Origin of the sequence: uncultured Microscilla sp. (assembly GCF_947493425.1) — a bacterium.
Classification (GTDB): Bacteria; Bacteroidota; Bacteroidia; order Cytophagales; family Microscillaceae; genus Microscilla.
This window is the reverse complement of record NZ_CANLRP010000040.1, coordinates 1-51,896: the sequence shown is the minus strand read 5'-3', so window position 1 is coordinate 51,896 and position 51,896 is coordinate 1. Positions and strand designations below refer to the sequence as shown.

The window sequence follows — 51,896 nt, the reverse complement described above, 5'->3', positions numbered from 1 at the left end:
CTATTCGTCTATTTTTTAACAAAGTATAGCCTCAAAAGATGAGGTTAAGAATGCGTATTTATTTTGGTACCATTCCTTAGTACACTGTAAACTAAATATCTTTACTTATTTCGGCTTCTTTTGCCCTCTGACTTCTCTTTACAAAAATCGCGTAGCTTTGGCTATGCTCTATTTGTAAAGATCGCCAGCAAACAAAATAAACTCGAACTACGCAACAACTTACTTAATTTACAGTGTACTTAGGATAACTTCTCTCACTAAAATAAACTATTTGATTGTGAAAACAGAAAATATGTAAGAAGGATTGTATAATTCAAGAAAAGGTTTGAACAAAAGCCCTGTTAAAAAAATAAATAAATAAGGAATATTGAAAATTGATAAATTATTGATAAACAGTGGTTTAATTGCTGGCACGAATTATTTACAAAGCAAAAAGCCACCCACGATCAAAAGATGATCCTGGGTGGCTTTAGTTACATTTATGACGTATTCATTCACAGGTTCCTTGAGGCGGCATACCTGTGAACTATTTAACGTACACTTGCCACTGCTTTATAAGCGTCTACCTTGCCCCAACCAAAGCTAGAGTTACGATTAGGATAAAACTCAGCACTGCTTTTCAAGCGTTGCAATACAGTAGCGCGAGACTGTGAAGGGTTGGTAGACCAAACCAAAGCTGCAATGCCTGCCATAGTAGCGGTTGCTACCGAAGAGCCACCTACCTGATCGGGCGAGTTACCGCTCATGGGCAATGTCAAAGCAGTGCGACTGCTACTGCCATCTCTTTGCATAACCAATACAAAATCAACCTTTCTACCATAGTGGCAATTATGACACTCTTTGTAACCGTTGCGATCTGTTACCCCAGTTACTGCTAAAATTTCTGACATAGTAGCTGGAAAAATCACCCCGACAATATTGTTAGCCCAAGAAAATGAAGTACCTGCGGCACTAAAAATCATTTTTCCTTTGCCATAAGCATACCTTACTGCATCGGCAATTTGCCCTACAGACCATAAGTTACCCAATGACATGCTAATAATGTGCGTATTTTTGTTGGCAAGCAACACCAAAGCATCACTCACTCCGTCTTGCTCATCACCACTGTTTAACATTACATCGTCGGTTCCACGTACTGCATATAAGTTAGACTCATAAGCTACTCCAGTGGGAGTACCATCGGTAGTTCTTGGGGCAGCCATTACTCCCGACATAGACGTACCGTGTCCACAATCGTCGTTAGGACCATCTATTTTGCGTTTTTGCCAAAACCATACGCTTGGAGCAAACGTACCATAACGTTGAATTCTTCTACCAACATTAGAGTAACCACCATTAAAAGAACTACCTAATTTAGGCTGTGCCGGAGACGTTCCCGTATCAATCACTCCTAAGTTAATGTTGCGCCCTTTGCCACTGATTCCCCAAGCTTGAGTTACCCGGTTTTTTTCTAAGTGCCACGAAACTAAAGCATTATCCGAAGCCCTGAAATAATCGGCCGATGGAATAGTGCCACTGGTTTCTGAACCACACCCTGGCGAACCAGTGATTCGGTGATTGTTTTGCCCTGGCATAGTAAAATTATAGGTAGATGGTTCGGCATAACGCACCTTGGGAGAGTTACGTACCAAGTCTACTACTTGAACGATAGAAACCGATACCTTGAAGAAAGGCAACACGTCATGTTCTCTAAGCACCAATTCTTTTCTGGTTTTGTTGATGCCATACTTTTTATAAACAGCTTGAATATCGCTGATAAGCTGTTCTTTAGCTTCTACCCATTCGCTAGACTTTACGTCAATCTCATGCATGCGGGTATTGATATTTTTGAAGCCTTCGGGCATGTAGCCCACGGTCATTGAGCCGTCATTGCCATCTGTAATGGCCGAAAACAAAGTAGCATTGTCTACCCAAGCCCATTCAAACTCACCTTTAGTTTTAAGGTTGTCAGCAATGATCTTATCTCTGGTGGCCTTGTTTACCAATTCCACACTTTGCTGAGGGTCAGGGGTAACATTATCCTCTGTTCGGGTTGAGCAACTACCCATTAAAAAGGCAGTCACCGCAATTAGCATGTACTTTTTCATCTGTGTAAAGAGTGTAATATAAATTGTAAATTTAGTTGTGTATTGGTCATGTAACATTTGTGATACAGAACCAAGCAATGTAATTGGGGTATTCGTGATTTTTCTGTGTATAAATTGTGAGTTATACTACTGTTTTATTGAAATATACCAGTTGAAAATATAACTCAATGGCAAAAATATAATATTTTATTGTTTTTAAGTACTATTTCATAGAAATTTTTTGACTCCTAGTCAAAAATATGACTAAAAGAAAATACTTGTGTTTAGGAAAGTATTATATGTAAGTTTTAAAAGATTTTTTGATTTTTATGAAAATAAGCACTTTGAACATTTATATAACATCTCTGAAATGTTAAATATTAACAGCACTCAAAACTTTGTATATTTTAAAGATTACTCAAAAGGGAAGGTTGTCCTACTCTTGTGGTAGTAAAACAATGAAAGACGAAATCAATTGTGGGAAAATAATGCAGCGATTATTCTCAAATTAGAGATATTAAGAATAAGCCCATTCACCAAACAATGCCTACCGTTGAACACATTAAAATAGAATCAACGATAAGTAGTGCTTTTGTAGTCAGGAGCAAATGATCAATTAAATAAGCTAAAAACAATGACTTGTGGGTAAACATAAGAAGGGTGCCTCTGAAGAAAAGAAAGCCCATTCAGACATTCTGAATGGGCTTTTTGGAATAAGTGGTGACACCTGGATTCGAACCAGGGACACACGGATTTTCAGTCCGATGCTCTACCAACTGAGCTATGTCACCGTTGTTTTTCTTAGTTGGGATTGCAAAGGTAATAAGCCGCTGTTTAATTGCAAACATTTTTTACCTTTTTTTTAATTTTTTTAAATCACTTATGATAAACATTTTTGTCAAATATGATTTCTTTTATTTTTACTTTAATTATTCTAAAAAAAAAGTAGGATAGTCAAAATTGGGGCAAAACAAGACCAATGTCTTACTGCCGATTAGGTATTCATCGCAGAAATAATGTTGCTGTGCTCAGGCCTTAAAAGAGGGGAGTAGCTGGCAAAACCGATAAGAATAGTAACTTAAAACTAACAGAAAAAAAACGCTGTGCCTTCAAGTATTTAATACTTAAAAATAAAGTATTTAGAATGATTCAAAATTAACCCATCAGACTATGAAAGTTATTTAAATAACCACTGAATTGCGTAGATTTGTTTTGAGAATGGTATGCTAACCGAGTATTTTTAGAATAATTATATACAAGAATATAAAAATACAAAATTTACTGAAGAGATAAGTACAATTATGTATATTAACACAATAAAAGCTGAAATAAGAAAGGGGTTAGGGCGTGAAGTTACAGCTTTAATCCAAAAAACAAAAAAGCCTTTCTTAATTAAAAGAAAGGCTCAACGAATAAAAAGTGGTGACACCAGGATTCGAACCAGGGACACACGGATTTTCAGTCCGATGCTCTACCAACTGAGCTATGTCACCGTTGTTTTTCAATCGGGAGTGCAAAGGTAACCACGCGATTGGTTATTCCAAACTTTTAACGAAAAAAATATTTATTTTTAAAAAATTAGACACGTAAATCGGATTCAATATTATGAAATTTTTACCGCAGGTTGCTTTTTTGATTGCATTGGGGGTGACAGCTTACTTGATTTACCGCAGGGTTTCCCGCATTAGTGCCAACATTAAGTTGGGGAGGTCACTGGATCGTACAGATAACCCATCGGCTCGCTGGAAAACAATGTTACGTATAGCTTTTGGGCAACAAAAAATGTTTGACAAACCTTTAGTGGGGATACTTCACTTTTTGGTATATGCTGGGTTTGTACTTATCAATATAGAAGTATTAGAGATTATTATAGATGGAATAACAGGTACACACCGGATTTTTGCTGGATTGTTGGGAGGTTTTTATACCATACTCATTAGTTTCTTTGAATTTTTGGCAGTAGGAGTATTACTTGCCTGTGTTATCTTCCTTATTCGTCGTCACCTACTTAAGGTACCCCGTTTTAGTAACCCCGAAATGAAAGGCTGGCCAGCCCTTGATGCCACTGTAATCTTGGTGGTGGAGATTACCCTGATGGCTGCCATCTTGTTGATGAATGCTGCTGATACTGTATTACAGGCTAAAGGTGCAGCACACTATCCCCAAACTGGGGCATTTTTATTTAGTCAAATGTTTACTCCTATGTTAGAGGGTTTGTCTATGAATGCTTTGGTGGTGATAGAACGTGTGGGGTGGTGGTTTCATATTTTGGGTATCTTTGCTTTTGCTGTGTATGTTACTTATTCTAAGCACCTTCATATTGCACTGGCATTTCCAAACACCTACTTCTCGAACCTACAGCCCAAAGGTTATATGGACAATATGGAGTCGGTAACCAACGAAGTGCAGCTGGCTTTGGGGCTCAAAGAAGACGATGGCAACATGCCCGAAATTGATCGTTTTGGTGCCAAAGACATCAACGACCTGACTTGGAAAAACCTCATGGATGCCTACTCTTGTACTGAGTGTGGTCGGTGTACTTCTAACTGTCCGGCAAACATTACTGGCAAAAAACTATCGCCACGCAAAGTAATGATGGATACCCGCGACCGAATGGAAGAAATAGGGGAGTATATAGCCAAAGGAGGCGAGCTTGACAAAGCCCTTACAGAAGGTCATGGGCTATACAGCGATGAGCGCATTTCTAAAGAAGAATTAATGGCTTGTACTACTTGCAATGCTTGTACAGATGCCTGCCCGATCAATATAGACCCATTGTCTATTATTTTACAAATGCGTCGTTACATTGCCTTGGAAGAAGCCGACACCCCACAATCGTGGAACTCCATGTTTACCAATATTGAGAACAATATGGCTCCCTGGCAGTTTTCGCCCACTGACCGTTTCAACTGGGCTGAGAACCTGAACGACTAACTAAGGGTTAGGCATAAGTAAGTTTGTTTTTGAGTTGTATGTAGTATTACTCAAAAACAAACTTTTTATGTTTGGACTACCTAAATCAAAGTTTTCGGCAGGTTGGAAAGTTTAAAGGATAAAAGTGAGGCAAGCAAATTGAGGGTACTCTAAAACTAATAGTGATGTGAGGCAAGCACCCTCTTATGATAAGATAAACAGTTGCAGGAGACATAGCGTTTTATTTGAGCAGTTGTACAGTTGGTGAATGTATCATTGAGCTATTGATTTGTTTACTCAAAAATTAAAAACTTATGGGACTTTTTCGGTTCATTGGTCGCTTGTTCAAGCTCATCCTTACTTTGGGAGTAGTGCTTGTAGCATTGTTGGCATTGGCAGGAGGGTTAAGCGAAAACTTTAAAGAATTTGTAGATACAGGGTCAGGAAACAACAACCATGGTGACTATAGCTATCTTTTTAAAGATGGTAACAGCGGCTCAGGCGGTGGTTCGTCTGGTGACAATACCCGTGTTGACCCAGCGCCAAGTTTTGCTGCCATTATTCAACTTACCAAAGAGCGCAACCACCAAAAGGTAGATATAGAGTCAGACAACTATGTGTTTGATTATGTGTACCGTGATGTGGCAAACCGGGGAACAAAAATGAAATGGGGCAACCGAAAATTGTCTATTGACAACATTAACAATAGATTTGGTTTACCCCATGATTTTTTTAAACGTTCTTTTTCATCAGAAGATGAAATACGCGAAATCGCCGAACGAGGATATTTCAAAGTGCAAAATAATACCGCAAGCCCTGACTACAATCGAATGATCCATATCAGCCGAAATATTACCCGCCCTATCTATGAAATGATCATGAAAAAGGTGGGGCAGGATGCGTCTTACCAAAAACCAATAGATGAGTTGTTGAAATTTTGTCAGGATATACCTTATAAAATTCCGGCCGATTTGTATAATAATAAACAAACAGGGGGAATATTTCCACCCTCATTGGCTTTGACTAAAGGCTACGCCGACTGCGATACCAAAGCAGTATTGTTTGCCAGTGTGCTTTTGCACAACCCTCGTTACAAAATTGTTTTTGTGACTATTCCAGGGCATTTATTTCTGGCAATCAAGGGTGTGCCCAAGCCTTATCAAAAGTATGTAACCTATAGGGGCGAAAAGTATATTTTGTGTGAACCTACCGGACCTGCCAGGCTTGCTTTTGGCAAAGATGGATTTAGTAATTACACAATCAATAAAATAGAGCCAGCTAAAGGTTATTATAACTAAACCCAAAACTCATTACTTAAACAAAACCTGAAGTATGGATACCAACAGAATCATTTTTTCTATTTATGACGTTTCTCTGTCGCTGGTTTTTGGGTTGCTTACCATCTATATTGCCTTAAAGGTAATAGACAAGCTGGTGCTAAAGGTAAATACACTGAAAATGGTCAAAGAAGGCAATATTTCTATTGCGTTGTTCAAAGCAATTTTGATTATATGCACCTTGTTGTTGATTCAAACCAGCATAAAATCATCCAACAGTGCTCTGCAAACAATGGTAGAGGCACATAACAAAATCACGATCAAGATATTTATGATTTCGTTGGGGTATTTCTTTTTGTTCTATGCTATTTCTTTGACATTCAGTGTATTACTGATTCTTATCAGCTTTTTTGTATACATCAAAGCCACTATAGACCTGGACGAAATAGCCGAAATAAAGAAGAACAACATTGCCGTATCTATATCCTTATCTCTGATTATATTTGGAATGACCCTGTTTATTCGCCCTGCTTTTCATAACCTCATTGGCAGTTTTGTAAACTACAACGCCTTACAGGTAGAGCAGGTAGATACTAAAAACAAAGGGGGAGGAGTAGTACCTAAAAAGATAGCACCGCCACGTTAGGCGATGCAGGTTGCACTGAATATTAATTAGCATTAGTTTTTAATATAAATTAACGCAAGTACTGTTTTGATGTGCTTGCACTGAGTAAAAACTGGCAATGGATATAAAGCCGGTATTAAATGTAAAAAAAATGAGCGAAATGACATATAAAGTGCCTTTGATGGCGGATTTGGCAGCAGAAGGCAAGACCCCAGAGGTACTTTTCTGGGTAGGTTGTGCAGGATCATTTGATGATCGTTACAAAAAAGTAACCATTGCTATGGTGAAAATATTGAACAAAGTGGGCATTGACTTTGCCGTGTTGGGCACCGAAGAGTCTTGTACTGGCGACCCTGCTAAACGTGCCGGACGCGAAGACCTTTTTCAAATGCAGGCAATTGGCAACATTGAGTTGTTGAATGCTTACAACATCAAAAAAATAGTAACCGCTTGTCCTCATTGCTTTAATATTCTTAAAAATGAATACAAAGAGTTGGGCGGTGACTATGACGTAATTCACCACTCTACATTTTTGCAGCAATTGATTGACGCTGGAAAAGTAAAAATGACAGAAGGTGGAGAGTTTAAAGGTAAAAAAATTACCTACCATGACTCTTGTTACCTGGGCAGAGCCAACGACATTTACGAAGCCCCCCGCAAGGTGCTTGAGCAACTCGATGCCGATTTGGTAGAGATGAAGCGTTGCCGCACCAAAGGTTTATGCTGTGGAGCAGGAGGGGCGCAAATGTTTAAAGATGCCGAAAAAGGCAAAAAAGAGATCAATGTAGAGCGTATAGAAGACGCCCTGGAAACGGGTGCCAATGTAGTAGCGGCGGCTTGTCCTTTTTGTATGACTATGATGACCGATGGAGTGAAAAGCAAAGAGCGTGAGCACGATGTAAAAGTTTTTGACCTTGCCGAAATTGTGGCAGATGCAGAAGGGCTTTCATAGTTGTTTTATTAGAGTCTAACAAAAAGCCGTTGCTACACAAGAAAAGCAACGGCTTTTGTTTTTACATAATATCTAAACCCTGTTCACTGCTTTCGGTAAACAAAGTAATGGTGTCGATGTATCGATGGTTGAACGCAACAGAAGGCGTGTGGGTCAAGGCTTGCTTGGCCAGGTATACCATATTGGCTTTTAGTTTTTGGGCAAAAGAACGTTTGTTAGAAGTGTATACATCCTTAGAGTAAATGGCCGTACTGTTTTTTAGAATACGAAAACCTTCACTTTTGACCAAAAACCTGAGCGAACTGGGGGTATACATGTTGATATGACCATAAGCCAGAAAATGCTTAAGTTTTTTGTCTACCCCAAAACGATAATCTTTAGGAACCTCAATTACCTGACGCTTGGCCAATCTTTTCAACTCTCGCAAAAGCAAACGTTCAAACTCTACGTGCTCCAGTACGTGAGTCAATATTACCAAATCAAAACTATGATCTTCAAAAGGTACCTTATATCCATCAAAAAGTTGTACACTCTTAAGCTGTGGTATATTACGTGATTGAATGGCTTCTATTCCACTTTGAGAGATTTCTACTGAGTAAAGTTCCTGAGCGAAATTTTGACGAGAAAGTTCCTGTAAAATGCTTCCATCGCCTGACCCTACCTCCAAAACCTTATCAAAAGAGTGACCTTGGGTAATATTAATGATATTTTGAACTTTATTTTTAGCTCCTAGTTCCCGCCATTTTTTTATATGAGGATCTTTGTATTGAGCATCGTATGAATCTTTCAGTTCTTGAGCAATGTTTGACTTCATCTGTCTGTGGCTAAAGTTAGCGTATAATACACCCAACCCAATAGTACTGAACCTATAGAGCCAGGGGAGAAGTTGGTTAGAAGTTTATTTATAAGTAATCCGGTAAATTACATTGGCCATGTCATCAGACACCAACAAAGAACCATCAGGCATTTGCAGTACATCTACTGGACGCCCCCAGGCAAGTTGTTTTTTGTGGTCAAGCCAACCCTCAGCAAATGTCTCAAATTCAGTCACTTTACCTTCTTTGGTTTGCACCAAAGCCAGCTTATACCCTACTTTTTTGCTGCGGTTCCAAGAACCGTGCATCGCAATGAAAGCTTTTTTATTATAACCATTCGGAAACATTTTGCCTGTATAAAATCGCATCCCCAGAGCTGCCACATGTGCCCCTAGTTTTTGGGCAGGAGGAGTAAAGTCACTGCAAGGGCGTTTATCGCCAAACTTAGGATCCTTGGTGTCGCCCTGGTGACAATAGGGGTAGCCAAAGTGCATCCCTTTCTTAGGTGCATGGTTCAACTCATCAGAGGGCAAGTCATCGCCTAACATATCACGTCCATTGTCTGTAAACCACAACTCTTTGGTATCAGGGTGCCAGTCGAACCCCACGCTGTTGCGTACACCACTGGCAAACACCTCCAGGCCAGAGCCATCTGGGTTCATACGAGTAATAGAGGCATATTGAGGGTTTTCTAAACGTTCACAAATATTGCAGGGAGCCCCTACAGGTACATACAATTTATCATCAGGACCAAACGCGATGAATTTCCAGCCGTGGTGCCTATCAGTAGGGTACTTATCATAAACTACCACAGGTTTGGGTGGGTTGTCTAAGTTGGCTTCTATGTTGTCATACCTCAAAATACGACTTACCTCTGCCACATACAAGCTTCCCTTGCGAAAAGCCACCCCACAAGGCATGTTGAGCCCAGAAGCAATGGTGTATACTTTGTCGGCTTTATAATCATTATCATTGTCTACTACAGCGTACACATTGCCACCACCACGGTTGCCCACAAAAATAGTCCCTTTATCGCCTCTTACCATTGAGCGGGCTTCGTTTACTCCATTGGCAAAAATAGAAATCTGAAAACCTTTAGGTAATTTGATTTTCTCTAAGGGCAGGTTTTGAGGGTTGTTTGATGTAGCATTGCTTTTACTGGTTTTAGAGCTGGAGTTGCAGCCCTGCATAAAAATGGTAGTAAGTAGCAGAAATAATATAATAGTAATTTTTTTGCGCATGCGATATGTTTTTTTTGAATTTAGACAAAATGTACCATAAAGAAAAACACCTGTCCTTCAACAAGTGTTTTACAGTGGTTGATTTGATTAGAATATGTTTAAACCCTTCAATTTCTGCACAAAACAGCCACTTTAAACCTATTGTCACACTATTTTGGTCTTTTTTTTTTGCGAAAAATTTTTCTAGTTTTAGCGAACGATTCTGGGTTGGATACTTAGGGTTTTATTTCAACAGTTTGTTGGTGTCTCAGGTAAAAATCAAGCAGTACTAAAGCGGCCATCGCCTCTACAATCACCACTGCACGCGGCACCACACAAGGGTCGTGTCTACCTTTACCAGTGACAGTGACACTGTCACCTTGGGTATTTAGGCTTTCCTGGTCTTGCATAAGCGTAGCCACTGGTTTAAAAGCTACCCTAAAATAAATATCTTCACCGTTGGAAATGCCTCCCTGAATACCCCCAGAGTAGTTAGATCGGGTGCGTGCTTCGCCAGATTCATCCTTATATATCAGGTCATTATGAGCCGATCCGAGCATTTCTACCCCATCAAACCCACTACCATACTCAAAACCCTTCACTGCATTTATGCTGAGCATTGCCTTGCCCAATTCAGCGTGTAGTTTGTCAAATACAGGCTCGCCTAAGCCTGAAGGTGTGTTTTCTATTACTGCATTTACTACCCCACCTATAGTGTCTCCTTGTTTGCGCACTTCTTTTATGCATTCTACCATTTGGGTAGCAAGCGTTGGGTCGGGGCAGCGCACATCGTTTTGCTCTATTTGAGAAAAGTCAAGTTGTTGATAAGGAGTAGTAAGTTTGATATTGCCCACTTGCGAGGTATAAGCAGTGATTTTGATTCCTTGTTGCCACAAAATTTGCTTGGCAATGGCACCCGCTGCCACACGTGCGGCTGTTTCACGGGCAGAGCTTCTGCCACCTCCACGATAATCACGAATACCATATTTTTGCTGATAAGTATAATCAGCGTGAGAAGGGCGAAACTGATTGGCTATATGCGAGTAATCCTTGCTTTTGGCGTCTTGGTTCCAAATAACCAAAGTAAGAGGGGTTCCAGTGGTTTTTCCTTCAAATATTCCTGAAATGACCTGCACTTGATCAGGTTCTTTGCGTTGCGTCACTATTTTAGACTGCCCTGGACGACGGCGGTTTAGTTCACGTTGAATAAACTCCATATCCAGCGCAAGGTTTGAAGGGCAACCATCAATGATTACACCAATAGCATCGCCGTGCGATTCGCCAAAGGTGGTAATTCTAAAAGCTTTTCCGTAAGTATTCATGTTTGACAATCAACAGATAAAGGTTGATAATTTTGGCAAAGTAATAGAAAATTGCTGAAAATTATCAACCTTCAATTGATTGATCTTAAAAGTATTTTTGCTCCATCAGGTAATTTTTTACGTAATCTTGCACACCTTCTTCAAGAGAATGGAAAGGTTTGTCATACCCAATATTGATCAACTTTTGCATATTAGCCTCAGTAAAGTACTGGTATTTGTCTCTAATATCTTCAGGTGTATCAATAAACGAAATGTCTTCTTCTTTGCTCATTCCTTTAAAAGTATTGCGAACCAAGTCGAGAAAAGTACGTGCCTGACCAGTACCCAGGTTATAAATACCAGAGTCTTTGCGATGTTTCATCAAAAACATCATTACTTCCACCACATCTTTTACATACACAAAGTCACGGCTTTGCTCTCCGTCTTTAAAATCGGCACGGTGCGAGCGAAAAAGCTTCATTTTATCAGTAGCTTTTATTTGATTAAAAGCATGCAAAATTACCGATGCCATACGCTTTTTGTGGTACTCGTTAGGACCGTACACATTAAAAAACTTAAGACCTGCCCAAAACCAAGGTTTTTTATCTTGTTGCAGTGCCCAAAGATCAAAGTCATTTTTTGAATCTCCATAAGGATTCAAAGGTTTTAGCTTAGGTATAACCTCTTCGCTATCGTCGTAGCCGTGTTCGCCACCACCATAAGTAGCAGCAGAAGATGCATAAACTAGCGGGATGTGATATTTACAGCAGTATTGCCAAAGTTTTTTGGTATAGTTAAGATTTAGTTCGTTGAAGATATCAACATTAAACTCGGTCGTATCTGTGCGCGCACCAATGTGAAAAATGAATTCTACTTCTTCGTGGTGTTTGTCAAACCAATCAAAGAACTTGTTGCGTTCAACTCGCTCTTTGATGGTCTTTCCTTCCAGGTTTTTATTCTTAGCTTCGTTGTCAAACTTGTCTACTGCGATTACCGCCTGATAGTTTTCGGAATTTAGTTTACTAATTAAACAACTTCCTATAAAACCAGCGGCACCTGTAACTACAATCATATTACAATCGAATTAACTATTTGTTTTATATTAATGAGGGACATTCAATCATCTCTTCTCACTTATTTTTATAGGCTTTTTTAGTGTTTTAAAAGTACCTATTTTAATGTGATATAGTGAAAAATAAGAAGCAAATTTAAAGGTTATTTGTGAATAACCTGCGATAAACACTTTTTTAGCTACGAATTAATCCCATTTTTTGATATTAGCCAACGTAATTTTGATTAATATTATAGAAATAGTGCTAAAAAAACTTAGCTTGATATAGCTGTAGAGTAATGGATGGTGTATTATATGCAGGCAGTTAGCACTTGATCTACTGACCACCCAATCAATCTAAGGTGTATCCATCAACACAAGAAACCATTTGTCTGTAGGTTTGTAAACTTATTCTAAGACGAAAAATTATGCTTAGGTGCTACTTTTAAATCTCGATATTAAATGTAAGCCTTTGATTAGCAGCCAATTAATGCTTGAGGCAAGGCAAAACTCACCTTTCTGGTAAAATTTCTTATATTTGTGACCTTCATTTAAAAATTTAGTATAAAAATGGCAAGGATACTCACTGGCATTCAAAGTTCAGGAAGACCACATTTGGGAAACATTCTAGGCGCAATTCAGCCTGGTATTGAACTATCAGAAGACCCAAAAAATGACTCTTTCTTTTTTATTGCAGATATGCACTCGCTTACTACCATAAGAGACCCAAAAGTGCGTGAAGAAAATGTAAATGCAGTAGCTACTGCTTGGTTGGCGCTTGGTTTCGACACTAATAAGAATACCTTTTATCGTCAATCAAGAGTGCCTGAAGTAACTGAGCTTGCCTGGTACTTGAGTTGTTTTATGCCCTTTTCACGGATGGAACTTGCCCACTCGTTCAAAGACAAGTCGGAAGCATTGGGAGGTGAAGGCGACGAAAGTGTAAATGCAGGTTTATTTACTTACCCTATGCTAATGGCTGCCGATATACTATTGTATGATGCCGATGTGGTACCAGTAGGCAAAGATCAAAAGCAACACCTGGAGTTTACCCGTTTTGTGGCGAAAAGGATAAATAACCACTATGGTGAAGAGATTTTTGTATTGCCAGAAGCGCGTATTGATGCCGACCTGATGACCATTCCGGGAACCGATGGGCGCAAAATGAGCAAGTCTTATAACAACTATATAGACATATTTTTGCCCAAGGGAAAGCTTAAAAAGCAGGTGATGGGTATAGAAACAGACAGCACCCCGCTAGAAGACCCCAAAGACCCTGACACGTGCAACGTATTTGCACTGTACGGTTTGTTGGCCAATGATACCCAAGTGACCAAAATGCGTGAAAACTATGCAAGAGGTAATTATGGTTATGGACACGCCAAAAAAGAATTGCTAGAGTTGATAATGACCAAATACGAAAAACAGCGCGAACTATTTGATCATTATATGAATAACCTGACCGACTTACATAGTAAACTGGTAGAAGGCGAAACCAAAGCTCGTGACATAGCCACACCAGTGCTTAATCGGGCAAGAAAAGCGATGGGCTTTAGGTAGGTTTATCAAACTATTGAGAGTATGTTTAAAAATCATAATCTGGGTTAAAAAAGTGTCCCCGAATACAAGTTCGGGACTTACAGTTTTTACGCGCTGACTTTGTTGATTTTTGCGTCAATAGCTATTCACTTAAAAATACGCCTCGCCAGCACAAAAAACTCATCATTTTTAACTCCGAAGACAAAATTTAAACATACTCTGACTGTAAAATATAAAGGCAATGTTTTTTATGATAAAAAATCTTGCCTTTTTTGTGAAGATAATTGTTTGGTTACCAGTGTTTTATGTTTTTATTAATTCATAAAGTAATATTTTATGTATGAGATTGTCATTTTTTCTGATAGAAAGCATTGTACTATATGAAACTCCCAAGTTCCTACTAGCAACCAAACATCTTTCAACAACATTATTTCCGAAACTAAGTTTTGTATATCTTTCAATTTGCTATTGTAGATATTGATTTAACCCAAGAGTTATTTGTGTAAGTACAAATTGGCTTGGGTTTTTTTTGTTTTTTAGCGCAATTGCTCCAAAAACTTCGTATTATAGAATAATTAACTAAGCAATTGTCTTATGAAACATTTAATAAAAACTGGTTTTCTTGCTTTGGCACTGTTGGCCTGTATAGAAGCAGTAGGTTTAGGGCAACTTGTTTACGCCCAAAAATGCGTAAAACCACTAAGTGAGGCAACCTTTAATACCTATAAGCAACAATTACAGCAAGAGTCGTTTGAAGAAGATCGAATGACTATGGCCACCTCGTTTATAAAGCAAAAGCAATGTATAAAGGTGAGCCAGATTAAAACTGTGATCCAATTGTTTAATTTTGAAGACAACAAACTAGAGTTTGCCAAACTGGCGTACAACTATGTACACGACCCCGAAAATTATCGCGAGATTGTGTCGTTGTTTACCTACTCATCTACCCGCAAAACATTGGCGAGGTACATCAATAAGAGAAAATAATTACTTATTACATAATTGATAAAGGCTGGCTTAACCAAATGTTAGACCAGCCTTTTTTTGTTTGTTTGCTATTTACCAAGAATAAGATTAGGGACATTAATAAGATGTTTTTAACTTTGATAGTGTTTATGAAATCAATTTGGTGGCGAATAATAGTAGGTAGGTTATGATTAATAAAATAGAAATACAAGGGTATAAGTCTATTCGTGGTTTAGAGTTAAACCTACGCCCCATCAATGTGTTGATAGGAGCCAACGGAGTGGGTAAATCAAATTTTATATCATTTTTCAAGTTGGTTGATAATATTTATGAACAACGGCTAGAAAATTATACGATGAAACAAGGAGCCGAGAACTTATTGTGTTTTGGTAGTAAAACCACGGATAGAATTATAAGTCGTATTGAGTTTGATACTAACAATGCATACACCATTGCATTGCAACCTACTTCGAGTAATAGTTTGTTTATTGAAAGCGAATGGGTAGAGTTTTGTAAAACAGACAAGTCTTGGTATCAATTATCTATATCATATAATGAAAAAGAAGGGAGTATCAAGGAACGTGGACAAGGAGGGGGTGTTCCTAAATATGTCAGCCAATACCTCAAAAGCTTTAAACTATATCATTTTCATGATACCAGCGAAAATGCCCGCCTACGCACTTCAGCTGGTTTAAACGATAACTTGATGTTGAAGGAAGATGGGGATAATTTACCTGCATTTCTGTATCTACTGCAAGAGAAACACCCCAAACACTTTAAAAGAATAGAACATACCATTAAGTCTATTGCGCCTTATTTCGAAAGATTTGAATTACAGCCTGATAGATTAAATGAAGAACGAATTAACCTGGAGTGGAGAGAAAAAAGCCAACCTGATTTTTTGTTGAATGCACGCCATTTTTCTGATGGAACGATTCGTTTTATTGCCTTGGCTACGCTGTTGATGCAGCCAAACCTACCTGAAGTAATTATTATTGATGAGCCCGAACTAGGGTTGCATCCAGTGGCTATTACTAAATTGGCTGGATTGATAAAAAAGGCGGCTGCCAAGAGTCAAATTATTATTTCTACCCAGTCAGTAAACTTGGTGAGTAATTTTTCTCCTGAAGATATTATTACGGTAGATAAAAAAGACAATCAATCGGTTTTTAACAACTTAGACAGTGCGATGCTTGACAGGTGGTTGGATGACTATAGTTTAGGCGATTTGTGGCAAAAAAACATGATTGACGGGCAGCCATTTTAAAGCTATGAAAAGAGTACATTGTATTGTAGAAGGACAAACCGAAGTAAAAGTATTTTCAACCTTGTTGATTCCTTATTTGGAGGAAAAAGTAGGAGCTTATGTAGATATAAGAATTACTCCTATCAAGCATACAGGAGGGGGTATTGTGAAGTTTTCTAAACTTAAAGAAGAGTTAAGAAATCATCTGTTGGATAAGGGGAAAATAGTCACTACTTTTTTTGATTATTATGGCATTCATCCCAACCTTCATTTTCCTAATTATGAAGCAGCCAAAGTAAAACAACAGAACCCTATTGTTGGAGCAAAGTTGTTGGAGGAAGGAATGAGCAATTATTTATCAGAGGAATTAGGGCTTGATACTAGGTATTTTATTCCTTATATTCAGCTTCATGAGTTCGAAGCTTTATTATTTTCTTCCAGTGAAGGTTTTGAGTTTCAATACGATGATGTGAAGATATTAGATGAGTTACAAAAAGTAAGAAATAGGTTTCCAAACCCCGAAGATATTAATGACAGCCCTGAAACTGCCCCATCGAAACGTTTAATTAAAATTCTGAAAGCAAATGGAGAAGCATATAATAAAGTAGCAGATGGAGAAGATATTGCCACTATAGTAGGGCTTGATACTATACTTCAGAAATGCCCACGCTTCAAGCAATGGATTAGTGAACTGATAGCTAAGATACAAGAATAGGAGGCAGTGTATCTCCTATTCTCATCACATAAAACCAATGTGTTGTAGTTGGCGATCGACCATCCAATGAATGCTATGGGTTAACCGTTCAGATACTCGACAATACCACTTTGTTGTCTTGTACGGTAGTAATGACCCATCGGTGAAAGCACCCCTTGGCAAACGAATACTCAATCAATTCATCGCCATCTACCTCATACTCTACATTTTTCTTGTGACTTCTATGGGCAATTGCCCAAGCTATTTCATACTCATTAAGTGAAGTAGCATCGGGTACATAATGTATTTGATTTTTGGCAGCCTTACCTTTTTTTAGTTGAACATTTCTCATAGCATATAGTGTTATTTGTGTTGGTTTACCTTAGTATATTTGGTGCAAGCATATCAAAACTTACATCCAGCAATCAGGTATTGGGTTGAACATTGCCTGAAAACTTCCACAAATATTGGCTTTAAACAATGATATTGGAGTGATTGTCAAGCTCTAAAAGTGGAGTAATTTAAATTAAAGTAGTATATTTTGTATTATTATGAGAGGTGGCCAGCTTTATACTATATATCTACGGATCAAAAAAGAATATGTTTATATCTTATGCATGTAATTTATTTACTTGACTTTCGCTATATTTTTCTTTGATTTAAACCATTATTTTTGCCAAATAAGGCAATTTATCGAATTGCAACCTTGTTTATTCGACAAATTCATTCGAATCATTTAACTTGATCAAATTTTATAAGAGGTAGATTTGATCTTCATGCCTTTGTTGCCTCAATTGCACAATAAATTTAAAGTAAAAACCTCCTCTGCTGTATGTTATCTAATTCTTTAAAATTTTGGTTTCCCCGACGTTTACTTCAATAAGCCGGGAGGTTTTCCATTGTATTATCATGAGTTTGTTATGAAAGTATCCACTACACAACCTTTTCAGTTAGTATATTCGTTGTTCGAGCACCAATACCTGGGATATTTGTTTGACTCTTATGTAGTGCAGCGAAACTCCAAAGGTGAGCTTACTTATCAGCACCAAAACATCTCATCGCAAAACGCCCGTGAGTTTGGGCGGGGTCTCAATGAGGTAGACTATGAACTGATCGAGCTGATTGATGCCACTCAACAAGAAACCATTGTTAAGAAATTTTACAACAAAAAAATAAAAACCAATGATTTCTTTCTGAAGATATACGATCCCGAAAAAGGCGACAAAGCACTACAGGAAAGCATTGCCAACTATGTAAAAGTGCGTCGGGCAAAAATTCTATCATTGCTTGAGGGCAAAATGGTGTTTGAAATGGGACGTGATGGCGAACCCACCTGGAAACAACTCGAAATAGCCTCCGAAGCCGCTACCGTGTTGTTTCATTTTCGTAGAAACGAAGAAAATACCCATTATTTTCCTACGATTAAGTACAAAGGAGAAAAGCTTGATTTTCAATACAAAAATGCCATTGTGGTGTGTAACGAGCCTGCCTGGTTGTTGTTAGATAAAACGCTGCACTACTTTGCCAATGGCATAGATGGTAAAAAGATTCAGCCTTTTTTGAACAAAAAATTTATATTGATACCTCGCAAGGTAGAAGACACCTACTATCGCAAATTTGTAGCACCCCTGGTAGCATCATTTGATGTCTATGCCAAGGGGTTTAAAATCGTTTCGCGCAGCTTCGAGGCACAACCTGTGCTTACTTTTTCTGAGTATTATACCGATGATGCTGCGGGTGATTTGTTTGGTAATGATGACAAGGATGCACCGCGTAACTATAAGATATTGTTTGAGTTGAACTTTCAATACGACCGATTTAGGTTCAAAGCTGATAAACAACCTGAAGTAAATGTAGAAGTAGAGCAAGAAGGCGCTGATTATACTTTTTTTAGAATACGCCGCAAGACAAATTATGAAACTAACATTATAAAATTGCTCAAAGACCAAGAATTGCCGCTCAAAAACGGCTATGTACTCTTGGGCAAAGAGGCGGCCTTTAGTTGGATCAATGAGCATACCCAATTGCTAGAAGAACACGGTTTTAGGGTAGAACAAAACACCCGCAACACCAAAAAGTACTTTTTGGGCAAAGCAGAAATCAAGGTGGAGATCAAAGAGAACAAAGACTGGTTTGACATTTATGCTACGGTAAGGTTTGGCGAGTTTGCAATTCCATTTTTTGAACTGCGTGAGCTTATTTTGCAAAAGAAAACCGAGTTTGCTTTGCCCAATGGCGAAATTGCCATTATACCCGAAGCCTGGCTGGCACAATACGCCGAATTGCTTGCTTTTTCGGAAGCACGTGATGCAGAGAATATCCAATTAAAAAAACACCATTTGTCTTTGATTCAAGACCTTAAAAATGGAAAACACGCCAAGGTAACTCTGAACCGCAAACTGGCGCAGTTCCGCGACTTTGAGAAAATAGCCAAAGCCGAACCACCGCAAAGTTTTAATGGTAGTTTGCGTCCCTATCAGCAAGCGGGCTATGACTGGCTCAATTTCTTAAATGAGTATCGTTTTGGTGGCTGCCTTGCCGATGATATGGGTTTAGGTAAAACTATTCAGGCGCTTGCTTTGCTCCAGGCTCAAAAAGAGCAAGGGGCTACTCAAGCATCGTTGCTTGTTATTCCTACTTCGTTGATTTACAATTGGCAGCTAGAGGCCCATAAGTTTGTGCCCAACCTCAGGATATTTGTATATACAGGTACCAACCGAAAGAAAAATGTAGCCCAGTTTCAGCATTACGACTTAGTGGTTACTTCGTATGGCATTACACGCATCGATATTGATATTTTGATGGATTACCAGTTCAACTATGTCATTCTGGACGAGTCACAGGCAATCAAAAACCCCTCCGCCGCAGTTACCAAAGCCGTGAAGCAATTGCGCTCAAAACATCGTTTAATTTTAACCGGAACCCCACTTGAAAATACCACACTGGATTTATGGTCACAAATTTCATTTATTAATCCTGGTTTGTTAGGCTCACAGGCATTTTTTAAGAAAGAGTATTTGTTGCCCATTGAGAAGAAAAACGACATGGAGAAACTAGCCAAGCTTAAGAGCATTATCAAACCTTTTATTTTACGTCGTTTGAAAAGCCAGGTGGCGACTGAGTTGCCCGAAAAAATAGAGAATGTACAGTATTGTGCCATGACCCACGAACAAGAAAAAGCCTATGAAAAAGTGAAGTCACAGTACCGCAACGAGATTCTTAAGCAAATAGAAAGCAGTGGAATGGCAAAAACCCAGTTTTTATTATTGCAGGGACTTACTAAGTTGCGTCAGCTTGCCAACCACCCACGTATGATTGATCAAGGCTATGAGGAGAGTTCGGGTAAGATGGACGATATTTTATATAAGCTAGAGAGCATCATTGGCAATGGGCACAAAGTGTTGGTGTTTAGCCAGTTTGTAAAACATTTACAGTTGCTAAAAAATGCGTTTGAAGAAAGACAGTGGCGATTTGCTTACTTAGATGGTTCTACCAAAAATCGCCAGCAACAAGTAGAGCAGTTTCAGACCAATGACGAAATCCAATTGTTTTTGATCTCGCTCAAAGCGGGTGGAGTAGGGCTCAACCTTACAGCTGCCGAGTATGTGTTTTTGCTTGACCCCTGGTGGAACCCTGCCATTGAAGCACAAGCAGTAGACCGTGCCCACCGCATAGGGCAAGAAAATACAGTGTTTACCTATAAATTTATTACCAAGGGTACCGTAGAAGAAAAGATTCTTGCTTTGCAAACTAACAAAAGGCGCTTGGCGCAAGACTTGATTACTACCGAAGAGAGTTTTATCAAGAGCTTGACTAAAGAAGATGTATTGAGTCTACTGGATTAAGCAGGGGAGAGGATAAGTAGCCGAAAGTATTAGTAGTTGATATTATTATTATGTCGTTTGAAGTTTCATTTAGGTCAGTCACTCATATTTTATTTCATGAAAAAAGTACTTCAATATTTTCTTTTTTTTGCTGGGTGTTTGGGTTGGGCATTGCCTATACCTGCACAACAAATGTTTGACTATAGTAAGCGTGAATATACACATGATTTTAAGTTGGATGTCTTGATTAGTTATAATATACCAGACCAAGAAATTTTGTATAAAGACCAGTTAAGGGTCTTGAATCAAACATTAAAAGCACAATCCACTATTTTTCTAGGGGCCTTTACAGCTAAGAAAATCAAGTTTGAAAAGCCTGTCGATTTATCAAATGCTACTTTCAGCAAAAACGCTAATTTTTACGAGGCAAGATTTGATAGTGTGGTTAATTTTTCCAACGCCAATTTTCAAGACCTTGCCATATTTGAAGCGGTGTCGTTTCGAGATACAGTAGACTTTAGTAAAGCAGTATTTCAGAAGAAGCTATTACTTTCTGATGCTTCTTTTGCAAAGGTGGCTACCTTTAGTGGGGCTCAATTGCCTCAGCATACATTGTTGGTAAATGTAAAGATAAAAAACGGGGCTGTTCTTGACTTTCGAAAAGTAAAGCAAGCAAAGATTTTATACAAAATAGATATAAGGAAGGCTGACGTTCAATCCATGATTTTTGATTACACTAAGTTTCAAATATATTTCGATTCAGAGTATGCAGCGAGTGAGTTAGACGATTACACTTATATGAGGCAAGCTTACCAACAACTTATAAAACAACAGGAAAAATATGGTTTTGAGGCAGGCTACCATAAGGCATTGACAGAATACAAGGCGTGGAAAAGTAGCATACAGGGATACCTTGACGGAACAGGAGAGACTGAAGAAAAAAAATATAAAAGCGTTCTCGAGTTTTTTGAGAGCACCAACTTCTGGAAAAGCTTTTGGTTATTTACAATCTTAATCATTATTTATGTATTGGGCATAAAGCATCGTAAGACGATCATGAGAGCTGGGCGAACCTCTTCTGCTTTGCCTACCCCGACTATACCAACTTCTCCTCTCTCTCCTTCAAAAACAGTAGTGTTGGAAGATGAGATCGTGCAAAATGTAAAGCAGGGAACCCAACTTTGGCAAACCTATCCACCTGACTCGAGCGATCAGCAGGCTGATTTTTGGACACAATATGAACGTTTGGTCAGAAAAGCCAAAAACCAAAGATAATGTGTGTTTTTAGCGTATCCAAAAACTGCCATATTGCTCGAAACTTATTACCTTACCTACCGTATACAACCACTTTATATTTGCCAGCTAACTAAATTTATTAAAACCCCTTAATTGTGGTTGGCAAGACTAAAATTTTACTCAAACTACCTAAATTAAAACCAACACCATGACCAAAACATACCTGGAGCTTTCAGAAGATACTGGAGCTGCCCACAAGTTTTATGAAGTAGTAATAGACAACACCGAACTTACGATTCGCTATGGGCGCATAGGCACCGATGGCACCAAGTCTACCAAAAGCTTTGCTACCAACGACGCAGCGGTAAAAGAAGCCAATAAAAAAATAAAAGCCAAAAAGAGTAAAGGATACGCTGAGGCGGTAATGGGGCAAAGAAAAAAGCGGGCAATTTCGCGCCGTAGCATAGCTTCTACTAAGTCTACCGCCAAAAAATCACCTGTATTATGGAAGTTTGACTCAGGCTCGGCAGCCTTTGGTATTTACATAGATGACCGCTTTTGCTGGATGGGCAACGAAGATGGCGCAGTGTATAAACTCAACCATCAGGGCGAAGTGCTCAACCAATATAAATTGCCTGATGGGGTGAAATGTATCATTGCCGACAGCGACTGGATTTATGTGGGTTGTGACGATGGCAATGTGTATGATCTTACGGGAAAACTTCCGCGCAAAGCGTATGAGATCAAAGAAGATGTAGATATCTATTGGCTAGACATCAACAGTGGTTTGCTGGGGGTGTCGGACAGTGCTGGGCAGGTAACCGTGATTGATTACGATGACGAAGAGCAATGGAGCAAGAAAAGCGCTGGTTCCAGTGGTTGGATGGTGCGTTGCGACGATGCTGGGCGTGTCTACCACGGGCATAGTAGTGGTGTGAGTTGCTACGATGGACAAACAGGTAACAACTTATGGAATCAAGGCACCAAAGGCAGTGTAATGTTTGGTTGGCGTACTCAAGAAACAGTATTAACGGGCTCTAGCAGTGCTTGGCTGGAGTTGTTTGACAAGGAAGGGGCAAAGCTTGCCGAAATGAAGGGCGAAGGGGCTTTTTATTCTTGTGCTGCGTCTGACAATAACGAGTTTATCTTTGGTGGTGATAGTTCCTCTTCGGTGTATTGCTTTGACAAAACCGGTAAACGTCTCTGGAAACTGGCCACCACTTGTGGTTCGGCTTATTCTATGCAATACCACAACGAAAAGCTCTATATTGTGACTACCCACGGGGTGCTTACTTGTATAGACGCCAGCGCCGAGGCAATCAAAAAGGCAGAAGAGGGAGAGTTACCGCAGGTAAAAGATATCAAGGCGCCCAAAAAACAAGCAGCTGTAGTAAATACTGATGTGCTCGAAGAGGCTGCCGATGATGCCCAGGGAGTATTGCTGAAGTGCATCAAAGAAGGGGGCAAACTAAGAGTAAGGGCTTTGTCGCCAGGGTATGAAGCCAATTGGAACGTGCAATTTCCGAAAAATCTGCGTAAAGAAGGCGCTACCTATTTGGTAGACGAAATCAGAGAATCGGGACAGGGCGGTTTTTACCGTGTATTTGGCAATATTTTTACTAAAAACAATTAAGTTAAAGAAATTAACAAAGCCTGTCAAGTATTTTTTGACAGGCTTTTAATCAGGTAAAAAAAGTGACAAAATCGCGCAAACTATTGTCGCAAAGACACCCTTGGTTGTATTTTATATCAGTGTGGGAAAAACGCATCAGAAGACAGTTGAGTTGGCGCCTGGATGGTAAAAAATATACCCAACAACGGCAACCTGAAAAGCTCCCCTTTCGGGTAAAAAAGCACCAGTCTAAACTGTTGAAAAAGCTAGGTGAAACCGATATGCAACTACAGCACAATAAGGTAGACAACCTTAAGATTGTAGTAAGCAAAATCAATGGGATGATTATTCAGCCAGGCGAAACCTTTTCGTTTTGTAAGACTGTAGGCTTGCCTACCCGCAAAAAAGGCTACAAAGAAGGAATGGAATTATCGTTTGGCAAACCCAGAGCAGGCATAGGAGGAGGCATTTGCCAAAGTACCAACTTGCTGCACTGGTTGGCGCTTCACTCTCCACTCACCATTGCCGAAAGGCACCACCATAGTATAGATCCTTTTCCTGACAATGGCAGGGTATTGCCCTGGGCAAGTGGGGCAGCAGTGTTTTACAATTACATCGATTTTCAACTCACTAACGACACCTCCTGGACTTTTCAGATTAATCTTTGGCTGACTGATAAGCTATTGGAAGGTGAGATAAGGGTAAACAAAGAACTGGACTTTGCTTATCATGTAAAAGAGAAAAACCACCAGTTTATCAAAAAAGACGGTCACTATTTCAGGGCTAATGAAATATGGCGGCATAAAATTGCCAAGTTTAGAAGCGGAGCTTTGCTAGAAGAAGAGCTTATGTACAAAAACTATGGTAAGGTGATGTATGTGCCCCAGGTGTATAAAGATCAAGCCTGACCATAAGTATAGGCTTTATCGCAATAGCTTGGGCTAGAAGTTATTTTTATTCTAATTTCAGTATACCCATCCTTAAAGCTTTGACACAAATCCTAAAAACTTTTCTATATTTGTGAACTACCTAAAGGTAAAGGCTTTATGTTTATAAGTCTTTACCTTTATTTATTATCAATACTCCACTATTTTACAGTTGAATAGTGCTTGGCTTATTTATGGCTTGAAGCTAACATCTAACAGCTGAATATGGTGGTTTTGTCTTACTATCAGAAAAATTTAATCAAAGCGAAAAATGAGTACCGCAACCGAAGAAAAAGAACCGAAGGAATCACTCAACTTTATCGAAATAAAGATTGAGGATGACATTGCCAATAACAAGCACGGCGGCAAAGTCCAGACAAGATTTCCACCTGAACCAAATGGTTTTTTGCACATTGGACACGCCAAGTCTATTGTGGTAAACTTTGGGATTGCACAAAAGTACCAGGGGGCTTGTAACCTGCGCTTTGACGATACCAACCCCATTACTGAAGACACCAAATATGTAGAGGCAATCAAAAACGACATAGAATGGCTGGGCTACAAATGGAACGGTAATGCGCGTTATACGTCCGATTATTTTGATCAGTTATACGAATTTGCTGTAAAACTTATCAAAGATGGTTTGGCTTATGTAGACGATTCTGATGCCGAAACCATCGCTAAAGAAAAAGGAACGCCTACCCAACCAGGTGTAGAAAATAAGTACCGCTCGCGTTCTATTGCCGAAAACCTGCAATTGTTTGAAGAAATGAGACAGGGCAACCACCCTAATGGCTCTAAAGTATTGCGGGCAAAAATAGATATGGCTTCGCCGAATATGCATTTGCGTGACCCTTATTTGTACCGCATCATTACTGATAAGCCTCACCACCGCACTGGCGATAAATGGAAGATTTATCCTACGTATGATTTTGCCCATGGGCAGTCAGATGCTATAGAAGAGGTAACCCACTCGTTGTGTACCCTAGAGTTTGAGGTGCACCGCCCTTTGTATGAATGGTTGATAGACAAACTGGGTATTTTTCCATCCAAGCAAACCGAGTTTGCCCGCCTGAACCTGTCATACACCATGACCAGCAAACGCAAGTTACTGCAATTGGTAGAAGAAAAGGTCGTAGATGGTTGGGACGATCCTCGTATGCCTACTGTGTCGGCATTACGTCGTCGTGGTTATACGCCTGAATCTATCCGCAACTTTGCCGAAAAAGTAGGCGTCGCACGCCGCGAAAACCTGATAGATGTATCATTGCTGGAGCACAGCATTCGTGAAGACCTCAATAAAACGGTACCTAGGGTAATGGCAGTGCTTAAGCCCCTAAAAGTAGTCATTACCAATTATCCCGAAGGTAAGACCGAAACTTTGGTGTTGGAAAATAGCCCTGAAGACGAAAGTTTGGGCAAACGTGAAGTGCCTTTTGGTCGAGAGCTCTACATAGAGCAAGACGATTTTATGGAGGATGCCCCCAAGAAGTTTTTCCGCCTTGCCCCAGAGCGCGAAGTGCGTCTAAAGGGTGCTTATATTATTAAATGTGAAGAAGTGATCAAAGACGAAGCGGGCAAAGTGGTAGAGTTGCGTTGTACTTACGACGAAAATTCGAAAAGTGGGGAAGACACCAGCGGGAAAAAAGTAAAAGGTGTATTGCATTGGGTGTCGGCAGCTCACGCTATAGACGCCGAGGTACGCTTATATGACCGTTTGTTCAATGTAGAACAGCCTGTAACCCAAGCCAAAAAAGAAGGCAAAGGGTTTACTGAGTTTTTGAACCCCAACTCACTAGAGATACTAAAAGACTGTAAACTTGAGCCAAGTCTTAAAGAGTCAAAACCGGGTGATAGAATGCAGTTTCAACGTTTGGGCTATTTTTGTGTAGATACAAAGTATACAACTAATGATCAATTGGTGTTCAACCGCACCGTATCGTTAAAAGATGGTTGGGCAAAAAAGAATAAGCCAGCCCAAAACCAGCCAAAGCAAGGGCAACCCAATCCTAATAAGAAAAAGAAGAAGAAAAAAGAGAAAAACAGAGGTACCCAGTTTCCAGGAGCACAAAACCAAGCCCCTGGCAAGCCAAACGAACCAAGAACAGACAGCTAAGCCATTGCCTTGCTGCTGGTATATTCAAACTAAACGACCCTGTGCTTAAAGTACAGGGTCGTTTAGTTTGAGGCCAGCCTTAAGTGGGTAGTTGCCTTAGGCTATGCTGAACTCATTATCGGTTATAATTTCGCCAACCCTCCTCATAGTATTGCACCAGTTTTTGGGTATTTAAGGTGTTTACTTGAGTAGGTAGGTGAGTCATGTCTTTGTCAAAGTGCATAAAGCTGTTGAGTACTGCGGGGGTGAGGTAACGCAACTTGCCCTTGAGGTGTGGGTGTTCGTCAAACAATTGGCGGTTGAGATAATTGGCCATTCCTTCTTTGCTAAATTGTTTGCCTTGGGGAGCAAGTGGATAAGACAAGGCTATGTTGAAGCCCCACTGCCCAAACGAGGGTACATTGACTGTATAAGGCACCACCGCCGGAAATACCGATTTCAGGGTTTGGTTGACGCACCAAAAAGCTTTGCGGGCAAAAAACGGAGAAGTAGATTGGGTAACCATGGCTCCATCTTTGGCCAGGCGGCGCTTCACCAGTGAATAAAACTCACGGGTATACAGTTTACCTACGTTGATGTCGTTGGGGTCGGGCAAATCTATGATAATGAGCGAGTATAGTTGCTTGGCTTCTTTTTCTACAAACTTAAATGCATCCTGGTTAAAAACTTTTACCTTAGGGTTATAAAAAGCACTTTGATTTAGGCGCTTAAATACAGGATGACTTTTACCTAGTTTGGTCATTTCGGGGTCAAGATCTACCACGTGTATTTGTTGAATGTGGGGGTGTTTCAATATTTCACGGATAGCTAACCCGTCGCCTGCCCCTAAAAATAGCACTGATTCGGGTTTTTTGGCAAGAGCCAAAGGAATATGTACCAAAGGTTCATGATAGCGGTATTCATCTACAGATGAAAATTGCAAGTTGCCATCAATGTACAGGCGGGTGTCGTTTTTCCATTGGGTTACTACCAGCCTCTGATAACGCGACTGCTTGGTAAATACGATGTCGTCTTGGTAAAGAAACTGTTCAAAGTAGCCACTGATGGTAAATGCCGAAAAGAAACCGATGATATACAATACTGTAACAACTAAAGTAAAGGTGAGTTTTCGTTTAAAACGAATCAATTGCTTTTTGAACACCAACATATTGAATATGCCCACGCTTAGGTTAAGCAAACCTATAAAAAACGAAGTACGGGTAAGCCCCAGATAAGGCAACAAAAATAAAGGAAACAAAATAGAGGCAATCAAAGCACCCAGGTAGTCAAAAGATAATACCTGAGCCAGGGTATCTTTGAGGTTAAAATAGCCTCGGATAATGCGGGTTAGAATGGGGATTTCGATGCCTACCAGGGTACCTATGCTGCCCAGCAACAAAAAAGCAATGAGGTAGTAGTTTTCGGTAATGGCATAGCTTACATAAAGCAAAGCCCCTGATGCTCCACCAATGATACCCAGCCAGACTTCTATCATAATGAAACGGTCGAGCAAGTGCTTGTCAGGAATAAATTTAGACAAGTAAGCCCCTAGCCCCATAAATGATAAAAACAACCCAATGGTAAGTGAAAAATGAAGTACACTGCTCCCCAAAAAATAAGACGAGATGCTACTAATGAGCAACTCGTACAAAATACCGCAGATGGCAATAATAAAAACCGATACTAAGAGTATCGGCACTGATGCTTTTTGAGTAAGGCTTGTTTGAATATTTGAGGGTTTGTTCATGAACTTAATACTGCCGCAATAATAATACACACACCTAAAATTAACGCTCCGGCTAAAATAGCTTGTGCTACATTGCCATCTGCGATTTGCTTTGACAGGTTGCCTGGGGTAATCAAGTCGATAAGCTTGAAGGCAAGAAAAGCTATAGCCATGCCTACGGCTACAAAAATAAGTGTTTCGAGAATGCCATCCTGAATGGATATGCGACCAGTTGTGTTAGACGCTTGTAAGAAAATGCTGAGTAAGTTCATATTTTTAAGTTTAAAATAGTTTAGTTTTCTTTATAATAATCATTTATTTACCTCCCCGGCGACTCCCTCCTCTAAAACTTCTTGAGCCATTTCTTAATCTGCCACTTTTACCATATACACCCCTGCTACCATAAGCACGTTGTTCTTTTTGGTAGGCATGTATTACAGCAGTGTTTCTGAAAGATGCCACCCACCAACCTTGCGATGCTGCAGCGTATAGTGTGGCAAGTATGAGTAAAGTAATTGCTACAACAAGCATGCGGGTATATGACTTCATAATTCAATATTGATCGTAATGTTAAAATACTAAATTTACTGTTTTTTCAACAATTAACAAATACTATCTACTACAAAAAACCTGCTCATTTTAATTCATAACGACTAAATGTGCAAACCTACCTATCTTGTTTTCATGTCCAAGAGTTTCATTCTGTATCTCCAAACTCCATAATAATTGCAAGAAGAAACAAACCTCCAAATATCCAAAATACATACTGAAAGTACTTAGACACCAAGGCTCCTCCTGCTTTTTTTAAGGTAAAAGAGATTGTAGTTGTTTGACGCTTAAACAGGTTCTCCAGGTTTTGCTTGTTCCAAATTTCACTTTCTTTGAAAATCCCTTGTTGGCGCCAAAAATCATTTGCGCCATCATTGATCCAGTACACTTCTACTGAAATTTTTTCAGTTTTTTTGGCTTTGAAATGAAATGCTTCTATATCATCACGTTCACTCCATGATCCGTCAGAGTCGTGACCACTTGCGTGCCAAAACTCTACCTCTTTCTCATTAATCACATCGTCTTCTTCGTTCAAAATGCTCAAGCCCACTACTATCCAATCATTATCAATTACCTCGCCTTTCAACTCTAAACGGTATGATTGTCCTTTTTTTATCCTAAATTGAGGCGAGGTAAAAGAGGAGTCTTTGGTATAATTATCCAGTAGGTGTTTATAAGTAGGGGCTATTTGTTTGCCAGGCGTACCAAAAACCCACCCTAAGAGACCAATCAAAGCGACCCCACCGGTAAAACAAAGAAAAAACGCAAAGCCACTCATATTGGCAAAAGGGTCTTTGAATGTATTCATATTTGCAGGTTTTGAGTAAGTAAAGTGACTCAATGCTAATGCTCTGGCTTTAACATACTGGCTAGTGCTTTGGGAACTAAGTAGTTTATACACAATTTCGAGTTTATTTTGGTGGCTGTCAAACCTCCAAAAAACGAGCATAGCCTAAGCTATGTGAGTTTTTTTAGGTGAAGTCAGCAGGCAAAAGAAGCCGAAAGGTGTGAAAGAAATTTAGTACCCAGAGCGCTAGTTACACCATGATTTTACCTAAGGGAAACATATTTGAATATATCCTCGTCAAATAAGGTATTACTCATCATTACAATGAGTTGTATCTACTCTACCCGACGGTTTTTACAACTTGCTGATTGTTAATAATTTATATATGCATTAACTTTCAATATTTTTGATCAAAAAAATGCGAAAAAGTGCTTTTAAAGCTCTGAAAATGAGTTTTTAAATTTTATTTGCTTCAAAAGCATCAAAAACCGTCGGGTAGAGTAAGTTGTATTCCAAACACTACCAATCTTTTCCACAAAAAAAATATTCTTTTACCCAAATCTAAAAAATAGTAAGATTATCAGCGAATAATCTGTAAAATATTTGTTTAATAGTTACTCATAGTGTTTTTGGCGAAAACCACTCGCCCAAAAAGGAGTAAGAAAATAAGGCGAAAAGTAAATTGTTAGCCTATTGCGCGTTATGCGCACTAAAAAATTGCATTGCCTGGCGTTTAAAGAAGCTTTTTTAACATAAAATTATATGTTTTATAACACCTGAGGCAAAATAATTGCATAAGTTTTTAACCCAAATCACAAAGCAAATTATCAGTAAAAATTTCAGATCAGCCAGATGAATGACATCATTATGCTGGAATAAGGTGTGTTGATGCACAATTTTGAGAGACTAAAACCTTGTAATCAGTAACATTATTATGGATAATTTACGAACTTATTTGCTTTGCCTGATGATTTGTGGGCTATTGCCTCAGGTAAGCCTTGGGCAGTCAAACGATGTAGTGGTGCTTAAAGCCACTGTTGCCCAAAATAAAAAAGACAAAGCCCAGGTAGATGCTTTGAACAAACTTGCCGTAATTGAAAGTGGCAGAAAACCAAAGCAAGCGTTTGATTATGCCCAAAAAGCAGAAAAAATCGCCAATGCTATCAATTATAAATGGGGCTATGCAATGGCCAATCAAACAATGGGTGACCTACAGGTGAGAAACAATCGTTTCTTGCGGGCAGTCCGTTATCACGAAGAAGCCTTTAACACTATGGAGGCCTTACTCAAAGCCCAAAAAATTTCCCAACAAAAACTCGTTCACTTTATTTCTAAAAGCTTATTGCCAGCTTATCGGTTATTGAAAAGTAAAAAATCTCCGGTTCGTCGCGAACGTCGGGCAATCAGGCGTTACCAAAAACTTTATGGGCAGGCGGGACCTTACCACTCTGAGCACGCAAAAATTGTGAAGGAAGAGCTACGAAAGAAAAAAGAAGAGCTTAGAAAAAAGGAAGAAGCCATCAGAGCCAAAGACAAAACCATTTCGGACAAAGACAGGGCTATTTCAACCAAAAACAGTGAACTTGAAGGCAAGGCATCCGCACTGAAAAGAACAAAGTATCAAAAGTATTTATTGTCGCAACAAAAACTTATTCTTTCGCTTGAAAAAGATTCTTTGTCGAGTCAGACTGATACATTGACGCGCAACCTTAGAATTAAAGAAATGAAAGAGAAAGCATTGATGGATAGTTTGATTTTGCAAGACTTAGAGAAGAAAGGACTTGCTTTGAAGGCAGCCCAACACAAAGCCGAACAAGAAAAATTGATGGCTGAAAACAAGCAAAAAAAACTGATTATCAATTTTGCTATTGGTGGAGCAATAGTAGTCATCTTTTCTATGATTTTTATTATCAGGAGTTACCTGGCACAAAAGAAAGCCAATAAATTGCTTGCTTTGCAAAAAGAAGCCCTTGCCGAACGCACTGATAAGATTGTGAAGCAAAAAGAAGCTTTATCTAAAAAGAACGAGGAGATAACCAAGCAAAAAGACGAGCTTGCTACCATGAACGAAGAGGTGCAACAACGCAATGAAGAAATAAACACCCAGATGGAATTGATTGAAACTCAGAACGAAACCATCAAACAGGAACAACAAATATCGGACGCTTTATTGCTTAATATTTTGCCCGAAGAGGTAGCCAATGAGTTGAAAGAACACGGCAAAGCTAAAATACGCCACCACGAAATGGTATCGGTGTTGTTTACTGACTTTAAGGGTTTTACCAAACTGGCTGAGACTATGCCGCCACAAGAGTTGGTACAAGAACTGGAAAAGTGTTTTACCTTGTTTGACGAAATCATGGAAAAGCATAACCTCGAAAAAATTAAAACTATAGGTGATGCTTACATGGCTGTAGGTGGTTTGCCTGTACCTAATACTACTAACTTTGTAGACATTGTGCTTGCCGGGCTTGAGATACAACGCTCGATGGACGAACTAAAGGCTGAAAAGGAAGCCAATGGAGAGCCATTTTGGGAAACCCGCCTGGGTATCAATACTGGAAAACTGATTGCTGGAGTCATTGGTAAAAACAAGTTTGCTTATGATGTGTGGGGAGACACCGTAAACACGGCAAGCCGGATGGAGTCAAGTGGAGAGATAGGGCGGGTAAACATTTCGGGGGTAACTTATGAGTTGGTCAAAGACTTTTTTGAATGTGAATACCGAGGAAAAATTATGGCAAAAAACAAAGGAGCTATAGATATGTACTTTGTCAACTCTATCAAGGCCGAATTGTCGATAAGTGGAGAAGGGGTAGAACCCAACGAAAGGTTTAAAGCAATGTTGGAAGAAAAAAGTAAAGAAGTAGCCAGTAACCCCACTATGGCAGCCTAAAATATATAGGTCTCTGTAGGAGTGATACAGTGACTCAAAGGAATATCATATTGATCAGTATCACTGATCAGTGCCACAGGGGAAAACAATGACACCCCTGTTTTTTTTGTTTGTGGAGTACAGCGTGCTAAAAAACGGTCGTAAAATCCTCCTCCATACCCTACTCTATAGCCGTGCTTATCGAAACAAAGCAAAGGTACAACTACCCAATCTATAAGTGTGTCTGCTACGGGGGTGCCCTCTTGTGGTTCTGCAATTCCCCAACTATTTTCTATCAAAACGGTGTCTGGCGTTAGCAAATAATTACGCATTACTTTGTGCTTAAAATCAGTGACCGAAGTCACAACTTGAGTCTGAGGCATATTGTGCCATATATGTTGAATCACTTGCCAGGTGTCTATTTCGTTGTTTTTGACAATGGGTAAAAATACGTGTAAATAAGCAGGTGGGGTGTCTTTAAGCAACTCTATCAACTTAAGTTGAATAGCAGTACTTTGTGTATTTACCTTTTGTGGAGCCAGTTTTTTCCGTTGGTTTAGGTAGTACTTTCTTAGTTCGGTTTTTGTCATCGTCTGTCGTTTTTAGGAGCTGTTAGCCAATTCGTCATTCAAAAACATTTGCTACCACTCTAACACCTACCTTCCCCTTCTATTCGTTATTGAACTATTCGTCATTGGCTAATTTCCACCTCTTTTACTTATTTGCTTTTATAAAATCTACTACAATTTTTCCAAGTTCTTCGCCACGATCTTCTTGAATAAAATGCCCACCTCCAGCTACAGTAGTATGGGTTTGTCCTTTGGCGCCTGGAATCATCTGCTGAAAAAACTTATCAGCCCCTTTTGTGATAGGGTCAGCGTCGCCAAAGCAAGTTAAAAACGGCTTAGTCCACTGGCTGAGCACTTTCCACGCATTGCGGTTGGCTTCTGACTCAGGGCTGGTGGGGGAGTCGGGCACTAGTGCAGGAAATATTCTTGCTCCTGCCTTGTACGATTCATCAGGAAAAGGGGCATTATAAGCCGCCACAATGTCGGAGCTAAGTTCGGTAGTAGTGGCTTTTTGGATAATATTACCTACCGGAAACTCAGGTACCGTTTGCGAAAATTGTTTCCATTGTACAAACGATTCTGGCATTTTTATATCGCCTGTAGGCAAAAAAGTATTAGAAGCCACCACTCTTTTAAACTTGTCAGGGTTTTCGGTCACCATACGCAAGCCTAGCAAACCTCCCCAGTCTTGACAAAACAAAGTAATATTGTTTAAGCCCAAGTGATCAATAAAAGCTTGCATCCAGTCAAGGTGACGTTTGTAGCTATAGTCTTGAGTGTTGGCAGGCTTGTCCGATTTGCCAAAACCAATCAGGTCAGGGGCAACGGCTCTATAACCTGCTTTGGTAATCACTGGAATCATTTTGCGGTATAAAAACGACCATGAAGGTTCGCCATGTAGTAGCAGTACCACCTCGGCATTGGGACCACCTTCGTCTACATAATGCATTTGCAAGTTGGACGCTACTGGTGCATAGTGTGGCACAAAAGGATAATCAGGTAAGTGTTCGAATTGATGATCAGGTGTTTGTAATACGTGCATAATATTTTATGGTTTTTTATGTTCAACCTCTTTTAAACCAGTAGGTTACCTGTACAGGGTTTGGTTAATATATCTGTACAATACCTACTTGCCAAAGGAGAAATAATAATTAGGATAACTTGGGGAATTTCATATCACTTTCCCAATAAATTGATTATATTTGATTACTCAAACAGCCGTAAACTTAACTAAAAATGACCCAATTAATCAATTACTTGAAGCAACCTATTACAATTTTTTTATGGTTAGGCTTGTTGTGTTTATGGGCTTGTGGTAGTACCGACAACACAGGTACCCAACAAACCGACAGCATTGTCGAGGTAGACTCAGGTAACAATCCTGCCTTGATGAGTAGCCAGTCAGCCTCTAGCAAAAAGCGTCCTCCCGGATCTATTCCTCTTGATTTTCCATTGGTTAATACCACTGCCAAGGCCAACGAGTATGTGTTGGCGCCTATGCTTCAATGGGTAGAAGATGGCTTTGTCAAAGGAAAAGATCAGATGGTTTTGATTTTTTATGGTCGCAAAATGGTAGCACCTGGCAAAGTAGAGTCAAAACTTAAAGCTATAGGCAAAGAGGTGATGATGCCCAATTCAATGATAATACCTGTACCTGCGGGCGAAAAAGTGCTGAAAGGAGAAGTAGTGCTTACCTGGGAACAAAACCGGGGCTCAAGTATGCGTACAGCAATTGTAACCGATGCAAGCAATCCGGCAAGTCCCAAAATACAGTACCTTGATACTCCTTATACACCTGGAGTGTCTGATGTACAAGCGCAACCCAATACCTTTGTAGCTTTGCGCGAACCTTGGCAGCCAGGAGCTTACCTTGCGGTAAAAGAGGACTTTGGATACAATTATGCCCAAATTATAAGAGAGACAGACAACAAAGTACTTACTATTGGTTTTACCGGAAAGGTAAAGGTATATAATAAAAATAACTGCGTGCCAGTGCCCCTTAAGCCTCAGCTAAAGCCAGGGGACAAAGTACATGTGGTAAAAATAGCCGCTTTTATAGAAGGAGTAGTAAAAAAGGTGTTGCCCGAAATAGGAAGAGTGATTGTAGAAATAGATTTTGGCGGGAGACCTGAAACGGTTGTGGCAGGATATGGGAAAATTATCAAAGACTTAAAAATTAGGTAAGAGTATTGTTATTTTCTGTTCAATTTTTTATACCTTATCTCAAAATACAAAGTTTAATGTTTAATTTATACAAACAAATAAACACTGCTGTCAAAATTGCGTAATTTTTGTTCAGTAACTTAACAGCTTAAGTATATCTGGCAATTTGCGCGTTTTTAGTAATAGTCCCTGTGTAAAGATTATGCCCGGCAACATCTGAGCAAACACCCCTTAACGCAATCAAATCCAAGGGTTTGACTCAGTAAACTAATATTATCAAATTAATGCATGTAGTATAAACAATGTCTGAAAAAATCAACTTTTTTGCATATCAATCTGATTACTACAGTGAACACGAGATACTCCTATCCTATAAAGGACCGGTTACAGACATTATTCTTGCCGAAATAAGCCTTGAGATACAAAAAAAAATAAAAGAAAATCCAAGGATTTTTAGAAAACTTCATGCAATCTTTATAGAATTAGCCCAAAATATTTTATATTATTCAAACGAATACAACCACTTTCGTAAACAAGAGAAGGTGGGTTGTATTATCATAGCTCGTTCCGAAGATTATTATCACCTTGAAACCGGCAATTTAGCCAACACTGTGTCTATAAAGCTTTTACGGGAGCGTTGTAAGGTAATCAACGATATGGACGCAAAGTCGTTGAGAATGTACAAACGACACATGCGTAAACTGTCATTGATGGCGGGTGCCAGAGGAGCAGGCATTGGGCTTATCCAGTCTGCTTTGCTTTCTGAAAACCCTTTGGAAATGAGGAGTAGAAAAATTGATGATGATTATACATTTTTTACTTTATCCGTTAAAATTGCAAGATAAATAAAGTTGTTATGGAAAACTTATATATCAAGGGGCAAAGAGGCATTTATTTTACGCCAACCGTCAAGTTGGATGCTGAAGCTTCCGTTTGCGAAATTTCGGGAGAGTCATACCTTGAAGATACGGTAGATTTTTATGACCCTATTATCAAATGGCTGAATGCCTATAATGAGGAATCATACAAAACTCTTACGTTTAATTTTAAGCTTACTTACTTTAATACCAGTTCTTCAAAGGCAATTCTGAATATTCTGAAATCGCTGAAAAAATTTAAAGAAAAGGGCGGAGAAATCGTCATTAATTGGTATTATCCAGACGATGACTATGATATTCTTGCTGAAGCCGAAGATTTTATGGAAGATAGTAAACTCAGTTTTAATCTTATTCCTTACAAATTAGAGTATTAACTGTGGTGTAAGTATTATAGTCTTTGGCTCAAAGATGTTTTCTAAATATATTGTAGGTTTTTAAATATTAGTTTATATTTAAAATCATTCAAAATTCTGTAATCGCTACCTTACCATATAGTTTTATGGATACCAAAGTATCACTCGATTTATCTTCTGAAATGCATTGTGTACTTGATCCCTCAGGTAAAATTGTGGAGATAAATGCTATATTTTTAAAAAACCTTCAATACCTCAAAGACGAGTTAATTGGAAGGGATTTTATAGATCTGGTAGCCGAGAATGACCTTGAAACTATTCAGGAAACTTTTGACCAACTAGCGCCACAACCCCTGGAGCAAGCCCAAGATACAGACATTAAGTTCTCTACTTTTAATTGTCAGTTAAAAAGCAAGAATAATAATATACAGCAGTTTAGAGGCAAATTTGCCAAGTCAGAAGATGGCTACATCTATGTACTGGCAAGCATTGCTATCATGCAAGATGCCCCCCTTGCTCGTTTCCGCCGCTTTTTTGACATGTCGTTGCTTGCCATTGTGATTATCACCGACAAAGAAGGCAATCTTGTATTTGCCAACAAAGGGTTTTCTGATACGCTGGGTTATAACTGGCAAGAAATGACAGAGTATCCTTTGTTTCACTTTGTATATGAAGATGATAAACAGGCCACCTTAGACTATTTCAAAGAATTACAAGACAACATTGGAGTAACCCAAGAGATGATCAACCGATGTGTTTGTAAAGATGGTGGCTACAAATGGATAGACTGGAGAGCCATTTATGTAAGAGATCATGTGTATGCAGTAGCCAATGATATTACTGCACGCAAGCAACAAGAAATCAAAATCCAGGAATTGCTTAAGCAAACCATTCATACAAATAAAGAGTTGTCAGCATCGCGAGATAACCTTGAAAAAACCCTGGAAGAACTCGAAATACGCAACTTTGAGCTTGATCAATTTGTGTACAAAGTATCACACGATTTGCGCGCTCCGCTTACGTCTATTTTGGGGTTGGTAAACTTGTCGAAACTTGACAGTGATAATGCCGAGCGATTGATAGGTTATATTGAGTTGATTGAAAAAAGTACCCTTAAGCTTGATAAATTTATCAAGTCGTTGCTTGAATACTCACGTAGCGGGCGGGCTGACATAGTAACCGAAAAGATTGACTTTGAGGCGATGATTAGTGATTGTATTGAAGACCTTAAGTTTATGAAAAACTATGAGCGGGTACAACGCGATATATCTCTTAAAGGCAACCAGCCCTTTTACAGTGAACCATTACGGTTGCGTATTATTCTTAATAATATTATCTCTAATGCGATTAAGTATCAAAATACTTCAGTCGAAAACAGTTTTCTGAAAGTAAAAATTGACTTATCTACCCCTGACACAGCCAAACTTATTTTTCAGGATAATGGCATAGGCATAGCTCAAGAGTATCAAGGCGATGTATTTAATATGTTTTTTAGGGGCACCGAAAATGCCGAAGGCTCAGGACTAGGGCTGTACATTGTGAAACAAACTGTAGAGAAAATGCATGGCAGTATTTCACTGAGTAGCGACTATGGCAAAGGGACTCATATTATTTTGGAGGTGCCCAATCAATACGAGCAGTTTAAAGACAAAGAGAGTAATAATAGCCATGCCGATCAAGCCAAAACTTCCTGATAACAGGCATAAGGCATTCCCTTTAAGGCAACTGAGGCAACTCATTTTATTTTATTTCCCAACCATTTCAGCTCATTTTATTTCTTTTTAGCAAAAAAAATCATTATTATTTGGCTTAGTAATGGACAAAAAATAACCCCCGATGAATCGCATTGATCAGGGCTTAAAATTCCGCCTGTAAAAACCAGCTTCAAGTTGTGTTGAATCAAAATTTTTATGGAATCGTTCAAAACTCTTTGCTCGTTTTTATGCCACTTTTTACGAATATTAGCCCCAGTGGGGCGAAACCTTGGTAGAAAAAATAAACGAAGCGGGACACAGCTCCGTAGGAGTTGCGCCTAAAAGAGTCATTTTTGATGATTTTGATGTTATTTTAAGTGTTCGTAAAATTAAGCTTTGACGCATGCGATGAATCGGGACTGTAAGCTTTCGATTTAGGAAATGACCTTTACTCCTGATGCTTCGTTACCCCGGCAGTTTCGCCGGGACTGTGAGTTTTTATTGCCTGTAGCGCTGCCCCGAATCAAGTTCGAGGTTCAAGCTCTACGAGCGCAAAAAATGCCTCGCCTCAATAGCAAATATCTATCTCTAAATGGATACTTTATTTTTCAACCATTACTTAGTAAAACTACCAAAATAGTCTACTCCATCGAACAACATTTTTGAAAGGCATACTTCTTCAAAAAATATTTTGTTCACTTGGACTACTTTATTTTTATGTTTTACTTAGTTTTTTAACCTTGTGTGTGGTAGTGCAGTCAGTGGGTTTTTAAAATACTTGATACAAATATTAAAACTCAACTTTTTATACTTAGGAATGGTGTAAAAATAAATTTCTATAGTAACGCTAAAATATTTTGTTGCTAGACGAGGCAAAAAATTGGCTAATAGCAGCGCTATTCGGCTATTTTTTAACAAAGTATAGCCTCAAAAGATGAGGTTAAGAATGTAAATTTATTTTGGTACCATTCCTTATAGGCTACCCACAAGCGTCCTATAAACCATTATTACCTTAATCATCAATCATACTTACTTGATGCGATGGAAAGCAAGCACCCAGAAAAAGACCAAGAGGTTGGCAACAATGCCGAAAACCTCAAAGCAATGAACCTTGAGCTTGAAAAAATTGTGCAGGAACGTACCGAAAGTTTGCTGAAAATGAATAATCACCTTGAGTTGGCAAACCGAGAGCTAGATGCTTTTATCTATCGGGCCTCACACGATTTCAGAGCACCCATTGCATCTATCAATGGTTTAATTAATCTTGCCAGGTTGGAGGTAAAAGATACATCAGCCCTGGATTTTTTGGAAGAGATAGGCAAGGTGGTGAATAAAACTGATAACATGCTGCGCAAGTTGTTGATGGTAAATATAATCAATCGTTATTCAACTGAGCGGGTGCTGGAGCCCATCGACTTTAAAGCTATATTGAGCAACTTGCAAGAAGCTTTTGGTAGTCAGATGTACTCGGTAGGCATGCACATGGAGTTTGATGTAGCTCCTGAGCTTGACTACTTAGCAGAGCCTGACTTGATTCAGATTATTTTTTATAATATGATTGAAAATTCTATTGCTTTTCGCTCTCATCGTTCTGATAGCTCCCCTTTTATCAAGATTTTGGTGGAAGATGTAGTCGCCGATAATTGTATTAAAATTGTGTTTAGTGACAATGGGGTGGGGATTCCTAATAAATATTTCCGGAAAGTTTTTAGAATGTTTTTCCGGGGAAACGAAGCTGCCACCCAAGGCAATGGTTTGGGTTTGTATGTGATAAAAAAAGTAATACAAAAGCTTAAAGGGCGCATTAAGATAGAAAGCGAAGAGGGGCAGTATACTAATTTTCATATATTTTTACCCTATCTAAGGGGCATCAGTTGATACAGGTATGTATACATTCGCTATAAGAAATGTACTTTTAATTGTTTTTTTATCTGTTTGGACTTGTTCTTCAGTTGTTGCGCTTTCTGTAGCAGGTACCTGGACTTCTGAAACTTATCGCTATACTGCCCACCAAAATATTGTCAGGCAAAAAATACAGTACATTATTTCCGACTCTACCGTTCAGCTAAAGCTACACACTTTTGTTTTCAGTGAGTTTTACACCATCAAGCCACTTGTGATTCCCCCCTTAACTTATCATTTTCGTATTCATCGGTTCAGCATTACTTCACGTGCCAAAGGGCGTATCATTGTGCAGTCGCCAGCGGGTGCCTATCAGGTGATTCATTGTTATTCTAAGGCAAAAAATAGTTTAAGGATTCATTTTACTCCTGGAAAAACCTATACTTTGGCGCAGGCAACAAGCATAACACCTGTCTCAATGGGGCAACTATTTTTTCGAGAGGCATATTATTGGCAACAACAACAGTTGCCAGTAGTGCCTGCCATTACAGCACGTAGCTTTGCCCAGCTTCAGAAAGCAGTAAAGAAGCAACTGAAGAAGCGTAAGGCAAAAAAAATGAAAGCAGCAGGGGTAGATGAGGCAAACTTAAAGAATGAAGCATTAAAAACAGTGTTTTTGCTACAAGGATTTAACCCTTATTTGAGTTGGCGTAAAATGATTAAGTGGCAACAACAGCAAATGGAGCAGCGAGCAATGGCGTTGCTCAAAAGACAATTGAAAAAGCAAAAGGCGCGTTTAATAGCGTTAAAAACTACTCCTACCCAGTCTGTTGTCAATAAAAATCGCTACAAGGCAGCGCGTCAGGCCACCCAATTGGCTTGGACGCTCACCAATAAAAAATTAGAGTATTTGATTTTGCGGCAGCAGATAAGACTAAAGCAAGAGCCAACCCCTCAGGAACTTGCCCACATTAAACAAATCAAGCAAGTAATCGAAGGGTTGACCCAACAACAGTTTGTCTTGCCTCAGGAGCACACCCTGTTTGCACCAGTGAAAGTAGGTAAGGATTAGTGGTTTCTTTTGGCGATTTTATTTTGACTAATGCTTTTTTGGCGGCTGCAATGAAAGCGGTTTACGTCATGGGCACGCAGTTTTTTATGTTTAGTTTTTCGCCCTTGTACTCGTTTACGCCACATTTTCCACGACCTGGGCTTCATTTCTTTGCGCATTAACCGAATCACTTCTTGTTCGGTTAGTTCAAACTGTTGTCCAATGGCTTCAAAGGGTGTGCGATCTTCCCAAGCCATTTCTATGATCCGATCAATGCTTTCATTGTCCAGGTTTTTGAGTTTTTGTTTTAGTATATTCATAGTTTTTCAACAGTTTGTAGGGAAAAATGTTTTTATTTTAAGTGTGCTGATAATCAGGTGCTTATTTGTTTAAATCGATAAATGTTTACTTTTTTTTACCCCTCATGCAACCTTTGATACTACATTTGTATCTACCCTATAGAAACAAGCATATAACCAAGGTTTAGAGGTTAGATACCTCTCACTTTTTATTTAAAAACTAATAGCATATAACGCACAATGTCGAAACTTTCGTCAGAAAAAGCATTGGTAAAAGGATGCCGTAAAGGTAAGCGACAAGCGCAGCAGAAGGTGTATGAGTTATATTCACCTAAAATGTTTGCAGTGTGTCTCCGTTATGTGCGCCATCAATTTGATGCTGAAGAAGTAATGACCAATGGTTTTCTGAAGGTTTTCAGTAAAATAGATCAATTCAAAGAAGAGGGAAGTTTTGAGGGTTGGATTCGGCGAATTGTGGTAAATGAAGCACTGAACTACTTGCGTAAAAACAAGCGACATCAGGCAGAGGTAGACATAGAAAATATAAGCGAAGCTTCTGAGTTTGCCAGTGCCGAAGATAACCTAAATGCGCAAGACTTGATGAAATGTATTGATCAATTGCCCGACGGTTACCGAACAGTATTCAACTTGTACGCCATAGAGGGCTATTCGCATAAAGAAATAGGCGAGCAACTAGGAATCAGTACCAATACTTCTAAATCTCAATTATCACGAGCACGTGTTCTGTTACAGAAATATGTGCGTAACCAGGAAAAAAAAACTTATAGCATAGATCATGAGTAAACACCCAATAGACAAAATTTTTGAGGAGAAGTTGAAAGACTTTGAGCAGATGCCACGTGCTGCCGTCTGGGACAAGCTCAATGCAGCACTTGATAAAAAAGAGCCTGTGTCGTGGTGGAAACGCAAAGTAGTGTGGTGGTCGTCAGGTATTTCAATTACATTATTAAGCATAGGTTTGGCGTTGTGGCAGCCACAAGTTTCACCACCTCCAGCACAAGTAGCTGCCAAAATGGTAGACCTTCAATTGAAACTTGCAGGAAATCCTCTTGCTCGTTTTGACGCTAAAAAAACAACAAAAACTCAGGCATCAATTATCCAAAATAATACTTTAACGAAAAAGACTTTTACAGAAATAAAGGCAAAACAAGCCAGGCAGAACACTCAAAAAGGCGTGCAATCTAAAGGTAGTTTTGTTCGCCTTAAGCAAGGCAAGACAAGCAAAATGAGCATAAAATCAAGCACCAAGTCTGGAGTTAAAATTACATCGACTCAACGCAAAAGCTTTGGTGATTACTTTACACCACTACGCACCAAAAGTGTGTGGCTGAGTGTGGCAGCGCCAGAGCCAAAATCGCATTTACCTAAACCAAACAAGCCATTTCAAGTAACTGTAACCTTGAAACTGTCGGAAAACATGGCTGCAGAGCGTGAGCAGGACGAAGGGGGCAAAGGCTTGAAAAAAATCTGGAAAAAACTAAAAGGCTTGGATCACAATAAAACCAAAACTAAAAAGGCGGAGAAGAAAAGAAGCCTTTTGAGGTTTTTAGGCGATCGCGACGATTAATTGCTGTCTATAATTTAGGCAGGTTTAACTATAAGTTTTTAATAATTGCAAACACCGGTGTAAATCATAAAAACTGAAAAATTGTTTGTGGTAATGTATAAAACACAAACGTGTAGGATGAATCATTGACCATACAACCAAAAATGAAAAAAACATGAAATTATTCACTATGAAAAAAACACGATTTATTGCACTGGTGTTGCTGTTGCTGGGTAGTGTGAGTGCAAAAGCCCAGGATACTGTAAAAGTAGACGTAGGAGGCACTAAAGTCATTATTATTACCAAAGACAAAGATGGCTTGAAAGATTTGTCAAAGGTAGACTTGAATAAGATTATAGCCGAGGCAGTCAAAAAAGCAGACTCTAGCCGAAGTGGAAGCGAAAAAACCGTGATTGTATATCAGCCCAACGAAAATTTCAATGATTACTATACCAGTGAGTACGAAAACCAGCGAAACAGACACCGCAGATACAAACGTCGCAGGCGTTCACGGGTGCGTAATTACCTTTCGCTTGACTTAGGGTTTAATAATTACCTTGAAAACGGGAGGTTTCCAGATGAAGCCGGAAAGGAGTATGGACTAGACGTGTTTGGGTCGAGGTATATCTCGGTAGGTTGGTACCGACGCACTAGTTTGTTTGGGTCTCCCTTACGGTTAACCATGGGGGTAGAAGTAAGCTGGAATAATTTTATGTTTACCAATGACACCTACATTACGCAAGACTCGGCAGGTGTAAACTTTAGAGATTATCTAGAAGACAATAATGTAACTATAGATAAAAGCAAGCTGACCACTATTTATGCCAATGTGCCCATATTATTGGGACTTAGGTTTCAAAATCCTTTTGGGCGTACTGCTTTTCGGTTCGACATAGGAGGGTACTTTGGTTATCGTTTGGACAGCTACGCTAAGATTAAACCCAGCGGGCAAAACGTACAACGCCCCCATAGAAGTTATTTCTTGAATAACTGGCGTTATGGTTTGGTTACTTATCTTGGGTTTGATGGCTTTCAGTTGTTTGCCAAGTATGACCTCAACCCCTTATTTGTAGAGGGTAAAGGACCTTCACTTAATGCATTTAGTTTTGGTATAAGATTGTAAGTAATACCCTCGTATTTAGAATATAGATTCAATAAATTACCTGTTTTGAGCTGCAAAGTCTTTGACTTTTGCAGCTTTTTTAGTTTTAACCTTCTTTGAAAAGTCCATAAAGTGGGTTTTTATGAAAATGGTTTTTTGTAAATAAAAAGTTTAGGTTCCACTGTGCTTAAAGCTGCAAAAAACCTTAGTTTAGTCAAGCTTTTGTTATCATTGTACTTAGTTATTACATTTTTGTGATAGGAGTTACTATAGAGAGTATTGTACGCTTGTTTTTAAGTAACCAATTCACAGTCAGTTGTTTACTTATTGATCTGCTTGATAAATAAAACAGTTAAACCCTATAAAACCTACATGTTTAACTTATGACAATGTTTAGCCAATATTGTGTTTTTTCTGGTTTACTTTCAGTGTTTTAACTTACGTTTGCCTCATTGCCCTTATTTGTAATCACAGGTTTTATTCCCTACCATTGCATTGCAATTAAGCAACAACTTTATATTCCAAACCCCATCCAACTTTTTAACAATGACTGTATTGAAAAGAACAAGCGGTATCAACTTCGTGAAAATTGAACACTGTAAAAATACAAACACCGTAATTACCAAATGGCAAGGATACTGTCCACACGACAATATTATGGAAGGCATGCAAGCTGGCCTTACTGTTCTTAAGTCATCTAAGGCAAAACGTTGGATTATGGATACCGAAATGATGGAGGGTTCTTTGTCAGATTCGTTGAGTTGGCTTATTAAAATATGGCTACCAGCAGCACGTTATGCTGGTTTAGAAACAATGGCTTTTGTAACCTCACGCAATATATTTACAGAGCTATCGACTAAAGAATATGCAATAAAAAGTAATAAAACAGGTAACGAACATTTTTTGAGCCTGGAAGATGCTAAGCGTTGGATTGTGAAGCAATAAATACCATAGGAATGGTACCAAAATAAATTTACATTCTTAACCTCATCTTTTGTTGCTATACTTTGTTAAAAAATAGCCGAATAGCGATGCTATTAGCCAACCATCCCTCAAGCTCGCTCAATATCCACTGGATATTGCCGTGCCGCGTATAGCAACAAAATATTTTAGCGTTACTATAGAAATTTATTTTTACACCATTCCATAGAAAGTGATCCCCTGAGTTTTTTTATAAAAAGCCAGGGGATTTTTGTCTCTTGAAGTCCCATACAGAAATACGAGTTTTCAACGGCTCAATATTTAACCCCCATCACCAAAATATCATCAGTTTGGGAGGCATCGCCCCGCCATTCAGTAATTTCTTTATCAAGGAACTCTCCTTGTGTTTCCATAGGTAAGTGACTGATAGACAGCAATAAACTTCTGAAGCGTTTGGTAAGATATTTTTTACCATTTTTTCCTCCAAATTGGTCTTGAAAACCATCCGAAATCATATAAAACACATCACCAGGTTGTATATCTATTGTATGAGTTTCGAACACCTTCTGAAGCTTGTATTGAGTATTGCTACCAATTGGAAACTTGGATCCTCTTACTTGATGAATTTCTCCACCCCTTACATAAAGTAGAGGATTTTTTGCTGCGGCAAAGCGTAACTGCTTTTGGTCTTCATCTATTACCATGATGCTTATATCCATCCCATCGTTTACCTTACTATCTTCAGGAGAGTCGCTGTTGGTATGGAGCGTCTCTACCAATTGGTTGTCTAGCTCATATAAAATCTGATCGGGTTCGAGTATTTGTTGTTTGTTGATTACATCATCCAAAATATTGTTGCCTATAATGGTCATCAATGCCCCTGGTACCCCGTGCCCGGTACAATCAGCTGCAATCAATACCTTTTTATTACTTTGCCCGCTTTTCTCTATTTCCGAATACCAGTAAAAATCACCCGATACAATGTCTTTGGGCAAGTACAGTATAAAAGCTTCCCTAAAGCTATCAATTATTTTTTGTTCACGCGTAAGCAAAGCTCGCTGAATACGGCTGGCGTAGTTGATACTGTCGGTAATATTTTTGTTTTGCTTGGTAAGTTTCTGGCTTTGTTCTGCCAATTGTACCCTACTTGACTCTATCCGGGCATTACTTGCACTTAGTATGCGCTTAGAGGCTTCTAATATTTCATTTTTTGCTTTCAGCTCTTCCAGCGAGTCTTCCAATATGTCACGGGCTGCCACCAATTCTTGCTGTTGGTTTTTTAATTCACTAATATCAAAAGCTACGGTAGAGAAGTATTTGATAGAGCCATTGGCATTTTTGTGTGCCACTATAATCTGACTAGTGGGTACTTCGTGCCCATCTTTGTGCACCCATTCGGTTTCGCCCACCCATACTCCATGTTCTTTGGCGTAAGGAGTTCCTTCAGTTCTGATCAGCTCCATACTTTCTGCTGTTTGGAAATCGATGGTTTCCCTGTTATAAAACTCGTCAAACTCTGGTGGGTAACCAAGCATGTCTTTGCCCCCTTGATTGATATAGATAATCCGCCCTTTGTTATCGTTCATTGCCACCAGGTTAGGCGATGCTTCTAAAATGGACACCAAACGATCCTGTTGTTCTTCTATCTCTTTGCGTTCGGTAATGTCTTGAATTGTACCAGACAAGCGCACTGTTTTGCCTCGTCGTTGTTGTGCTTTGCCAATAGCCCTTACCCATATTTCTTTGCCCTTGGCAGATACCATTTGTAGCTCTAGTTCATACGAGTCTCCATTTTTTAAGGCACTATTGAAGTGTTCTTTGATAATTTGAGCATCTCCTTCTTTATAGTATTTAAAGAAGTCGTCCAGTGTAGGCTCCATATTAAATGGCACCTCGTATACCCTAAACATTTGATCGCTCCATACCAAACGATGCCCTTTTTCGTCTCGCAAGTCATACTCCCAGGCACCTACCTTAGCCGTTTTTTCCATACGGCTCAGCATATTTTGTTGTTGTTTTGCCTCTTTGAGCAGAATACTTACTTTTTGGCGTTGTTTAAACTCTTCAGTAATATCATTGGCTACTGCCAAAAAACCAATGATTTCATCGTTATCGTTATGAATGCCAGAAATAGTCAACAACACCCTAAATTTTGACCCATCTTTGCGTATATAAGTCCATTCATTTCTATCTACCTGACCTTGCAGAGCTTTGCCAAGCAACACATCCATGCTTTGCACTTCTTTTTTTTGAGTTTTGGCTATTTCCAACGCTTTTGCTTCAATTTCAGTGGTATCATGAAACAGCAACAAATCTTTTTTGTCTATCAGCTCTGATGCTTCATACCCCAACCACTTAGCGGCGGCTGGATTAAAACTGGTAATAATGCCGTGCAGGTTGGTAGATATAATAGAAAGCTCGGCACTCTGAAGAATACTTTTTTGAAAAGAGGTGATTTCTTCGAGGTGTTGTTTGGCTTTTGATATGTTCTCATTGGCAGACAACAGTTGGTCTGCATTGCGCCTTAACTCTTGTTCCGATGTTTTTATTTGCTCTATTTGCTCTTGTGCCTGTTTTTCCAGTAGTTTTTCGTTCGACACATCCTGGGCAAACTTAATGATTTTGAGCGGTTCGCCATCGTGGTTTTTCAATACTGAGTATACCCCTCTAAACCACAGGTCTTCACCATGTTTTGATATCCAACGAAAGACTCCATCATAGAATCCTGCGCGTTTTACACTGCTCCAAAAACGTTTATAAACCTCTCTTTTTTCTTCCCGATCGGGCAGAAAGAAAGCATAATCCTGTCCGATCACATCCTCAAGCTCATAACCACTTAGTCTTATGAAAAAGTCGTTGGCATGAACCACTTTGCCTTCCAAAGAAAACTCTACGATAGTATTGAATCTGGCAAAAGCATCACTACGTGCGCGGTACTCTATGTTTTGTTGTTCGGTAGCGGTAATGTCATTAGCAAGTTGTACGATCTTAATTACGTTGTCGTTATCGTCAGTAATGGGAGTATAAGAACTATTGATCCAGACATCTTCATGGTATTGATTCACTCGTTTGAAATCACCCGAATGTGGAATACCCTCTCGAAGCTCTTCCCAAAAATGAGTATAACTCTCCTCGTTTTTACCGTACTCATCTATCAATACGTCATGATGCTTGCCCAGCAAGTCCTCCCTCTCATACTTCATCAAATATAAAAAAGAAGTATTTGCCTCGATAATATTACCTTTTACATCATACTCAGCTACGGCAAGTGTACGGTTGATAGCGGCAAGATGCCCCCGTTGTTCTGTTTCTACCCGGCGTAAGTGTTCTTGAGTAGCCAAAAGTTCTTCCATGTTTTGGCGTAGCTCCTCTTCCGACGAGTACAGTCGCTGGTTAGATTCCTCTATTTCTTGTTTTTTACGTTTGTTTTCGGTGATATTATTCGCAATTACAATCACTTTTATTAATTGGTTTTCGCTGCTAAACACGGGCGTAAAAGTCATCGCTAACCAATAGCTGCCATCACGTGGAGTAGGGTATTCAAATTCGCCCGATTGACTGATGCCTTGTTTGAGAGTAGACCAAAATATTTTGTAGTGGGTTTTGTTATCCCAGCGTTGCGATTGTAGGAATGTTTTAGGGCGTTTGCCTAACAACCGTTTTTTTTTGATGTTTAAAAAACGGCAAAACAAATCATTGGCAAAAGTAATGCGCCCATATTTGTCTAGCTCCAGCGTGCCCATGCTATAGTTAAGCGCCGACAATTGCCCCCTTAGTACCCTTTGTAGTTGTACACTGCTATTAACAAATTGACTGGCAACAAAGGTAACTACCAACATGATAATCGCTAAGTTGACAGAGAAGAAGTAAGGGTGTTGTTGAGGTGTTTGTTGAAGGTTGAGTAAGGTAGTGAGTTGGTTGTCTATGATAATAGATACAAAAATGCCCAACAAAAACACATAAAGCCAATAAGCCGCTTGACGAAAAGGTGTACAGGTGAGCCCTCCTAACGCACTGGGCAACGCCCACAGCAAAAATGTGCCAGAAGCTTGAAAACCACCCATTAACCATTGAAATACAAAGGGTAGTAGTACACCACTGGCTACTTGAAATGTACGGGGAAGTGGCAAGGACTTTTTCTTGAAGAAAAGGCGGAGGTTGCCTAAAGTAAGCAATAGGTATACTGCCGAGGTAATGCCTAACCAATAATAGCCTAACACAAAACCCGCAATAGACCAATATGCTCCAGCAAAAACCATAAAGCAACCATAAAGCGTGAAGGCATACTTATGATTTTTGACAAAGAATGAGTCATCTTCGGTGCTACCTGCTGTAGCCAACGATTTTAAACTTTTTTGAAAAGCTTTAATCATATCAAATTATTGCATAGAAATCTCAATTGTAATTTTTGCAGCAAAACTGCCCACTTTGTGTTAGCTAATTCTAAGAACTTGTTTAAACTTAGTCTGCAAAGTTAAAAAATATGATTTTTGTGTGCTGGTGAGATAAATTTTATAAGTAAATAGCCAAAGCCCCGAATACAAGTTCGGGATTTTAAAACTATTGACGAAAAAATTAACAAAGCCAGCGCGGAAAAGGCTCTTTTTTAGCCCAGATTATAAATTTTAAACAAGTTCTAATAGCAGAAGGCAATAAAGATAATATTTTTATGCAAATATATACTAAATGTATCTGAAGCCTTGATAAAGTATTACAAAATTCAGGCAATGTTTAGGTAATCATGAACCTTAGGAACGGTGTCAAAATAAATTTACATCCTTAACCTCCTCTTTTTTGGTCAGGCGAGGTCAAAAAATATTTCCTTAAACTATAGAACTTTATTTTTGCATCGTTCCTTAGGAATGGTGAGAAATTAAATTACCATTCTTGAGGTAGAAGTTTTGCTTTGAGACGAGGCTATTTTTTGCGCCCATAGCAGCGCTACGGGCAATAAAAATAACGAAGTATCAAGGCGAAAGATCACCTCTCAGAGTGTAAATTTATTTTTGAACAATTCCTTATGCAGTCAAAATTTAAATTTATGCATATTTTTACAAGCTGTTGGGTGAGTCTTACAAAAGGTACAGTAGATCTTTTGCAAAAAAATGTGTAAACCAGCTCTAAAACTACAAAAATAATCTTAGCAGTCAATAACAATGAATTATATCAAACAACTTACTTATATTTTGACAGTGGTTTGCCTGATCATTTTGCCAGGGTGTCAGAATGGTTGCCTCAAAGGGCAGGGCAAAATCATTCGCCAGACAAGAAATATTGATAGCTTTAGCGCCCTAGAGGTAGATGGTTGGGTAGACGTAGTGCTTGAGCAAGGCAGTACGCCCGAAGTAGAAGTAATTTCAGGTAAAAACCTCATTGGTAACATTCTTACTGAGGTAAACACCGAAAGTGGTAAACTAATGATTAGCAACAACAATAAATGCCATTGGTCGAGGGGAGGAAGTCAACCAATTGTGAGGGTAAAATATCAGACACTGGTGCAAATAGACCACTTGGGTTTTGGCAACATTTCGTCGGTTGATACGCTCAGAAACGCCAACTTGCTGGTAAATATAAAGGGCAATGGCAATGTAAAACTATTGGTAAATGTGACAAATTTTAGGTGTGCTATGTTAGAGTTGGGCGATTTGGAGGTGCTGGGCAAAAGTGTTCGTAGTGACTTGTTTTCGCATAATGTAGGTTTTTTTAAGGGTAAAAACTTTGTGACAGATCATTGCATTGCCCGCACCCGCGACGAGGGACAGTTTGAGGTAACCGTGTCGGACTCGCTTATGGCTACTGTAGAAAGCACAGGCGATATTATTTATTATGGCAACCCCTCTTATGTAAAAACCAATGTGACAGGACCTGGCAGAGTGGTGGCAGGTAAATGATGAACTAAGATGATGATACAAAAAAATAAACTAATACAATGCGTGTATTGCTTGCTGATAGGGGTGTTTTGGCAAGGCAACCTCAAGGCGCAAAACTTTAGTGTAGATGCGCAGGCGCTTACCGGCTTACTTATTCCCATTAGCCTTACCTCGCCCCAACTGACTACCGCAAGCCCAAAAGGAGTAGAACTAAGGCTCATGAAACAAACATCGGGCAGTAAAGACTGGCACCATTGGTATAAGTCGCCTCGTTTTGGGGTTACATTTATCCACTATGACTTTCGCAACGAGTTTTTGGGCAAAGCCTATAGCTTACAAGGAGTGGGAGACTTTCCGTTGAAGCAAAGAAAACGACACGATTGGCATTTGTTGGTGGGCTATGGGGTGGCTTATCTGACCGAAAACTACCGTAAGTTTCGCAACCGAAAAAACACTTATATAGGTAGCCAGTTTAACTATTCTTTTGAGATGATGTTAGGCTATAACTATTACTTGACTCCACGGCTTCAGCTTTCGGCCGAAGCAGGTATCATTCATTACTCCAATGCAGCACTGCAAATGCCCAATGGGGGAATCAATGCTTTGTCGTTGGGTTTAGGGATAAAATACAGACAAAATAAACCTGTAGAAAACAAGGTAGATACTACCTTCTATAAACCAAAAAAATGGCGTTGGAATATATCAGGAGCATTTGGTATGTTGGAGCAATACCCTACGGGGGGGCGAAAGTATGCGGTATATAATGTGAACTTTTTGGGCGAAAAACGCATTAGCCGTAAAGTGAGTTGGTTATTGGGGGTAGAAGCGATCTATAATAATTTGTACAAAGAGTATACTCCTGATGGCAAAAACCAACCTGAACCTGCATTGCCCGGAAGGGCGGCGGTGCTTACTGGCATGGATATTTTGGTGGGGCAAATGGCCATTATGATTCAGGCGGGGGTGTATGTATACAAACCCCAACCGTTTGACGCGATATGGTATAATAAATATGGCTTTAAATGGCGGTTTTATCAAGAACTTTTTACTTCATTTGCTATTAAAACCCAACTAGGTGCTGCCGATAACTTTGAGCTAGGGTTGGGGTATAGATTCTAGGGAATGACTTGATTGCTCTATTTTTTGCGAAGCGACTATACAAACTATATGCTATTGCCTAAAGCGTAGCTAAAAACTATCGTCCAATGCTATTTCCTTAGAGCTTGTTTAAAGCGGTCGTTTATAGGAGATTTTATGATGAGTTTTCAGATTAGATGCGTCAAATTTTGAAG

The 51,896-nt window shown here is 39.2% G+C and carries 40 protein-coding genes and 2 tRNA genes; 26 read left to right on the top strand and 16 right to left on the bottom strand.

All coding sequences use genetic code 11. The annotated features are described in order from the left end of the window. Positions 1–530: 530 nt before the first annotated feature. From Q0954_RS12850 to Q0954_RS12840, 3 genes are all read right to left on the bottom strand, one after another. Positions 531–2,087: a S8/S53 family peptidase gene (locus Q0954_RS12850; RefSeq protein WP_299457420.1), complete on the bottom strand. Its 1,557-nt coding sequence runs from the start codon at positions 2,085–2,087 to the stop codon at positions 531–533. Between the two features lie 697 nt (positions 2,088–2,784). Further along, positions 2,785–2,857: transfer RNA gene (locus tag Q0954_RS12845), tRNA-Phe, on the bottom strand. A gap of 629 nt (positions 2,858–3,486) precedes the next feature. Further along, a tRNA-Phe gene (locus Q0954_RS12840) sits at positions 3,487–3,559 on the bottom strand. A 112-nt stretch (positions 3,560–3,671) separates the two neighbouring features. Between Q0954_RS12840 and Q0954_RS12835 the strand changes: the two genes are divergently transcribed. From Q0954_RS12835 to Q0954_RS12820, 4 genes are all read left to right on the top strand, one after another. Then, positions 3,672–5,000, top strand: a complete 1,329-nt coding sequence (locus tag Q0954_RS12835) for a (Fe-S)-binding protein (RefSeq protein WP_299457418.1) — start codon at positions 3,672–3,674, stop codon at positions 4,998–5,000. A 293-nt stretch (positions 5,001–5,293) separates the two neighbouring features. Then, positions 5,294–6,277, top strand: coding sequence for a hypothetical protein (locus Q0954_RS12830; RefSeq protein WP_299457416.1), 984 nt, complete (start codon positions 5,294–5,296; stop codon positions 6,275–6,277). Positions 6,278–6,311: 34 nt separating this feature from the next. After that, complete coding sequence (locus Q0954_RS12825; protein WP_299457414.1) at positions 6,312–6,902, top strand: DUF350 domain-containing protein; 591 nt, start codon at positions 6,312–6,314, stop codon at positions 6,900–6,902. Positions 6,903–7,032: 130 nt separating this feature from the next. After that, on the top strand, positions 7,033–7,833 hold the full coding sequence (locus Q0954_RS12820) for a (Fe-S)-binding protein (protein ID WP_299457412.1): 801 nt from the start codon (positions 7,033–7,035) through the stop codon (positions 7,831–7,833). A gap of 61 nt (positions 7,834–7,894) precedes the next feature. Here Q0954_RS12820 and Q0954_RS12815 read toward each other — a convergent pair whose 3' ends face one another. From Q0954_RS12815 to rfaD, 4 genes are all read right to left on the bottom strand, one after another. Further along, positions 7,895–8,647, bottom strand: a complete 753-nt coding sequence (locus Q0954_RS12815; protein WP_299457411.1) for a class I SAM-dependent methyltransferase — start codon at positions 8,645–8,647, stop codon at positions 7,895–7,897. A gap of 84 nt (positions 8,648–8,731) precedes the next feature. Next, positions 8,732–9,889, bottom strand: coding sequence for a sorbosone dehydrogenase family protein (locus Q0954_RS12810; RefSeq protein WP_299457409.1), 1,158 nt, complete (start codon positions 9,887–9,889; stop codon positions 8,732–8,734). Between the two features lie 215 nt (positions 9,890–10,104). Further along, positions 10,105–11,190: a chorismate synthase gene (gene aroC / locus Q0954_RS12805; RefSeq protein ID WP_299457407.1), complete on the bottom strand. Its 1,086-nt coding sequence runs from the start codon at positions 11,188–11,190 to the stop codon at positions 10,105–10,107. Positions 11,191–11,275: 85 nt separating this feature from the next. After that, entirely contained in the window at positions 11,276–12,241 is a 966-nt protein-coding gene (gene rfaD / locus Q0954_RS12800; RefSeq protein ID WP_299457405.1) for an ADP-glyceromanno-heptose 6-epimerase, read from the bottom strand. A gap of 549 nt (positions 12,242–12,790) precedes the next feature. Between rfaD and trpS the strand changes: the two genes are divergently transcribed. The 4 genes from trpS (at position 12,791) to Q0954_RS12780 (ending at position 16,686) form a co-directional block, all read left to right on the top strand. Beyond that, positions 12,791–13,780, top strand: coding sequence for a tryptophan--tRNA ligase (gene trpS / locus Q0954_RS12795; RefSeq protein ID WP_299457403.1), 990 nt, complete (start codon positions 12,791–12,793; stop codon positions 13,778–13,780). Positions 13,781–14,353: 573 nt separating this feature from the next. After that, complete coding sequence (locus tag Q0954_RS12790; RefSeq protein ID WP_299457401.1) at positions 14,354–14,746, top strand: DUF4476 domain-containing protein; 393 nt, start codon at positions 14,354–14,356, stop codon at positions 14,744–14,746. A 166-nt stretch (positions 14,747–14,912) separates the two neighbouring features. Beyond that, positions 14,913–15,992: an AAA family ATPase gene (locus Q0954_RS12785; RefSeq protein WP_299457400.1), complete on the top strand. Its 1,080-nt coding sequence runs from the start codon at positions 14,913–14,915 to the stop codon at positions 15,990–15,992. A gap of 4 nt (positions 15,993–15,996) precedes the next feature. Continuing rightward, complete coding sequence (locus Q0954_RS12780; RefSeq protein WP_299457399.1) at positions 15,997–16,686, top strand: DUF4276 family protein; 690 nt, start codon at positions 15,997–15,999, stop codon at positions 16,684–16,686. 88 nt (positions 16,687–16,774) lie between these two features. On the opposite strand, the gene Q0954_RS12775 is transcribed toward Q0954_RS12780, so the two are convergent. Continuing rightward, positions 16,775–17,017: a hypothetical protein gene (locus tag Q0954_RS12775; protein WP_002696312.1), complete on the bottom strand. Its 243-nt coding sequence runs from the start codon at positions 17,015–17,017 to the stop codon at positions 16,775–16,777. Positions 17,018–17,585: 568 nt separating this feature from the next. On the opposite strand from Q0954_RS12775, the gene Q0954_RS12770 reads away from it, so the two are divergent. The 5 genes from Q0954_RS12770 to Q0954_RS12750 all read left to right on the top strand — a co-directional run bounded on the left by Q0954_RS12770 (position 17,586) and on the right by Q0954_RS12750 (position 26,379). Beyond that, positions 17,586–20,510, top strand: a complete 2,925-nt coding sequence (locus tag Q0954_RS12770; protein ID WP_299457398.1) for a DEAD/DEAH box helicase — start codon at positions 17,586–17,588, stop codon at positions 20,508–20,510. A 96-nt stretch (positions 20,511–20,606) separates the two neighbouring features. After that, the gene (locus Q0954_RS12765; protein ID WP_299457396.1) at positions 20,607–21,764 is read left to right on the top strand and encodes a pentapeptide repeat-containing protein; all 1,158 of its coding nucleotides are present in this window, start codon (positions 20,607–20,609) and stop codon (positions 21,762–21,764) included. A gap of 169 nt (positions 21,765–21,933) precedes the next feature. Further along, positions 21,934–23,358, top strand: coding sequence for a WGR domain-containing protein (locus tag Q0954_RS12760; RefSeq protein WP_299457394.1), 1,425 nt, complete (start codon positions 21,934–21,936; stop codon positions 23,356–23,358). Positions 23,359–23,420: 62 nt separating this feature from the next. Further along, positions 23,421–24,245, top strand: coding sequence for a VanW family protein (locus Q0954_RS12755; protein ID WP_299457392.1), 825 nt, complete (start codon positions 23,421–23,423; stop codon positions 24,243–24,245). Between the two features lie 289 nt (positions 24,246–24,534). Beyond that, positions 24,535–26,379: a glutamine--tRNA ligase/YqeY domain fusion protein gene (locus tag Q0954_RS12750; RefSeq protein WP_299457389.1), complete on the top strand. Its 1,845-nt coding sequence runs from the start codon at positions 24,535–24,537 to the stop codon at positions 26,377–26,379. Positions 26,380–26,494: 115 nt separating this feature from the next. Here Q0954_RS12750 and Q0954_RS12745 read toward each other — a convergent pair whose 3' ends face one another. The 4 genes from Q0954_RS12745 to Q0954_RS12730 all read right to left on the bottom strand — a co-directional run bounded on the left by Q0954_RS12745 (position 26,495) and on the right by Q0954_RS12730 (position 29,441). After that, positions 26,495–28,105: a polyamine aminopropyltransferase gene (locus tag Q0954_RS12745; RefSeq protein ID WP_299457387.1), complete on the bottom strand. Its 1,611-nt coding sequence runs from the start codon at positions 28,103–28,105 to the stop codon at positions 26,495–26,497. Beyond that, positions 28,102–28,356, bottom strand: a complete 255-nt coding sequence (locus Q0954_RS12740; protein ID WP_299457385.1) for a DUF350 domain-containing protein — start codon at positions 28,354–28,356, stop codon at positions 28,102–28,104. Before Q0954_RS12740 ends, Q0954_RS12745 begins: the two co-directional genes overlap by 4 nt. Positions 28,357–28,399: 43 nt before the next feature. Further along, positions 28,400–28,633, bottom strand: a complete 234-nt coding sequence (locus Q0954_RS12735; RefSeq protein ID WP_299457383.1) for a hypothetical protein — start codon at positions 28,631–28,633, stop codon at positions 28,400–28,402. Between the two features lie 148 nt (positions 28,634–28,781). Continuing rightward, positions 28,782–29,441: a hypothetical protein gene (locus tag Q0954_RS12730; protein ID WP_299457381.1), complete on the bottom strand. Its 660-nt coding sequence runs from the start codon at positions 29,439–29,441 to the stop codon at positions 28,782–28,784. A 913-nt stretch (positions 29,442–30,354) separates the two neighbouring features. Between Q0954_RS12730 and Q0954_RS12725 the strand changes: the two genes are divergently transcribed. Then, entirely contained in the window at positions 30,355–32,316 is a 1,962-nt protein-coding gene (locus Q0954_RS12725; protein WP_299457379.1) for an adenylate/guanylate cyclase domain-containing protein, read from the top strand. Here Q0954_RS12725 and Q0954_RS12720 read toward each other — a convergent pair. After that, positions 32,313–32,885 (bottom strand): 5-formyltetrahydrofolate cyclo-ligase, encoded by a 573-nt coding sequence (locus tag Q0954_RS12720; protein WP_299457378.1) that lies wholly within the window; start codon positions 32,883–32,885, stop codon positions 32,313–32,315. The genes Q0954_RS12725 and Q0954_RS12720 overlap by 4 nt on opposite strands. Before the next feature lie 124 nt (positions 32,886–33,009). Then, positions 33,010–33,906, bottom strand: a complete 897-nt coding sequence (locus Q0954_RS12715; protein WP_299457376.1) for a haloalkane dehalogenase — start codon at positions 33,904–33,906, stop codon at positions 33,010–33,012. A gap of 194 nt (positions 33,907–34,100) precedes the next feature. Here Q0954_RS12715 and Q0954_RS12710 point away from each other — a divergent pair, with 194 nt between their 5' ends. The 6 genes from Q0954_RS12710 (at position 34,101) to Q0954_RS12685 (ending at position 40,866) form a co-directional block, all read left to right on the top strand. Next, the gene (locus Q0954_RS12710; protein WP_299457374.1) at positions 34,101–35,048 is read left to right on the top strand and encodes a hypothetical protein; all 948 of its coding nucleotides are present in this window, start codon (positions 34,101–34,103) and stop codon (positions 35,046–35,048) included. 281 nt (positions 35,049–35,329) lie between these two features. Continuing rightward, positions 35,330–35,872 (top strand): SiaB family protein kinase, encoded by a 543-nt coding sequence (locus tag Q0954_RS12705; RefSeq protein WP_002696340.1) that lies wholly within the window; start codon positions 35,330–35,332, stop codon positions 35,870–35,872. 11 nt (positions 35,873–35,883) lie between these two features. Next, a complete protein-coding gene (locus tag Q0954_RS12700) occupies positions 35,884–36,279 on the top strand; it encodes a DUF1987 domain-containing protein (RefSeq protein WP_299457368.1) in 396 nt (131 codons plus the stop codon). A gap of 125 nt (positions 36,280–36,404) precedes the next feature. Continuing rightward, complete coding sequence (locus Q0954_RS12695; protein ID WP_299457365.1) at positions 36,405–37,952, top strand: PAS domain-containing sensor histidine kinase; 1,548 nt, start codon at positions 36,405–36,407, stop codon at positions 37,950–37,952. A gap of 1,041 nt (positions 37,953–38,993) precedes the next feature. After that, a complete protein-coding gene (locus tag Q0954_RS12690) occupies positions 38,994–39,830 on the top strand; it encodes an ATP-binding protein (RefSeq protein WP_299457363.1) in 837 nt (278 codons plus the stop codon). Between the two features lie 7 nt (positions 39,831–39,837). Continuing rightward, positions 39,838–40,866 carry a hypothetical protein gene (locus Q0954_RS12685; protein WP_299457361.1) on the top strand — a complete coding sequence of 343 codons (1,029 nt, stop codon included), beginning with the start codon at positions 39,838–39,840 and terminating at the stop codon, positions 40,864–40,866. Here Q0954_RS12685 and Q0954_RS12680 read toward each other — a convergent pair. Next, positions 40,863–41,165, bottom strand: coding sequence for a TIGR03643 family protein (locus tag Q0954_RS12680; RefSeq protein WP_299457359.1), 303 nt, complete (start codon positions 41,163–41,165; stop codon positions 40,863–40,865). The two genes, Q0954_RS12685 and Q0954_RS12680, sit on opposite strands and share 4 nt — an antisense overlap. A gap of 219 nt (positions 41,166–41,384) precedes the next feature. Here Q0954_RS12680 and Q0954_RS12675 point away from each other — a divergent pair, with 219 nt between their 5' ends. From Q0954_RS12675 to Q0954_RS12660, 4 genes are all read left to right on the top strand, one after another. Then, complete coding sequence (locus Q0954_RS12675) at positions 41,385–41,948, top strand: RNA polymerase sigma factor (protein WP_299457358.1); 564 nt, start codon at positions 41,385–41,387, stop codon at positions 41,946–41,948. Then, positions 41,941–42,732, top strand: coding sequence for a hypothetical protein (locus Q0954_RS12670; protein ID WP_299457357.1), 792 nt, complete (start codon positions 41,941–41,943; stop codon positions 42,730–42,732). The genes Q0954_RS12675 and Q0954_RS12670 overlap by 8 nt, the downstream gene beginning before the upstream one ends. A gap of 169 nt (positions 42,733–42,901) precedes the next feature. Further along, complete coding sequence (locus Q0954_RS12665) at positions 42,902–43,834, top strand: hypothetical protein (protein WP_299457354.1); 933 nt, start codon at positions 42,902–42,904, stop codon at positions 43,832–43,834. Between the two features lie 525 nt (positions 43,835–44,359). After that, positions 44,360–44,758 (top strand): hypothetical protein, encoded by a 399-nt coding sequence (locus tag Q0954_RS12660; protein ID WP_002696361.1) that lies wholly within the window; start codon positions 44,360–44,362, stop codon positions 44,756–44,758. Positions 44,759–45,048: 290 nt separating this feature from the next. Here Q0954_RS12660 and Q0954_RS12655 read toward each other — a convergent pair whose 3' ends face one another. Continuing rightward, on the bottom strand, positions 45,049–49,107 hold the full coding sequence (locus tag Q0954_RS12655) for a PAS domain S-box protein (RefSeq protein ID WP_299457344.1): 4,059 nt from the start codon (positions 49,105–49,107) through the stop codon (positions 45,049–45,051). Positions 49,108–49,890: 783 nt separating this feature from the next. Between Q0954_RS12655 and Q0954_RS12650 the strand changes: the two genes are divergently transcribed. Continuing rightward, positions 49,891–50,625 (top strand): DUF2807 domain-containing protein, encoded by a 735-nt coding sequence (locus Q0954_RS12650; protein WP_299457341.1) that lies wholly within the window; start codon positions 49,891–49,893, stop codon positions 50,623–50,625. A gap of 9 nt (positions 50,626–50,634) precedes the next feature. Beyond that, positions 50,635–51,723 (top strand): acyloxyacyl hydrolase, encoded by a 1,089-nt coding sequence (locus Q0954_RS12645; protein ID WP_299457338.1) that lies wholly within the window; start codon positions 50,635–50,637, stop codon positions 51,721–51,723. Positions 51,724–51,896 lie beyond the last annotated feature (173 nt).

Bases quoted from the DNA above. Each gene is read 5' to 3' on its own strand.
- Q0954_RS12850 (WP_299457420.1), bottom strand. From the start codon at position 2,087: ATGAAAAAGTACATGCTAATTGCGGTGACTGCCTTTTTAATGGGTAGT.
- Q0954_RS12725 (WP_299457379.1), top strand. From the start codon at position 30,355: ATGGATAATTTACGAACTTATTTGCTTTGCCTGATGATTTGTGGGCTA.
- Q0954_RS12825 (WP_299457414.1), top strand. From the start codon at position 6,312: ATGGATACCAACAGAATCATTTTTTCTATTTATGACGTTTCTCTGTCG.
- Q0954_RS12705 (WP_002696340.1), top strand. From the start codon at position 35,330: ATGTCTGAAAAAATCAACTTTTTTGCATATCAATCTGATTACTACAGT.
- Q0954_RS12745 (WP_299457387.1), bottom strand. From the start codon at position 28,105: ATGAACAAACCCTCAAATATTCAAACAAGCCTTACTCAAAAAGCATCA.
- Q0954_RS12660 (WP_002696361.1), top strand. From the start codon at position 44,360: ATGACTGTATTGAAAAGAACAAGCGGTATCAACTTCGTGAAAATTGAA.
- Q0954_RS12665 (WP_299457354.1), top strand. From the start codon at position 42,902: ATGAAAAAAACACGATTTATTGCACTGGTGTTGCTGTTGCTGGGTAGT.
- Q0954_RS12690 (WP_299457363.1), top strand. From the start codon at position 38,994: ATGGAAAGCAAGCACCCAGAAAAAGACCAAGAGGTTGGCAACAATGCC.
- Q0954_RS12780 (WP_299457399.1), top strand. From the start codon at position 15,997: ATGAAAAGAGTACATTGTATTGTAGAAGGACAAACCGAAGTAAAAGTA.
- Q0954_RS12645 (WP_299457338.1), top strand. From the start codon at position 50,635: ATGATGATACAAAAAAATAAACTAATACAATGCGTGTATTGCTTGCTG.
- Q0954_RS12695 (WP_299457365.1), top strand. From the start codon at position 36,405: ATGGATACCAAAGTATCACTCGATTTATCTTCTGAAATGCATTGTGTA.
- Q0954_RS12790 (WP_299457401.1), top strand. From the start codon at position 14,354: ATGAAACATTTAATAAAAACTGGTTTTCTTGCTTTGGCACTGTTGGCC.
- Q0954_RS12770 (WP_299457398.1), top strand. From the start codon at position 17,586: ATGAAAGTATCCACTACACAACCTTTTCAGTTAGTATATTCGTTGTTC.
- Q0954_RS12815 (WP_299457411.1), bottom strand. From the start codon at position 8,647: ATGAAGTCAAACATTGCTCAAGAACTGAAAGATTCATACGATGCTCAA.
- Q0954_RS12730 (WP_299457381.1), bottom strand. From the start codon at position 29,441: ATGAATACATTCAAAGACCCTTTTGCCAATATGAGTGGCTTTGCGTTT.
- Q0954_RS12670 (WP_299457357.1), top strand. From the start codon at position 41,941: ATGAGTAAACACCCAATAGACAAAATTTTTGAGGAGAAGTTGAAAGAC.
- Q0954_RS12810 (WP_299457409.1), bottom strand. From the start codon at position 9,889: ATGCGCAAAAAAATTACTATTATATTATTTCTGCTACTTACTACCATT.
- Q0954_RS12680 (WP_299457359.1), bottom strand. From the start codon at position 41,165: ATGAATATACTAAAACAAAAACTCAAAAACCTGGACAATGAAAGCATT.
- Q0954_RS12675 (WP_299457358.1), top strand. From the start codon at position 41,385: ATGTCGAAACTTTCGTCAGAAAAAGCATTGGTAAAAGGATGCCGTAAA.
- rfaD (WP_299457405.1), bottom strand. From the start codon at position 12,241: ATGATTGTAGTTACAGGTGCCGCTGGTTTTATAGGAAGTTGTTTAATT.
- Q0954_RS12765 (WP_299457396.1), top strand. From the start codon at position 20,607: ATGAAAAAAGTACTTCAATATTTTCTTTTTTTTGCTGGGTGTTTGGGT.
- aroC (WP_299457407.1), bottom strand. From the start codon at position 11,190: ATGAATACTTACGGAAAAGCTTTTAGAATTACCACCTTTGGCGAATCG.
- Q0954_RS12715 (WP_299457376.1), bottom strand. From the start codon at position 33,906: ATGCACGTATTACAAACACCTGATCATCAATTCGAACACTTACCTGAT.
- Q0954_RS12785 (WP_299457400.1), top strand. From the start codon at position 14,913: ATGATTAATAAAATAGAAATACAAGGGTATAAGTCTATTCGTGGTTTA.
- Q0954_RS12750 (WP_299457389.1), top strand. From the start codon at position 24,535: ATGAGTACCGCAACCGAAGAAAAAGAACCGAAGGAATCACTCAACTTT.
- Q0954_RS12740 (WP_299457385.1), bottom strand. From the start codon at position 28,356: ATGAACTTACTCAGCATTTTCTTACAAGCGTCTAACACAACTGGTCGC.
- Q0954_RS12650 (WP_299457341.1), top strand. From the start codon at position 49,891: ATGAATTATATCAAACAACTTACTTATATTTTGACAGTGGTTTGCCTG.
- Q0954_RS12775 (WP_002696312.1), bottom strand. From the start codon at position 17,017: ATGAGAAATGTTCAACTAAAAAAAGGTAAGGCTGCCAAAAATCAAATA.
- Q0954_RS12720 (WP_299457378.1), bottom strand. From the start codon at position 32,885: ATGACAAAAACCGAACTAAGAAAGTACTACCTAAACCAACGGAAAAAA.
- Q0954_RS12735 (WP_299457383.1), bottom strand. From the start codon at position 28,633: ATGAAGTCATATACCCGCATGCTTGTTGTAGCAATTACTTTACTCATA.
- Q0954_RS12655 (WP_299457344.1), bottom strand. From the start codon at position 49,107: ATGATTAAAGCTTTTCAAAAAAGTTTAAAATCGTTGGCTACAGCAGGT.
- Q0954_RS12685 (WP_299457361.1), top strand. From the start codon at position 39,838: ATGTATACATTCGCTATAAGAAATGTACTTTTAATTGTTTTTTTATCT.
- Q0954_RS12700 (WP_299457368.1), top strand. From the start codon at position 35,884: ATGGAAAACTTATATATCAAGGGGCAAAGAGGCATTTATTTTACGCCA.
- Q0954_RS12710 (WP_299457374.1), top strand. From the start codon at position 34,101: ATGACCCAATTAATCAATTACTTGAAGCAACCTATTACAATTTTTTTA.
- Q0954_RS12835 (WP_299457418.1), top strand. From the start codon at position 3,672: ATGAAATTTTTACCGCAGGTTGCTTTTTTGATTGCATTGGGGGTGACA.
- Q0954_RS12830 (WP_299457416.1), top strand. From the start codon at position 5,294: ATGGGACTTTTTCGGTTCATTGGTCGCTTGTTCAAGCTCATCCTTACT.
- trpS (WP_299457403.1), top strand. From the start codon at position 12,791: ATGGCAAGGATACTCACTGGCATTCAAAGTTCAGGAAGACCACATTTG.
- Q0954_RS12760 (WP_299457394.1), top strand. From the start codon at position 21,934: ATGACCAAAACATACCTGGAGCTTTCAGAAGATACTGGAGCTGCCCAC.
- Q0954_RS12820 (WP_299457412.1), top strand. From the start codon at position 7,033: ATGAGCGAAATGACATATAAAGTGCCTTTGATGGCGGATTTGGCAGCA.